Source organism: Nitratireductor sp. GZWM139, assembly GCF_030068685.1.
In the GTDB taxonomy this organism is placed as follows: Bacteria; Pseudomonadota; Alphaproteobacteria; order Rhizobiales; family Rhizobiaceae; genus Nitratireductor; species Nitratireductor aquimarinus.
Genome location: NZ_JAMQML010000001.1, coordinates 168,762 through 225,243, shown reverse-complemented (window position 1 = coordinate 225,243; position 56,482 = coordinate 168,762). Strand labels below are relative to the sequence as shown.

51 protein-coding genes and 1 tRNA gene (1 of these 52 running past the window's edge) are annotated in these 56,482 nt (G+C 62.6%); 25 read left to right on the top strand and 27 right to left on the bottom strand.

Annotated elements, in window-relative coordinates:
• Window positions 1–80 precede the first annotated feature (80 nt).
• Complete coding sequence (locus NDI72_RS01040) at window positions 81–995, top strand: hypothetical protein (protein WP_206554006.1); 915 nt, start codon at window positions 81–83, stop codon at window positions 993–995.
• Here the strand turns inward: NDI72_RS01040 and NDI72_RS01035 are convergent.
• The 3 genes from NDI72_RS01035 to NDI72_RS01025 all read right to left on the bottom strand — a co-directional run bounded on the left by NDI72_RS01035 (window position 971) and on the right by NDI72_RS01025 (window position 4,123).
• On the bottom strand, window positions 971–1,318 hold the full coding sequence (locus tag NDI72_RS01035) for a DUF1491 family protein (protein ID WP_283799314.1): 348 nt from the start codon (window positions 1,316–1,318) through the stop codon (window positions 971–973). The genes NDI72_RS01040 and NDI72_RS01035 overlap by 25 nt on opposite strands.
• Before the next feature lie 98 nt (window positions 1,319–1,416).
• On the bottom strand, window positions 1,417–2,358 hold the full coding sequence (locus NDI72_RS01030; protein WP_283799313.1) for a peptidoglycan-binding domain-containing protein: 942 nt from the start codon (window positions 2,356–2,358) through the stop codon (window positions 1,417–1,419).
• A complete protein-coding gene (locus NDI72_RS01025) occupies window positions 2,333–4,123 on the bottom strand; it encodes a sensor histidine kinase (RefSeq protein WP_283799312.1) in 1,791 nt (596 codons plus the stop codon). The genes NDI72_RS01030 and NDI72_RS01025 overlap by 26 nt, the downstream gene beginning before the upstream one ends.
• A gap of 463 nt (window positions 4,124–4,586) precedes the next feature.
• On the opposite strand from NDI72_RS01025, the gene NDI72_RS01020 reads away from it, so the two are divergent.
• Together NDI72_RS01020 and NDI72_RS01015 are read left to right on the top strand one after the other, a co-directional pair.
• Window positions 4,587–4,937, top strand: a complete 351-nt coding sequence (locus tag NDI72_RS01020; RefSeq protein ID WP_206993698.1) for a DUF5330 domain-containing protein — start codon at window positions 4,587–4,589, stop codon at window positions 4,935–4,937.
• 62 nt (window positions 4,938–4,999) lie between these two features.
• Window positions 5,000–5,428, top strand: a complete 429-nt coding sequence (locus tag NDI72_RS01015) for a SufE family protein (protein WP_206993699.1) — start codon at window positions 5,000–5,002, stop codon at window positions 5,426–5,428.
• A gap of 68 nt (window positions 5,429–5,496) precedes the next feature.
• On the opposite strand, the gene NDI72_RS01010 is transcribed toward NDI72_RS01015, so the two are convergent.
• Together NDI72_RS01010 and NDI72_RS01005 are read right to left on the bottom strand one after the other, a co-directional pair.
• The gene (locus NDI72_RS01010) at window positions 5,497–6,321 is read right to left on the bottom strand and encodes a DUF6456 domain-containing protein (protein WP_283799310.1); all 825 of its coding nucleotides are present in this window, start codon (window positions 6,319–6,321) and stop codon (window positions 5,497–5,499) included.
• Between the two features lies 1 nt (window position 6,322).
• Complete coding sequence (locus NDI72_RS01005) at window positions 6,323–6,754, bottom strand: helix-turn-helix domain-containing protein (RefSeq protein ID WP_283799308.1); 432 nt, start codon at window positions 6,752–6,754, stop codon at window positions 6,323–6,325.
• A gap of 206 nt (window positions 6,755–6,960) precedes the next feature.
• Here NDI72_RS01005 and NDI72_RS01000 point away from each other — a divergent pair, with 206 nt between their 5' ends.
• Window positions 6,961–7,323, top strand: coding sequence for a cytoplasmic protein (locus NDI72_RS01000; RefSeq protein WP_224873347.1), 363 nt, complete (start codon window positions 6,961–6,963; stop codon window positions 7,321–7,323).
• A gap of 211 nt (window positions 7,324–7,534) precedes the next feature.
• On the opposite strand, the gene NDI72_RS00995 is transcribed toward NDI72_RS01000, so the two are convergent.
• The 8 genes from NDI72_RS00995 to NDI72_RS00960 all read right to left on the bottom strand — a co-directional run bounded on the left by NDI72_RS00995 (window position 7,535) and on the right by NDI72_RS00960 (window position 14,276).
• Entirely contained in the window at window positions 7,535–7,954 is a 420-nt protein-coding gene (locus NDI72_RS00995; RefSeq protein WP_206545903.1) for a Ros/MucR family transcriptional regulator, read from the bottom strand.
• A 435-nt stretch (window positions 7,955–8,389) separates the two neighbouring features.
• Complete coding sequence (mnhG, locus tag NDI72_RS00990) at window positions 8,390–8,767, bottom strand: monovalent cation/H(+) antiporter subunit G (RefSeq protein ID WP_113156224.1); 378 nt, start codon at window positions 8,765–8,767, stop codon at window positions 8,390–8,392.
• Window positions 8,767–9,102: a cation:proton antiporter gene (locus tag NDI72_RS00985; protein WP_206545902.1), complete on the bottom strand. Its 336-nt coding sequence runs from the start codon at window positions 9,100–9,102 to the stop codon at window positions 8,767–8,769. The genes mnhG and NDI72_RS00985 overlap by 1 nt, the downstream gene beginning before the upstream one ends.
• Window positions 9,099–9,572, bottom strand: a complete 474-nt coding sequence (locus tag NDI72_RS00980) for a Na+/H+ antiporter subunit E (RefSeq protein ID WP_113154595.1) — start codon at window positions 9,570–9,572, stop codon at window positions 9,099–9,101. Before NDI72_RS00980 ends, NDI72_RS00985 begins: the two co-directional genes overlap by 4 nt.
• On the bottom strand, window positions 9,569–11,125 hold the full coding sequence (locus NDI72_RS00975; protein WP_283799305.1) for a Na+/H+ antiporter subunit D: 1,557 nt from the start codon (window positions 11,123–11,125) through the stop codon (window positions 9,569–9,571). The genes NDI72_RS00980 and NDI72_RS00975 overlap by 4 nt, the downstream gene beginning before the upstream one ends.
• A 7-nt stretch (window positions 11,126–11,132) precedes the next feature.
• Window positions 11,133–11,510 carry a Na+/H+ antiporter subunit C gene (locus tag NDI72_RS00970; protein ID WP_113154593.1) on the bottom strand — a complete coding sequence of 126 codons (378 nt, stop codon included), beginning with the start codon at window positions 11,508–11,510 and terminating at the stop codon, window positions 11,133–11,135.
• A complete protein-coding gene (locus NDI72_RS00965; protein WP_113154592.1) occupies window positions 11,510–11,929 on the bottom strand; it encodes a Na+/H+ antiporter subunit B in 420 nt (139 codons plus the stop codon). Before NDI72_RS00965 ends, NDI72_RS00970 begins: the two co-directional genes overlap by 1 nt.
• Window position 11,930: 1 nt before the next feature.
• Window positions 11,931–14,276, bottom strand: a complete 2,346-nt coding sequence (locus tag NDI72_RS00960; protein WP_283799304.1) for a putative monovalent cation/H+ antiporter subunit A — start codon at window positions 14,274–14,276, stop codon at window positions 11,931–11,933.
• A gap of 472 nt (window positions 14,277–14,748) precedes the next feature.
• Here NDI72_RS00960 and NDI72_RS00955 point away from each other — a divergent pair, with 472 nt between their 5' ends.
• On the top strand, window positions 14,749–16,866 hold the full coding sequence (locus tag NDI72_RS00955) for a S9 family peptidase (RefSeq protein WP_283799303.1): 2,118 nt from the start codon (window positions 14,749–14,751) through the stop codon (window positions 16,864–16,866).
• On the opposite strand, the gene NDI72_RS00950 is transcribed toward NDI72_RS00955, so the two are convergent.
• The 4 genes from NDI72_RS00950 to NDI72_RS00935 form a co-directional block, all read right to left on the bottom strand.
• On the bottom strand, window positions 16,841–17,773 hold the full coding sequence (locus tag NDI72_RS00950) for a cytochrome c (protein WP_206545899.1): 933 nt from the start codon (window positions 17,771–17,773) through the stop codon (window positions 16,841–16,843). The two genes, NDI72_RS00955 and NDI72_RS00950, sit on opposite strands and share 26 nt — an antisense overlap.
• A 174-nt stretch (window positions 17,774–17,947) precedes the next feature.
• Window positions 17,948–18,397, bottom strand: a complete 450-nt coding sequence (locus NDI72_RS00945; protein ID WP_113154588.1) for a c-type cytochrome — start codon at window positions 18,395–18,397, stop codon at window positions 17,948–17,950.
• Between the two features lie 178 nt (window positions 18,398–18,575).
• Window positions 18,576–19,175: a superoxide dismutase gene (locus NDI72_RS00940; RefSeq protein ID WP_113154587.1), complete on the bottom strand. Its 600-nt coding sequence runs from the start codon at window positions 19,173–19,175 to the stop codon at window positions 18,576–18,578.
• Window positions 19,176–19,277: 102 nt separating this feature from the next.
• Complete coding sequence (locus NDI72_RS00935; protein ID WP_206545898.1) at window positions 19,278–20,156, bottom strand: branched-chain amino acid aminotransferase; 879 nt, start codon at window positions 20,154–20,156, stop codon at window positions 19,278–19,280.
• Window positions 20,157–20,352: 196 nt separating this feature from the next.
• On the opposite strand from NDI72_RS00935, the gene NDI72_RS00930 reads away from it, so the two are divergent.
• Window positions 20,353–21,009, top strand: coding sequence for a haloacid dehalogenase type II (locus NDI72_RS00930; protein ID WP_113154585.1), 657 nt, complete (start codon window positions 20,353–20,355; stop codon window positions 21,007–21,009).
• A gap of 249 nt (window positions 21,010–21,258) precedes the next feature.
• Window positions 21,259–22,005 (top strand): L,D-transpeptidase, encoded by a 747-nt coding sequence (locus NDI72_RS00925; RefSeq protein WP_206545897.1) that lies wholly within the window; start codon window positions 21,259–21,261, stop codon window positions 22,003–22,005.
• Window positions 22,006–22,045: 40 nt separating this feature from the next.
• Here NDI72_RS00925 and NDI72_RS00920 read toward each other — a convergent pair whose 3' ends face one another.
• The gene (locus tag NDI72_RS00920; RefSeq protein WP_206554013.1) at window positions 22,046–23,617 is read right to left on the bottom strand and encodes a helicase HerA-like C-terminal domain-containing protein; all 1,572 of its coding nucleotides are present in this window, start codon (window positions 23,615–23,617) and stop codon (window positions 22,046–22,048) included.
• A 255-nt stretch (window positions 23,618–23,872) separates the two neighbouring features.
• Here NDI72_RS00920 and NDI72_RS00915 point away from each other — a divergent pair, with 255 nt between their 5' ends.
• The 4 genes from NDI72_RS00915 to NDI72_RS00900 all read left to right on the top strand — a co-directional run bounded on the left by NDI72_RS00915 (window position 23,873) and on the right by NDI72_RS00900 (window position 29,274).
• Complete coding sequence (locus tag NDI72_RS00915; protein WP_206545895.1) at window positions 23,873–25,318, top strand: methylmalonyl-CoA mutase family protein; 1,446 nt, start codon at window positions 23,873–23,875, stop codon at window positions 25,316–25,318.
• Window positions 25,315–27,441, top strand: coding sequence for a methylmalonyl-CoA mutase (gene scpA, locus NDI72_RS00910; protein ID WP_283799300.1), 2,127 nt, complete (start codon window positions 25,315–25,317; stop codon window positions 27,439–27,441). The genes NDI72_RS00915 and scpA overlap by 4 nt, the downstream gene beginning before the upstream one ends.
• A 64-nt stretch (window positions 27,442–27,505) precedes the next feature.
• Window positions 27,506–27,727: an AbrB/MazE/SpoVT family DNA-binding domain-containing protein gene (locus NDI72_RS00905; RefSeq protein WP_283799298.1), complete on the top strand. Its 222-nt coding sequence runs from the start codon at window positions 27,506–27,508 to the stop codon at window positions 27,725–27,727.
• A 179-nt stretch (window positions 27,728–27,906) separates the two neighbouring features.
• Entirely contained in the window at window positions 27,907–29,274 is a 1,368-nt protein-coding gene (locus tag NDI72_RS00900) for a TIGR03808 family TAT-translocated repetitive protein (RefSeq protein ID WP_283799297.1), read from the top strand.
• Window positions 29,275–29,330: 56 nt separating this feature from the next.
• On the opposite strand, the gene NDI72_RS00895 is transcribed toward NDI72_RS00900, so the two are convergent.
• Both NDI72_RS00895 and NDI72_RS00890 read right to left on the bottom strand, forming a co-directional pair.
• A complete protein-coding gene (locus NDI72_RS00895; RefSeq protein ID WP_283799296.1) occupies window positions 29,331–30,182 on the bottom strand; it encodes an AraC family transcriptional regulator in 852 nt (283 codons plus the stop codon).
• 181 nt (window positions 30,183–30,363) lie between these two features.
• Entirely contained in the window at window positions 30,364–31,401 is a 1,038-nt protein-coding gene (locus NDI72_RS00890; RefSeq protein ID WP_283799449.1) for an asparaginase, read from the bottom strand.
• 62 nt (window positions 31,402–31,463) lie between these two features.
• On the opposite strand from NDI72_RS00890, the gene NDI72_RS00885 reads away from it, so the two are divergent.
• The gene (locus NDI72_RS00885; RefSeq protein ID WP_283799294.1) at window positions 31,464–32,243 is read left to right on the top strand and encodes a DUF3750 domain-containing protein; all 780 of its coding nucleotides are present in this window, start codon (window positions 31,464–31,466) and stop codon (window positions 32,241–32,243) included.
• Here NDI72_RS00885 and NDI72_RS00880 read toward each other — a convergent pair.
• Window positions 32,236–33,402 (bottom strand): acetyl-CoA acetyltransferase, encoded by a 1,167-nt coding sequence (locus tag NDI72_RS00880; RefSeq protein WP_206554019.1) that lies wholly within the window; start codon window positions 33,400–33,402, stop codon window positions 32,236–32,238. The two genes, NDI72_RS00885 and NDI72_RS00880, sit on opposite strands and share 8 nt — an antisense overlap.
• A gap of 164 nt (window positions 33,403–33,566) precedes the next feature.
• Between NDI72_RS00880 and betI the strand changes: the two genes are divergently transcribed.
• The 5 genes from betI (at window position 33,567) to NDI72_RS00855 (ending at window position 38,096) form a co-directional block, all read left to right on the top strand.
• Window positions 33,567–34,169, top strand: coding sequence for a transcriptional regulator BetI (betI, locus tag NDI72_RS00875; protein WP_206993709.1), 603 nt, complete (start codon window positions 33,567–33,569; stop codon window positions 34,167–34,169).
• On the top strand, window positions 34,162–35,814 hold the full coding sequence (gene betA / locus NDI72_RS00870; RefSeq protein WP_283799292.1) for a choline dehydrogenase: 1,653 nt from the start codon (window positions 34,162–34,164) through the stop codon (window positions 35,812–35,814). Before betI ends, betA begins: the two co-directional genes overlap by 8 nt.
• A gap of 114 nt (window positions 35,815–35,928) precedes the next feature.
• Window positions 35,929–37,392, top strand: coding sequence for a betaine-aldehyde dehydrogenase (betB, locus tag NDI72_RS00865; protein WP_206547280.1), 1,464 nt, complete (start codon window positions 35,929–35,931; stop codon window positions 37,390–37,392).
• A gap of 58 nt (window positions 37,393–37,450) precedes the next feature.
• Window positions 37,451–37,527, top strand: a tRNA-Pro gene (locus tag NDI72_RS00860).
• A 359-nt stretch (window positions 37,528–37,886) separates the two neighbouring features.
• A complete protein-coding gene (locus tag NDI72_RS00855; RefSeq protein WP_206545885.1) occupies window positions 37,887–38,096 on the top strand; it encodes a cold-shock protein in 210 nt (69 codons plus the stop codon).
• A 239-nt stretch (window positions 38,097–38,335) separates the two neighbouring features.
• On the opposite strand, the gene NDI72_RS00850 is transcribed toward NDI72_RS00855, so the two are convergent.
• Entirely contained in the window at window positions 38,336–38,596 is a 261-nt protein-coding gene (locus tag NDI72_RS00850; RefSeq protein ID WP_206547279.1) for a hypothetical protein, read from the bottom strand.
• A gap of 241 nt (window positions 38,597–38,837) precedes the next feature.
• Here NDI72_RS00850 and NDI72_RS00845 point away from each other — a divergent pair, with 241 nt between their 5' ends.
• Window positions 38,838–39,383: a putative pterin-binding protein gene (locus tag NDI72_RS00845; protein WP_206547278.1), complete on the top strand. Its 546-nt coding sequence runs from the start codon at window positions 38,838–38,840 to the stop codon at window positions 39,381–39,383.
• A 66-nt stretch (window positions 39,384–39,449) separates the two neighbouring features.
• Here the strand turns inward: NDI72_RS00845 and NDI72_RS00840 are convergent, their stop codons facing one another.
• Complete coding sequence (locus NDI72_RS00840) at window positions 39,450–40,208, bottom strand: GGDEF domain-containing protein (RefSeq protein ID WP_283799290.1); 759 nt, start codon at window positions 40,206–40,208, stop codon at window positions 39,450–39,452.
• Between the two features lie 246 nt (window positions 40,209–40,454).
• Between NDI72_RS00840 and NDI72_RS00835 the strand changes: the two genes are divergently transcribed.
• From NDI72_RS00835 to NDI72_RS00810, 6 genes are all read left to right on the top strand, one after another.
• Complete coding sequence (locus tag NDI72_RS00835) at window positions 40,455–41,543, top strand: GGDEF domain-containing protein (protein WP_283799288.1); 1,089 nt, start codon at window positions 40,455–40,457, stop codon at window positions 41,541–41,543.
• Between the two features lie 335 nt (window positions 41,544–41,878).
• Window positions 41,879–42,763, top strand: coding sequence for an endonuclease III domain-containing protein (locus NDI72_RS00830; protein ID WP_283799286.1), 885 nt, complete (start codon window positions 41,879–41,881; stop codon window positions 42,761–42,763).
• Window positions 42,764–42,782: 19 nt separating this feature from the next.
• The gene (locus NDI72_RS00825; RefSeq protein ID WP_283799284.1) at window positions 42,783–43,664 is read left to right on the top strand and encodes an ImuA family protein; all 882 of its coding nucleotides are present in this window, start codon (window positions 42,783–42,785) and stop codon (window positions 43,662–43,664) included.
• A gap of 13 nt (window positions 43,665–43,677) precedes the next feature.
• Window positions 43,678–45,168, top strand: coding sequence for a Y-family DNA polymerase (locus tag NDI72_RS00820; protein WP_283799282.1), 1,491 nt, complete (start codon window positions 43,678–43,680; stop codon window positions 45,166–45,168).
• Complete coding sequence (locus NDI72_RS00815) at window positions 45,165–48,491, top strand: error-prone DNA polymerase (RefSeq protein WP_283799281.1); 3,327 nt, start codon at window positions 45,165–45,167, stop codon at window positions 48,489–48,491. The genes NDI72_RS00820 and NDI72_RS00815 overlap by 4 nt, the downstream gene beginning before the upstream one ends.
• A gap of 79 nt (window positions 48,492–48,570) precedes the next feature.
• Window positions 48,571–49,500, top strand: coding sequence for a carbohydrate kinase family protein (locus NDI72_RS00810; protein WP_283799280.1), 930 nt, complete (start codon window positions 48,571–48,573; stop codon window positions 49,498–49,500).
• 280 nt (window positions 49,501–49,780) lie between these two features.
• On the opposite strand, the gene cysQ is transcribed toward NDI72_RS00810, so the two are convergent.
• From cysQ to NDI72_RS00790, 4 genes are all read right to left on the bottom strand, one after another.
• Entirely contained in the window at window positions 49,781–50,581 is an 801-nt protein-coding gene (gene cysQ / locus NDI72_RS00805; RefSeq protein ID WP_283799279.1) for a 3'(2'),5'-bisphosphate nucleotidase CysQ, read from the bottom strand.
• 78 nt (window positions 50,582–50,659) lie between these two features.
• Window positions 50,660–52,579, bottom strand: a complete 1,920-nt coding sequence (gene cysN / locus NDI72_RS00800; RefSeq protein ID WP_283799278.1) for a sulfate adenylyltransferase subunit CysN — start codon at window positions 52,577–52,579, stop codon at window positions 50,660–50,662.
• Window positions 52,580–52,581: 2 nt separating this feature from the next.
• The gene (cysD, locus tag NDI72_RS00795) at window positions 52,582–53,541 is read right to left on the bottom strand and encodes a sulfate adenylyltransferase subunit CysD (protein ID WP_283799448.1); all 960 of its coding nucleotides are present in this window, start codon (window positions 53,539–53,541) and stop codon (window positions 52,582–52,584) included.
• 175 nt (window positions 53,542–53,716) lie between these two features.
• Window positions 53,717–54,835 (bottom strand): DegT/DnrJ/EryC1/StrS family aminotransferase, encoded by a 1,119-nt coding sequence (locus tag NDI72_RS00790; RefSeq protein ID WP_206545875.1) that lies wholly within the window; start codon window positions 54,833–54,835, stop codon window positions 53,717–53,719.
• Between the two features lie 297 nt (window positions 54,836–55,132).
• Here NDI72_RS00790 and NDI72_RS00785 point away from each other — a divergent pair, with 297 nt between their 5' ends.
• A protein-coding gene (locus NDI72_RS00785) for a phosphohexomutase domain-containing protein (protein WP_206547270.1) crosses the window boundary here: on the top strand, window positions 55,133–56,482 show its 5' portion. 12 nt of this gene lie beyond the right edge of the window; the window shows 1,350 of its 1,362 coding nt (coding positions 1–1,350); its start codon is at window positions 55,133–55,135; the stop codon falls past the right edge of the window.

Here is a 56,482-nt window from a genome sequence, read left to right as displayed (position 1 = left end):
CTAACCAGGCATCGGGCATTGGCGCGTCCGCCCGATGGCGTTTCATGTAACCATTCGTGTTTCTGGAGGTTTAGGTCTGCGTGTCATCCGCTGTATTCAGGCAACTGGCTTCGGGCGGGGAAGCGCATAGACCGGAGCGCCTGTTCCGTGCTGCCATATCCGCTTTCGTGTCGCTGACGCGACCGACCAGACGCGAGATTGCGCAACTGGACGACCTCGCCCTGCCGCTCTATCCGCTGATCGCCCCAGAGACCCGCCGCTACGCCGCTGCGGTCCTGTCCGATTTCGCAACGCCGCCCCCCGGGCTCCTGCGCAGGCTGACCGACGAGCCGGCGGAAATCTGCGCGCCCCTTCTGGTCCGCTCGCCCGCCCTCTCGGATGTCGATCTCATCGGCCTGATCGCGCGGCACGGGCAGCCCCACGCGCGGGTCATCGGCCGTCGCGCGCACCTCAACCCGGCCATTGCCGCACTCGTGCGCGCATTGTCGGCGCAGGCGCATGATGATGAGCAGACCGCACCGTCCGCCGGAAGCGCCAGCGAGGCTGATGTCCGTGATCGCCTGCGCCTCATCATGAGCGCCGCCAACACACAGGCCCCGGCTGCCCGCCAACGTAACGAAAAGCCCCTGCCGAAAGTCGAGGCTGCCAGTGCGATACTGCGCAAAGCCGTCTTCTCGAGTGAAAGCGGGGCCTTTGAAGCCGCGCTCACGGAGCTACTGGGAATTTCTTCAGATGCCGCCCGCGAGATCACGGGTTTCCCCACCTACGGCGAACTGATTGTTGTTCTGAAAGCGCTCGGATTTGAGGATGCAGAGGCATTTCTCCTGACCGCAGCCGTGTTTCCAAAACTGTTCTCGCAGCGAAGCGCCATCGGCTTTTTTCTGGAGCGTTACCGGGCGCTTTCCGCTGACGATGCACGACACAGGCTGCAGGGCTGGCGGGACGGCACAAGCGCGCCCGGCCATGCAGATCAGCCGGTGGCAATCTCGAAATAGCGCTCCGCCTCATCGAGGTTCATGACCTCGATTTCCACTAGCCAGAAATCCGGATCGAACCGCCGCTCGCGTTCAAGGCGTTTCTCAATCGCCTCGTCGTCATTCTGCACGATCAGTGCAAAGCGGCGTTCATTGGGACGCGCCTCGTCGTAAACCGCCTGTGCGGCCGGACCATAGAGCGCCTGCTCGCCGAGCCTGTTGCGCAACAGAATGTAGATTGTGCCGGCTTCGCGCGCGCCCTTTTGCAGGACGGTTGCAAAACCGCCCTCCGCAAACAGCCTCTTGGTCAGGGCAGAGACCCAGAAATCGCTGGTCAAACGCATAGGCGCATCGGCCTCCTCGCCGCAGTTTCAGCCGTGCAAAACAGATGGCAGGGGTAATCCCACGCGCACCGCCCCTGTGCAAGGGCCGGTCTGGCCCGTCAATTGGTCAGGCCGACTTCGCGCATCTTGGCAAGGAAAGTGTCATCAGGGCGACCGGTGACCGGTAGGCCGAACAGGCTCTGAAACTCCCGGATCGCCGTCTGCGTGTCCTGGCCGAGGATGCCATCCACCGTGATCGCATCATTGCCGAAGGCTTTCAGCCCCGCCTGAACCCGCATGATGGTGGGATCGGCCTCAACCGCTTCCAGCGCTGCGGTCTGCACGCGCGGCTGCGGCACTTCGGCGGCGGGAACCGGAACGCTCGCCGTCTGCGGCCTTGCGACCATTGCAGGCTGCGCTTGCGCTGCCTGCGGCTGATAGGCGGGCCGGGGCGTCGGGATTGGTACGACTGTCGGGGTTTGCACGACCGAGGGCGTGCCCGGAGCCTGCTCCGTTGCAGACGTAGCGTTCGAGAGCCCCAGCTGGCGCAGCAGCGCCTCATCGACGACCGGATTGGAATCCAGCCCCACGATGCGCCGATAATTGCCGATTGCCGTGCGGGTGGCCGCGCCCTGCAGACCGTCAATCGTGCCGTGATAGAGGCCGAGGTCTTCCAGAACCTTCTGCACCTTGCGCACGACCGGATCGCCGCCCTGAAGAACGTCGGGCCGCTGCACCGGTATCGCACCGGTCGTGTCCCGGTCAGGCGCGATCTGGCGCGGCGCCTGGCTTGGCGTTTCCTGCACCGCAGCCGGGAAAGTCGGCGCAGGCGTCGTTTCAACGAAGACGGGTTCGCGCGTCGAGATCAGCGCGCCGGCGTGGAAATGCGGCTGATACCAGAGCGCATTTGCAGAAACGAAGGAAAACGCCACGGCGAAGGCCGTCGCCCCGCCAACCGCAATCGGGTTACGGGCGATGGCCATCCCTGCACCGGCCGCACCGGCGCGCAGCAGGGTTCCAAAGGTGACCTCCGGTTCAGGCCGTCTTGCGGTATTCTTCATCGCTCCACTCATCGTCAATCGCCGGTTTGCCGTTACCGGTATTCTGATCCTTGTCCTCGCCGACGCCGACCGGCAGGGAAATGCTCACCCGCGTGCCCTCGCCGGGCGCGCTGTCGATGGTCATGCCACCGCCCTGAAGGCCGACAAGCCCTTTCGCCAGTGCGAGGCCGAGGCCCGTCCCTTCCACATGCCGCGTCTCGTCGGTGCGCACCTGGGCAAACGGCTCGCCAATCCGCTCCAGATCGGCAGCTGCGATGCCCACGCCATTGTCGGAAACGCTGAAGTCCAGCCGGTTTCCTGAACGCTCGGCCAAAACGCTTACCTTGCCGTTCGCATGCGAGAATTTGACCGCATTCGACAGGAGATTGATCAGCACCTGCTGCACGGCGCGCCGGTCGCAATAGACCACGCCAACCGAGTCGGCAATGGCGACCTCGATGTCGATGGACCGCGCCGATGCATCCCCCTGAACGAAGGCAACACTCGGGTCAACCACTTCGCTGAAGCGGAAGGCCTCGGGATGAAGCGTGTAGGTGCCGGCCTCAAGCTTGGAGATTTCCAGCGTCGAGTTCACCACCGAGAGAAGATGACCACCAGCCTCATTGATCAGCCGCACATATTCGCGCTGCTTCTCGTTGGAAAGCTGCCCGAAAATCTCCGAAAGAAGTGTGTCGGAGAAGCCCAGAATGGCATTCAGCGGCGTGCGCAGTTCGTGGCTGACGGCAGCCAGCATGCGCTTGCTCTCTACCTTCGCCACACGCGCCTCTTCGCGGGCGCGCGCCAGATCATGCTCCAGCTCGGCCATGCCGGCTTCATCGCGCAGAATGACAACGGCCCCGCCCTCGCCGGCTGCCGACAGGAGTTCGACACCGAACTGGCGGTAACCGGGTGCGCGCAGTGCGCCCTGTTCCACTGGCATGCGCAGGCGCATGCTGATCGTACGCGCCTCGGCGCCTTCATTGATATCGGAGACGGCGCACAGATAGGCGACGCGGTCGGCCACATGAATGCGCTGGAAGAAACCATTGCCGAGAAGAATGTCCGAACGCACGTTCAGAAGAGTTTCAGCCTGGCTGGATGCGTGCATCACATCGCCGGAACGGTTCACGCGAAGCAGCACTGCGCTCATGCGCTCTTCAATGCCGGAGGCTTCGGGAGCCGCATCCGCGTCCGCACGCGCCGGCTCTTTCACGGTGAAGCGAAGGCCAAGCGTTGCAACGTAGATGAGCGGCACGAGCCATTGTGCAGCCGAAGGCGTCACGGAAGGCAGACCACCAAAACCAAGAGTGCCTGCGCCGAAGGAGAGCGCCACCGCGACCGCACCGGCGAAAGCGCCGGTCATCGCCGCGCGACGGGTCCGGGCAATCCAGTAGCATTCTGCGGCCAGCGCCCCGGCCAGCAGCGTCATCGGCGAGGAAACCCCGCCGGCAATCGCGATCAGCGCCGCAACAGCCGGAACAGCCATGACAAGCGCGCCGGCTTCGACGAGCCTGCGCCGTCCGGTTGCCAGAAGCAGGGCAGCCGTCAGCCAGCTCGCGGCGAACACGGCGCTCGCCAGCGCCAGCGTCTGGGCAAAGCCAACCGTCGCGCCAAGAAGCTGCGCCGCAGCGCCTGCAAACAGAAAGGGAGCGGCAAACAGAACGGCAGCAAGCCTGAGCTGATGCGAGCGTTCGGGCCCCTGCTCGACACTCGGATGGATCAGCCCTTCAAATGCTGCCGAAACGGCTGCCAGCCACTCCGGATATGGAGATACTCGTGAACTCAACTCGACGCGCTCTTGTTTGGTCCGTTCGGCGGGTTCTTGTTCCTGAGGAGACTCGCACCGAGCGTTTAAGGAAAGGATAAGCGCAACGGGGAAACGGCCGCCTCAGGCCGCAAAACGCCGATTTCTCGCAGTAGAAAGCCGGCTGAATGTCGTCATGGTTAACGCCGCCTGAACAAAATACGCAGCTCCCCGCCCTCCAGAAAAACAGGCTTTCGCCCTTTGACCATCGCCGACACCTCAATCGGCACAGGCGCTTGGATGGTAAATCAAAGGTTAATGCGTTTCACAGGCTTTGATGCAGACTTGTCTCGAAGGCAGTCATTTTCGAATGCGAGAGAAATTTGCTTTCAATTTTAGCAAAAATCTCAAGAGCTCCTTGGCCGGACCGTGCAATGGTAATGAAAGGGACGCCCCCTTGAGTTGGATCTTGAGCTAAACGGGGCAGGAAACGGGACTGGACGTCATGGGCTTTCTTATTCGCGCAATCTTCTGGCTTTCGCTTGTTCTGCTGTTTGTGCCGATTGGCGGCGCCGGTAATGATGGCGATGGCGCAGCGCCGCAGATCGGCGCCCTTCAGGCTCTGAGCGCTGCCCGCGATGCGATCAGCGACATGGCAGGCATCTGCGAGCGCAAACCGGAAGTCTGCGCCACGGGCGTCGCCGCCCTTCAGACCATCGGCGTCCGCGCCCGTGAAAGCGCCCGCATGGCCTATGAGATGATCGAGGAAAGCGGCAGCGAAGCGCCCGACGCCGCAGCCACTCCCGAAGACACCATCACCACCGGCAGCATTCCCGAGAGCGCCGAGAACCGCTAAGCGCGCCCTTCCTGAAAAGGTTTTGCGTGACGACAGGCCGGACAATCACTATATCCGGCCCAATGAGCACGACGATTGACACCCTCTACGACGACTTCGCCTTTCTGGACGACTGGGAAGAGCGCTATCGCTACATCATCGATCTGGGCAACGGCCTTTCGGCCTACCCGGAGAGCGCGCGGGATGAGGCGCATCGCGTTCGCGGCTGCGTCAGCCAGGTCTGGCTTTACACCGAGCGCGCCGATGGCGACGATCCGGTCCTGAACTTCAGGGGCGATTCCGACGCTCACATCGTGCGCGGCCTGGTGGCCATCATGATGCTGCTCTTTTCGGGAAAGCGCGCCAGCGAAATCCTCGCCATCAATGCCGAAGACGTGCTGCGCAAGCTCGGTCTCGACGAGCACCTCACCCCGCAGCGCGCCAATGGCCTGCGCGCCATGGTACAGCGCATCCGGGATGAGGCCGCAGCCGTAGCTCCCGCAGCGGGCTAAACCTCTTGCAAGACTGAAATGCGAAGGCCCATATGGGCCTCCGCGCTGGCGTATCGTCCCGCCGCACGTCAGGCAATTTTCGGACGATAATCCTCAACGCCCCAGTGAAGAATGGGCTTTTGCGCCGCCGCTCTCCGGGCGTCCCGTGGCGCATAATGGCGGTCGAGCGCGCCAAGCGCCGTCTTCAACACCACCTTCGCTGAACGCACGGGCCAGCCGCGCTCCGTCTCCACCTGCTCGAGCCCTTTCAGGAAGCAGCAGATATCGACGAGAACGCCGGCAAGTTCCGGCCCCACCGCATTGAGCGCCCGGTCCACTCTCTGGCGCGCCGCAAGCGCCGCGTCGGTGAGGTCGGCCCCCTCGCCTGCCCCACCGCTTCTCCTGCCCGCCGAAACCGTCGCCACCCAGTTGGCGCTCATCCGCGGCATGATCTGCCCGCGCGTATAGTCTGCGCGCAGCCTTTCCCCCGCATCGAACTCCGCCTGGTTCAGAAATGGCTGGCCATTGCGCGCCCGCCGGCGGGCAAGCTGGGCGAGCGGCGATTCGCTCAATGTCGCCGACACCACTTCACGCTCCAGCCCCTCGCCAAAGCTTCGCTGTTCGAGCTCCCAGTGCTGCCTGCGAAAAGGTTCCTCACGCGCGCCAAGCCTGCACGCATGTGCGCTTCCCGCCTGCGTCAGCTTCACCCGTTCCCCATCACGAGAGACCAGATCATCACGGCTCAGCCTTTCCAGCACATCTCGCGCGATCGAGATCGTTCCCCGCTCTCCGCCATCCAGAAGCACCGCCCCCGTCTTCGCCCCGCGCTGAAGCCAGGCGGGCCCCTTCTGCAGAAACCTCAACGCCCTCTGAAATTCACGGCGCTGACGCACATCGTCCTTCATCACCGCCATCTCAGCGCACCTCCATATTGCGAAACGCAGCCGAGGTGATCCGCTCCGTCATCAGCACGATCCGGTCGAATTCTTCATCGTCGCGCATGTCCTCGATCAGATGGCACGCATATTGAACCGTGGTCCGGTCACGCCCGAAGCCACGCCCGACCTCGGTCATGTTCAACCCAAGCACAACATGCGCGACATACATGCCGATCTGGCGCACCCGCGTCACGCTGGTGGATGACCGACGGGCCTCGCGCAGCTCGCGCCCGCTCACATTGAACAGCGCTGCGAGGATATCGATGACGCATTCGCAGACGTCGCCCAGCCGCTCTTCGGTGACGGGGCTCAAGCGCCGCGCCAATGCCGGACGCTCGGTCTCCTCGGACACTCCTTCCGGCTCGGCTGCGTCTTGCGGCGGTTTGGTGGAATTTGAAAGCACAGGCATTATCCCTTCCCAAAAAAGAGGAATAAATTCTTATACCCTACACAGCCACCAAAGCGAACAAAGAGGGAACGATATTTCCCCATCGATCAATCAAGATATTGAAATACAGACATAAAAATTCTGAGGAACCGTTTTTCCAACACAGGTTTATCCCCGCCCGTGCCGCGCGCCCTCATAGTCACCCCAAATCAAGACAGGGATCGACCATGACCGCGATGAAGCAAGAACGCCTTGAGTTCCTTGAAGAAAAGAGAAAACGCCATGAACTGTCACGGCAAACGGCAGCACTGTTCCTCATTGGCGGCATCGATCTTGCCAAAGCGCTACAGACAGAAGGGGCAGAACGCGCCGCTGTCGTTCAGCGCCTGAAGCGTCTGATCGAAAGAGAGCGCCTGAAGGGTGTGCGCGGGCACTGGAGCTATGATCTCAACCGACACATCGCTCTAAAACAGGGCCTGGAACGCCTGGCGCCGGAAACACCATGCCCGGCACGAAGAAAATCCACACATCCGCCCGCAGCATTTTCTCTGGGCGCTCGCACAGTCCGGCGAATTCCCGGAAGCGCATGAGAGGCGTCGCATTTTGCGCAACAGGAAAAGCCCCCCCCTGAAACAAATCAGGCGTCGCTGTGCCAGCGACGCCTGAACCTTGAAGCGTGTAATCTCGGCGTAGCCGTTACACTGGATCACCCTGCGCCCGTCCGGGCAACAAAGGATGATCGAAACTTTTATAGAGCAGCCGAACAACCGAAAACCGGATGCCGCCTCTCGGTCCGAAGCTCTAGGTCTCTTTGCGCTTGCGGCCTAAACCCATCTGCTTGGCCAGCTTCGAGCGGGCAACCGCGTAGCTGGGCGCAACCATCGGGTAGTTCGGATCAAGGCCCCACTTCTCCCGATACTGCTCCGGCGTCATGCCGTAATGCGTCATCAGGTGGCGCTTCAGCGATTTGAACTTCTTACCGTCTTCGAGACAGATAATGTAGTCTTCATGCACCGAGCGCTTGGGGTTGACGGCCGGCTTCTGCTTCTCGGCCGGCGGCGCCTCAGGCGTTCCGCTGACACGGCCAAGAGCCGAGTGCACATCAGAGATCAGGTTGGAAAGCTCAGATGCGGGAACCGGATTGTTGCTGACATACGCGGCAACAACGTCCGCAGTCAGCTCTATAAGCATGTTGTCGTTCTTTACAGAATCGTCGTTCATTTCGTTACCTTGCCCCAACGTCATTAAAATTGGTCTCACCTCAAGTCGCCACTCATGAGGTCTCTAAAGGGAGCCAGATGTTTTTGGCATTTCTTGGCCCGACTCCCGATGAGGCAGCAATCTTATGATTACTTTTCTGCTTTCGGTCAACTCACTTTTTAAGTCTTATACTAGGCGACACTAGAAGCCGATTGTTTATCTCATCTCAAAAAAATCAAATTCATTCCAAAAATCAGACAAAATTGAGCTTACTGGAAAATTATATCTAAGCCCGCCTTATTAAATTTGAGTATTGAAGCCATGCCTTGTGAGGTATGGACCTGTACCCGAAGCCGCACTTCCCGGGAAAAGCCGGCTTCAGGCTTTTCAAAGACCATCATAAGTAGAATCCATCCCGGCAATGCCTCAAAAAGGATTTACCGGAAAATTATTCCACTATTCTTTGTCACTTCTTGCCTCTGCGTCAGGGGTGGTCGCATCCCCTCCCGCATTCGCCATCTCATCATGCACCGAACGACCCCAGAGCTTGTAGCCGGCCGCATAGGCGGCCTTGGCCAGGAGGTGCGCGGAAATGGGCGCTGTCAGCAGGAAGAAGACCACGGCAGCGAGCGCGCGCGTGACGATGGCCTGATCCTGCGCAAAGATCGCCAGGGCGATCAGCAACAGGCCCGAGCCGAGCGTGCCCGCCTTCGACGCCGCATGCATGCGGGTGTAAAGGTCAGGCAGGCGCAGAATGCCAATGGCCGCCACCAGCGTGAAGGCAGCGCCAATGATCATGAGCGCGCCGGTGAGAATGTTCAGCACGTCGCCCATCATTGGTCCTTGTCCCCGTAAATGCCCAGCGTATCGCGCTTCACGAACTCCTGCTCATAGCGGCGGCTGAGCACGAAGCGCGCAAACGCCACCGTCGCAAGGAAGCCGACAAGACCAAGCGCAATGGCGATGTCGAGATAGAGCGTGAAGCCCGTGCGAATGCCGATGACGGCGATGAAGCCGATGGCGATCGTCACCAGCATGTCGAGAGCAAGAACCCGGTCGGGCAGGCTCGGCCCCACCAGCACCCGCACCACTGTGAGAAGAAACGACAGGCTGAGCAGGGCGAGCGCCACGAACTCGGCGAAGACGAGGAATTCTTGACTGGCGCTCATCGAAACGCCTCCATGATCTTTCGTTCAAAACCATCGGCGATGTCGCGACGCAGTTCATCCGGGTCGGAACAGTCGATGGCGTGCACGTAGAGGAAACGGCGGTCTTCCGACACGTCGACAGACAGCGTGCCCGGCGTCAACGTGATCAGGTTCGCCAGAAGCGTGATCTCGAAATCGCGATCCACCTTGAGCGGATAGGCAAAAATGCCGGGCTTGATGTCCATCTTGGGCGACAGAACGAGAATGGCTACACGCCACGCTGAAAGCACCAGCTCGTAGAGGAAGAGAAGCGCCAGCGAGAGAACCCGCATGCTGCGCTCGAAATAACCGAGCGAGCCCACCTGCTCGCGGATCAGATAGAGCGTGGCCGCACCAAGCAGAAAGCCGAAGAGGAAGTTCGGCAGCGTGAACGAGCCGCTCACTGCGGTCCAGATCAGCGCCAGGAGAATGTTGATCAGGGACAGTTTCATTGCGCTGCCTCCACGGGAAAGACCGCTCCGATATAGGCGGACGGATCCAGAAGCCCTGCCGCAGCGGTCTCTGCGATGCGAATGAAGGGCTCAGGATACACGCCAAGAAGGATGATCGGAATGCAAAGCAGAGCCAGCGACACATAGCCGAGCCCCGGCCGTGCGTTCGGCTCGCCGCTCGGCGCGCCTTCGGGCCGGTTGCGCCAGATCGCCAGGATATAGACGCGGCCAAGCGCAATCGTGGTCAGAAGACCCGTCGCGAGAATGGCCAGCGCGAGCCATGGCAGGCCGGATTCCAGCGATGCCTGCACAAGCAGGATTTTCGGCCACAGGCCGGATGCCGGCGGCAGGCCGGCCACGGCAAGCATCAGCACCAGCGCGAAGGCCCCCATCGCCGGATAGGCGCGGTAGAGACCGCCCAGCTCATGCAGCGAATAGCTGCCGCCAAGCTCCTTCATCACGCCCGCAAGCAGATAGAGCGCCGTCATCGCCAGAATGGAATGGAAAGCGTAGAGAACCGTACCGGTAAGCCCCTCTTCCGTCCCCAGCGCCAAACCGGCCAGCATGACGCCCACACCCGAGATCACCACGAAACCCAGAACCCGGCGAACATCCGACTGGGCAAGCGCGCCCATAATGCCCAGCACCATCGTGCCGGCAGCCACCCAGGCGATCACGCCGGAAAGCTCCACGCGCTCGACCGGGAACATCATCACCAGCACGCGCAGCAGCGCGTAGACGCCCACCTTGGTCAGAACGCCACCGAACAGCGCCGCCGTGACGATGCGCGGCGTGTGATAGGAAGCCGGCAGCCAGAAATTGACGGGAAACGCCGCCGCCTTCATGCCGAAGGCGAGCAGATAGAGAACCGCCAGCGTCATCAGCGGCCCGGTGTCGCGCACGGCGTCGACCCTGCGCGCAATGTCCGCCATGTTCAGCGTGCCGAACGTGCCGTAGAGATAGGCCGTCGCCGTCAGGAACAGCGTCGTGCCCACAAGGTTCAGGATCGCATATTTGGTCGCGCCGTCGAGCTGGCGTTCCGTCGAGCCCAGGATCAGAAGACCGAAGGACGAGATCAGGAACACCTCGAACCACACATAGAGGTTGAAGATGTCGCCCGTCAGGAACGAACCGCCCACACCGGCCATCAGGGCCATCACGAACGGGTAGAAGCCGTAACGGCGTCCCGTCGCCCCGATGTCCTTCATGGCGTAGAGCGCACACACGGCTGCCACCAGCGTCGCCACGAAAGCGAGCGAAGCGCCCAGCGCATCTGCGACAAAGGAAATGCCGAAGGGCGGCAGCCACCGCCCCATGGTCATCACCTGCGGCCCGTCGGCGAGCACCTGCAGCAAGAGCGCCGCATTGGCTGCCAGCGTCAGAAGCAGGCCGGTGATTGCGATACCGGCATGCAGGCGCGTCTCATGACGCACCATCAGCAGGATCGCGGCAAAAAGGATCGGCACCCCAACCGGCGCCACAATCATCCAGTCACCCAGCGTGGTCGGCTGGATCACCATTGCATCGGAAATGTCTATCGATTCAGCGGCCATCAGTGTCTCAGTATCCAAGCGGGGGCAGCGGCTCGCCCTCAGGTTCGGCGACGCGCATTCCGTCCGTATCGTCCGTTCCAAGTTCCTGATAGGCGCGGAACGCCAGCACAAGGAGGAACGCGAACAGCGAGAACGAGATCACGATCGCCGTCAGCACCAGCGCCTGTGGCAATGGGTTGGCGATCGCGGAGTCCGGCGTCTGCAGAGCCTCGGGAATGATCGGCGGCACCTCACGCATGAGCCGCCCTGCCGTGAAGATCGACAGGTTCACCGCATTGCCGAAGATCGAGACCCCCAGCAGGATGCGGATGATGTGCTTTGAAAGCATGAGATAGATGGCAACGGCAAAGAACACGCTGACCACAAAGGCAAGAGCGGCTTCCATTATCCATGTTCCCTTTCTTCAAGCGCCAGCGCGATCGACGTGATCGAGCCGAGCACCACCAGATAAACGCCGATGTCGAAGAACAGGACCGTCGACAGGTCCAGCGGCACGCCCAGAAAGTTCACCTTGGTCCACAGGCCCGTCATGAACGGCACCTGGAAGAAGTAGGAGAGCCAGCCAGCCAGCGCCGAGACCAGAAGTCCGAAACCGGAAATCGCCATCGGGTGGAAGTAAAGCGCCCGCCGCACCGGCGAAACACCACAGGCAATGCCATAGATCGCAAACGCAGAGGCCGCGATCAGACCGCCGATGAACCCGCCACCCGGCTCATTGTGCCCGCGCAGAAGCACGAACACGGAGAACAGGATCATCAGGCTCGTAAGATAGGGCGCGACCGTGCGGAAAATCAGAGTGCGCATATCAGCCCTCCCCGTTCTTGGAAGCGATCGGCTTCACACTGCGAACACGTACCAGCGCCAGAATGGCAAGGCCCGCAATCATCACCACGGCGATCTCGCCCAGCGTATCCGTCCCGCGGAAGTCCACCAGAATGACGTTCACGATGTTGCGGCCATGCGCCAGCACACGCGAATACTGCGTGAAGAAATCGCTCAGCTCGCTGTTGAACGGCACCTGCGTCACCCGCAGAAGCATAAGGCCGAGGGCCGCGCCGCACGTGCCCGCAACCGCCACGTCCATCACCTTCTCGCCCGTCGGGCGATGATCCGTCGGCGAAAGCCGCAGACGCGTCATGACCAGCGCCAGGATGACCACCGAGAGCGTCTCCACCATGAACTGGGTGAAGGAGAGATCCGGCGCGCCCAGAAGCATGAAGATCAGCGCCACGGAGAAACCCTGAATGCCCAGCGAGACAATCGCCGTCAGGCGGTCGCGCGCATAGATCACCGCGCCCAGACCGATCAGCGCGATCAGAAGCACCGTCCACTCATAGAACGGCATGCGCGGCATCGAAGGAACGGCCGGCCACTCTCCATAAAGCCCCATCGGGATCAGGACGGCAGCGGCAACGGCGATGAAGGTCGCCGTCATGTAGTAGTCCAGCCGGCCGTTCTGGATGAGATTGGTCACCGAGAAGGAAACACGCGTCAGGCCGCGCATCACCTGGTCGAAACCCTTGTCCGGGCCCCAGCCGATGGCGTTGAGGATGCCGGCCATCGCCGCGCGCCCCTGCCCCAGCATGACGAACACCAGAACGCCGAGCGCAACCGTCACCACCGACAGCGCCAGCGGCATGCCGATATGCGGAATGGTCGAAATCGTCACCGTCACGGCCTCGCCGAGCACGGCGCTCGACATCGGGCTGCTGACGAGCTCATGGCTCACGCCGGAGAACAGTGCCGAGACCAGACCCAGCGCTCCCAGCACCACCGGCCCGAGCCAGAGCAGGATCGGCCCTTCATGGGCATGTTTGGGCGTTTCCACCTTCGCGCCAAGGAACGGCTTCAGCGCCACGGCGAAGCCGATGGCGAACATCAGCCCGTTGCCGGCGAGCGCCACCAGCGTCAGCATGGAGGTCCAGCCATTGGCAAAGCCGAGGCCGGCATAGATCTCTTCCTTGGCGAGGAAGCCGAAGAACAGCGGCACGCCGCCCATCGAGGCCGCCGCCAGAACAGCCGCCGTAAAGGTGATCGGCATTGCCGTGCGCAGGCCACCGAGCTTCGTGACGTCGCGCGTGCCGGATTCGTGGTCGACAAGGCCCGCGACCATGAACAGCGCGCCCTTGAACATGGAGTGCGCCACGAGATAGAGCACCGCCGCCTCGACCGCCTTTTCCGAGCCCACGCCCGTCAGCATGACAAGCAGCCCCAGCGAAGCCACGGTCGTGTAGGCCAGCATCAGCTTCAGGTCCGTCTGGCGCACGGCCAGAAGCGTTCCCACCAGAAGCGTCGTGCCGCCGAACAGCGGCAGAATGGTTTCCCAGGCAGCCGTATCACCCAGCACCGGATTGAGGCGCATCAGCAGATAGACGCCCGCCTTCACCATGGTCGCCGAATGCAGATAGGCCGAAACGGGCGTCGGCGCTTCCATCGCGTTGGGGAGCCAGAAGTGGAACGGGAACTGCGCCGACTTGGTGAACGCGCCGCCCAGAATGAGCAGCAGCGCCGCCATGTAGAGCGGTGCATCACGCAGCGCGCTCTCGGTCGCAAGCAGCGCCGACATGGAGTTGACGCCCGTGGCGCTCCAGATCACCAGAAGACCGGCAAGCAGCGAAAGGCCGCCAAGCCCCGTCACCACAAGCGCCTGCAAAGCCGCACGGCGCGAAGCCTCGCGCGAGTGATCGAAGCCGATCAGCAGGAACGAGGTGATCGAGGTCAGTTCCCAGAAAACGAACAGGGTGAGGAAGGAATCCGCGACCACAAGGCCCAGCATCGAGCCCATGAACATCAGGATGAACGAGAAAAAGCGCCCCTGATGCTCGTGCCCCTTCAGATAGCCGCCCGCATAAAGCACGATCAGCGTGCCGATGCCCGAGATCAGCAGCGCGAAAGTGACGGAAAGACCATCGAGGAACCAGGAAAAATCAACCGAAAGGCTCGGTATCCATGCATATCCGCCCGTCAGCGTTTCGCCATCGGAAACGGGTCCGACAAAGCCCGTAAAATGCAGAAAGATGAGAGCGGGCGCGATCGCCAGCACCCAGGCTGCATTGTGATGCAGCGCCCTTGTAAGCGCTGGTGCTATGGCGGCGGCTGCGAACGGCAGCAACAGAGCGAGAAATGTCAGCCACTGGCCGTCTGCCGTCATGAACTCTCCCCACTGGACTTAGTGTTTCAAGAAACTTCAGAAAATCTCACGGTGACATAAACACTCGCCCTCGGCACGACAAGGCGTAAACGCAACTCACAGGCGCGATGAAACGACGCCATTCACAAGAGATTGGTCAGCTTAAACCACCGGGGGCTCACTATGCAAAAACACCGCTGGAATCATGCCCACACAATCGGCAGGCCCCATCAGGTCGTTTGTTCCCCTATATAAGAAGAATGCATCATTCACGTTGCCCGCGTGAAACATAATGCAGCTTAGACACAGTCTTTTATTTCGACTGCCCAGAAGAGGCGGATCGCGCCCTCGATCTTCCTGCCCTCCCCGCCCGCAGGTATTTTTTCGATTGGCCATTGCCACGCGCCCCTTCGGCGGGACAAAAATGCGCCCAGCTTCACGCAGCGCTTCGCGCCGCACCTGCACACATTCCGCAGATACTCCAAGGTTTGCCATGACTTCCAAAGCATTTTCCTCGACAGCCAGCGCTCCCTCGCCCGAAGCCCGCCCCGTCAGCGACACCCGCCATGGCATTGAGCGCACGGACGACTATGCCTGGATGCGCGCCGACAACTGGCAGGAGGTCCTGCGCGACCCGGCCCTTCTGGCAGACGACATCCGCGCGCATCTGGAAGCCGAGAACGCGTATCAGGCGGAACTTCTGGCCGACACGGAAGCGTTGCAGAAAACCCTGGTCGCCGAGATGCGCGGACGCATCAAGGAGGACGAGACCACCGTACCTGCCAAGGACGGCCCCTACGCCTATGCCGCCGGTTTCCGCACCGGGGGCGAATATCCGCGCTTCTTCCGCCTGCCGAGCGATGGCGACGACAACGCCCAAGAGGAAGTGCTGCTTGATGGCGACCGCGAGGCCGAGGGCAAGAGCTATTTCCGCATCGGCGGCGCCGACCATTCGCCGGACCACAAGCGCCTTCTCTGGGGCCAGGACGACAAGGGGTCGGAGCTCTACACACTCAGCGTGCGCGATCTCGAAAGCGGCAAGGAGCTTCCCGACACGGTCACCGAGACCGGCGGCAGCGGCGAATGGGACGCAGCCGGCAATGGCTTCTTCTACACAAGGCTTGATGAGAACCACCGCCCGTCAAAAATCTTCTACCATCGGATCGGTGCGGATTCCGCTGAAGACCGCCTCATCTACGAGGAAGCCGATCCGGGTTTCTTCGTCGACGTGTCCGGCAGCCGCAATCACGACTGGATCTACATCTCCGCCCACGATCACGAGACGTCGGAGTGCCGCATCCTTCCCGCAAGCGATCCCGACGCCACGCCCCGTCTGGTGGCCGCGCGCGAAACCGGACTGCAATACGATCTGGAAGAAGGCGGCGACATCTTCTTCATCCTCACCAATGCGGATGACGCCAAGGACTTCAAGATCGTCACCGCGCCCGCAGGCGACCCCGCCCGCGCCAACTGGCAGGATCTGGTGCCCCACGAGCCGGGCCGGCTCATCCTCGCCATCATGGCGTTTGCCAATTACCTCGTGCGTCTGGAGCGCAAGGACGGCCTGCCGCGCCTCGTCATCCGCGACCGCGCCGACGGGTCGGAACATTTGATCGCCTTCGACGAGGAGGCCTATTCGCTCGGCCTGATGGGTTCCTACGAATACGACACGGAAACGCTCCGCTTCTCCTATTCGTCCATGACCACGCCGCAGCAGGTCTTCGACTACGACATGCGCACCCGTAAGCGCACACTCCTGAAGACGCAGGAAGTGCCCTCCGGCCACAATCCGGATGACTATGTCACCCGTCGCCTCATGGCCCCTGCCCCCGATGGCGAACTGGTGCCCGTGTCGCTGGTCTATCGCAAGGACATCGCACTGGACGGTTCCGCGCCCTGCCTGCTCTATGGCTACGGCGCCTATGGCATGGCCATGCCCGCCGCTTTCAACACCAATTGCCTGTCTCTGGTCGACCGCGGCTTCGTCTACGCCATCGCGCATATCCGCGGCGGCAAGGAAAAGGGCTACGCCTGGTATGAGGACGGCAAGCGCGAAAAGAAGGTCAACACCTTCACCGACTTCATCGCCGCCGCCCGCCATCTGGTCGCCGAGGGCTATACCAGCCACGACCGCATCGTGGCCGAGGGCGGGTCCGCCGGCGGCATGCTGATGGGCGCAATCGCAAACATGGCCCCCGAGGCGTTCGGCGGCATCGTCGCCGCCGTGCCGTTTGTCGATGTGCTCAACACCATGCTCGACGACACGCTGCCGCTCACTCCGCCGGAATGGCCCGAATGGGGCAATCCCATTGCCTCAAGGGCCGATTACGACACCATCGCCGCCTATTCGCCCTACGACAATGTGGGCGCGAAGGACTACCCGCCCATTCTGGCACTCGCCGGCCTCACCGATCCGCGCGTGACTTACTGGGAGCCTGCGAAATGGGTGGCGCGGCTGAGAGAGCGCAAGAGCGGCGACAATCCGGTTCTTCTGAAAACCAATCTCGACGCCGGGCACGCCGGAGCCTCGGGCCGCTTTTCGCGGCTCGAGGAAAAGGCGCTCACCTATGCCTTCGTCCTGAAGGTCACCGGGAAGATGGATAACCGTTAGGCTTCGGCTGAACGGCAAGAAGATAGGCCGCGATGGCGTCGCGGTCTTCCTTGGAAAGCCGGGCCATGTTCTTCTGCACGGAGACCATGGCTCCGCCAACCGAATCGAACTCCGGCGTGAAGCCGCTTTCCAGATAATAGGCGATGTCCCCGGCCGACCAGGAGCCAATCCCGCCATCACCCGTGGTGATGTTCGGCACGATGCCCTCGCCTTCCGCCGAAACCGCACCCGCAAGCCACTGATCGTAGAGCTGTCCGCCGGCAAAATTGCGCGGCGTGTGGCACTCGCCGCAATGGCCCGCACCCTCCACGAGATACTGCCCGCGCCGTTCCGCATCAGAAGCATCGGCTCCCAGCGCAACCACCGGCTCGTCATGCATATAGGCCAGTTTCCATAGCCCGATGCCACGACGCATGGTGAAGGGGAACGAAAGCTGATGCTCGCCCGCATCGCCCTCCACTTCGGGAAGCGTCTTGATGAAAGCGAACAGGTCGCTCACATCCTGCGGCTCCATCCGCGCATAGGAGGGATAGGGAAACGCCGGATAGTAATGCTCGCCCTCGGGCGAAACCCCGTGCAGCATCGCATTGGCGAACGCCATGTCGCTCCAGCCGCCGATGCCGTCCTGCATATGTGGCGAAATGTTCGGTGCGACGAAGGTTCCGAAATCGGATTTCAGCTCGACACCGCCGGCAAGTTCCAGCCGCGCATCACCGTCAGCTCCGGGGCGCGCATGGCATGAGGCGCAGCCACCGGCCCAGAAGACCTGCTCGCCGCGCTCCGCACTCGGCGCTTCCAGCGCGCCAAGCGCCCCGGCCTCCAGTGAGGTCGGAGCGCTCAACAGCCAGAACGCCGCTCCACCGCCCGCGATGACAATGAGGGCAGTGGTCAGCAATTTCTTCTTCATGACAATCCCGATCGTCCTGAGCTGAAAAATCGAACCGAAAGCCCGATACGGCTTTTCGGTCCGATGTTCTCGACTAGAGCAATTCCAGGAAAAGTGGGAACCGGTTTTCGGTCCGGAATTGCGTAAGACAATGAATTAGAGCGTTTTCGCGTTTCAACAAAAAGCGGAAAGGCTCTAGTTGTTCTGAACGCGGAACTTCTCGTGGCAGCTTTTGCAATTGCTGAACACCGGGCCGATTGCCGCCTGGAAAGAAGCGAGATCCGCCGGTCCGTCCTTGCCTGCCGCGTCTAAGGCAGCCGCCGTGTCGGTCATGTATTTGTCGAGCGCGGCCTGGAAGCCGGCTGCATCTTCCCAGATCGCCGGTGCAGCGGTGGTGTCGCCCTCGCCCGAACCCTCGGGAAAAAATGCGCCATACGACTTTGCGCCTGCGTTCAGCGTCAGGATCGCAGCCTTTGCGATTGCGGGATTATAGGCCAGCTCTTCCTTCATCATCGCGCCGGCAAGGCCGGCGGAAGCGGCCGTTGCCTGCATGATCGACTTGCGCACGGCAATCGGATCATCGGCCGCGGCAACGCCGGAAACCGACAGGCAAAGCGCTGAAACGGCAAGTGCAATCTTCTTCATGGAAACCCTCCGGTAATTTGTTCGAACAATACCCGGACCAACGCGATTGGCCGGGAATTATTCCGGGGAACGCCTTCACGCTTTCGTGAAGGTCGGTCGAATCAAAAAGGCCCGGCGCTGGGCCGGGCCTCTCGAATACAGCCAGAAGCCGTACTTATTGTGAAATCCACAAGCGGAATTACGAAGCCTGCTCGTAAAGCTCCAGCACGTAGTCCCAGTTGATCAGGCTGTCGACGAACGCCTCGAGATACTTCGGACGCGCGTTGCGGTAATCGATGTAATAGGAGTGCTCCCACACATCGACGCCGAGGATCGGCGCTGCGTCGTGAACCAGCGGGTTCTCGCCATTCGGGGTCTTCATGATCTCAAGCTTGCCGTTCTTGACAGCGAGCCATGCCCAGCCCGAACCGAACTGTGTTGCACCGGCATTGATGAAGTCGGCGCGGAACTTGTCGTAGCCGCCCAGATCGCTGTCGATGGCCTTGGCGAGCGCGCCGGGAAGGCTGGTGCCGCCGCCGTCCTTCTTCATCCACTTCCAGAAGTGAACGTGGTTGTAATGCTGGGCCGCATTGTTGAACAGGCCGGCATTCTTGCCGAAGGACTGCTTGACCACTTCCTCGAGCGACAGGCCGTCCATGCCTGCTTCTGCAGCCAGCTTGTTGCCATTGTCGACATAAGCCTTGTGGTGCTTGTCGTGGTGGTACTCCAGCGTTTCCTTCGACATGAAGGGCTGCAGTGCCTCATAATCGTAAGGCAGATCCGGCAGTTCAAAAGCCATGGTGGTAAACTCCCTCGTACAGGTGGTTGAATTCTGCAGGACGCAGATGGTGCTCTCCCTTGAGAGAGACAATACCCATCGCGTCCGATTGTTCCCGAATGATCAGGCGGGCACGCCCGAATGGGCCCACTCCCAATAGAGGTCACGGGCCTTTTTGGCCACAGGACCAGCCTGATAATTCTGATCTTCGACCCGGCTCACCGGAACGACCTTGGAGTGGTTGCCGGAGGAGAACACCTCGTCCGCTTCAAGGAAGTCCTTCACCGAAAGCGTCTTTTCAACGACTTCCATGCCTGCATCGCGCAGAAGGCCGATCACGCGGGTGCGGGTGATGCCGGTCAGGAACGTGCCGTTCGGCGCAGGCGTGTAGACCACGCCATCCTTGACCATGAAGATGTTGGAGCTGCCGGTCTCGGCCACATTGCCCAGCATGTCGAGCACCAGCGCATTGTCAAAGCCGCGGCTGCGCGCTTCCATGATGGCGCGGGCGTTGTTCGGGTAGAGGCACCCCGCCTTGGCATTGGTCGGCGCGGTTTCGAAGGTCGGCCGGCGGAACGGCGAAACGCCAACGGAAAAGCCGGTCGGCTCCAGCATCGGCGCTTCATAGAGGCACAGGCAGAAACGGCTGGAATCCGGGTCCGCCGGCACGCCCATATAGCCGCCGTGCTCGCCCCAGTACATCGGGCGGATATAGACAGCCGTCTTGCCGTCGAACTTCTTCAGACCGTCATTCGCCAGCCCGATGATTTCGTCAGCCGAAACCTTCGGCGTGAGGCCGAGATTGGCGGCGGAAGCGTTGACGCGTGCCGCATGCAGATCAAGGTCCGGCGCAACATTCTCGAACCAGCGCGCACCGTCGAACACGGTCGAGCCGAGCCACATGGCGTGGCTGCGCGGACCGATGAGGGGTACGTTGCCCTCATGCCAATCGCCATCAACATAGGTCCAGGTCGTCGATTGGACTTCGGTCACTACGGTCATACTGCGCCTTCCTTCCTGATGATCACGCAAGAATCTCTGCAAAGATGCGAAATTCTTAAATTCTCGGTGCCAATTATGGAAATGACTTTGTCCGGTCCCGTCAATCGCCGCCATGCGCCTTTCGATGAGGCCAGACCACGCTTCTTGACCGTCTCCAGCCCGTGCGGTCAAGTACGCAGTGCATAAAGGAGTAATGATGCGCCACGCGGCCTATGTGTTCGATGCCTATGGCACCCTGTTCGACGTGCATGCGGCGGTGCGTCGCCATGCCGGCGAAATCGGGCCGGAAGGACAGCGTTTTTCGGAACTGTGGCGCGCCAAGCAGCTCGAATATTCCTGGGTCTTCACCCTGATGGGTGAATACACCGACTTCTGGACCATGACGGAGCGGGCGCTCGATTTCGCCTTCGCAAGAATTCCCTCGGTTGATCGCCGCCTGCGGCAGGATCTGCTCGACGCCTACTGGCAACTCGACTGTTATGAAGAAGTTCCCGCGGTACTCAAAGCGCTGAAGGCCGGCGGCGCGCGGCTGGCGGTTCTGTCCAACGGGTCGCCCGCAATGCTGGAATCGGCAATCCGCTCCTCCGCCCTCGACACGGTTCTGGATGAGGTTTTCTCGGTGGAAACGGTCCGCCGCTTCAAGACCGATCAGAGCGTCTATGAAATGGTCACCAATGCCTGGCGCATCTATCCGCAGAACGTGTCGTTCCAGTCATCGAATCGCTGGGACGTTGCGGGCGCGCAGCATTTCGGATTCCGCACGGTCTGGCTCAACCGAACGGACCAGCCGGACGAATATGAAGAGTTTCCGCCTGACCTGATTCTACCGTCTCTCGACGGATTACTGACGTAACGTAAGAAGATTCCGCACATTCCGGGCGCGTGCTATGATGCATCTATAACACACTCGACCAGGAACTGCGCCGAATGCGTGATTTTTCACCTTCAAGTCAAAGTTACTCGGTCTATCAAGCATGTTCCGATAACTTCTCTCACCCTAGGGCGGGAACAAGGGATTTAAATCCCGCATGTGATCCGGAGGGCCGGCATTCAGGCTTTCGGGGTCATCAGTCCTGACGAAACGCGAGTACACGAAAGAACCATGTCCAATTCCCCCACTGCCGTACGATCACTCACCCGGCGTCGTTTTCTGTCCCTGAGCGCAATTGGCGCCGCATCGGTCGGCCTGTCCGCCTGCGTCAGCGACCAGAGCGAAAAGCCCGCGATTGTCTCGCGTCCCGCGCCCAAGCCCGGCCCCGTCCAGTACAATTCCATGTACTCGGCCGTCGTTGATGCCGGCTACGACATTCCCGCTGTTCCGATCGAGAAGATCAACCCGCGCTACTACCGTCAGGAAGTTGCCGATCCGACCGGCGAGCGTCCCGGCACCATCGTCGTCGACACCGCCAACCACTTCCTCTACCTCGTGCTCGAGAATGGCCGCGCCCTGCGCTATGGCGTCGGCCTTGGCCGCGCCGGTTTCGAGTGGGCCGGTCGCGCCGAGATCAAATACAAGCAGCAGTGGCCCCGCTGGTTCCCGCCGGCAGAGATGATCGACCGTCGTCCGGAGCTCGAAAAATATCGTTCCGAGTACGACAAGGCCAACGACAAGTGGGTCGGCGGCATGCAGCCCGGCGTTTCCAACCCGCTCGGCGCCCGCGCGCTCTACATCTTCGAAGATGGCAAGGACACGCTCTACCGCGTTCACGGTTCGCCCGAGTGGTGGACCATCGGCAAGTCGGTTTCCTCGGGCTGCGTGCGCATGCTCAACCAGGACGTGATCGACCTTTACACGCGCGTTCCAGATGGTGCGCCGATCCTCGTCACCTCGGGCCTGCGCACCGTTTGACGCGATGGTCCCGTCAGGACTTGAATGAGAAAGGGGCGCTCTAGCGCCCCTTTTTTAAACTCCCGAGAATGCCCCGCACCAGCGCCCTTCCAAGCGAGGTGCCGACGGAGCGGACCACCGATTTGATGGCGGCTTCCGTGACCGACTGCCGGTTGGACGTGCGCCGGCGCGGCGTGGTCGTCGTCTTGCGCCGCGTCGTGGTGGTGGTTTTCGCGCCATCGCCGAAATCGGGCAGCGACCAGCGCGTGCGCCCTTCCCCGTCACCGGCCTCTTCGGCCTCCTGCGCGCTTGCCTCGGCCTTCGCCTTCTCTTCGGCTTTCTTTTGCAGCATCTCGAAGGCGGATTCGCGGTCGATGCTCTCGTCGTACTGACCGAACACCGGGCTCGCCTTCATAAGCTTGTCGCGTTCTGCATCCGTGATCGGCCCGAGCCGCGATGCCGGCGGGCGGATCAGCGTCCGCTGCACGATCGAGGGAACGCCCTTGGATTCCAGCGTCGAAACCAGCGCCTCACCGACGCCAAGCTGCGTGATCGCTTCGAAACAGTCGAATTCGGGATTGGGCCGAAACGTGTCAGCTGCCGTCTTCACGGCCTTCTGCTCGCGTGGCGTATAGGCGCGCAGTGCATGCTGCACGCGGTTGCCGAGCTGGCTCAGAACCGTCTCGGGAACATCGAGCGGGTTCTGCGTGACGAAATAGACGCCAACACCCTTGGAGCGGATCAGCCGCACCACCTGCTCGACACGCTCGACCAGAACCTTCGGCGCGTCATCGAACAGGAGATGCGCTTCATCGAAGAAGAAGACGAGGCGCGGCCGGTCCGGGTCCCCCACTTCCGGCAGTTCCTCGAACAGTTCCGAAAGCAGCCAGAGCAGGAACGTCGCGTAAAGACGCGGGTTCATCATCAGCTTGTCGGCGGCCAGCACGTTGATCGCGCCGCGGCCGTCGCGCGTGGTGCGCATGATGTCGCCGATCTCGAGCGCCGGTTCGCCGAAGAAGAAGTTCGCCCCCTGCTGCTCCAGCACCAGAAGCGTGCGCTGGATCGCGCCGACAGACTGCTTCGACACATTGCCGTAGCGCGTGCCGATCTCGTCGGCGCGGTCCGCCACATGCACCAGAAGCGCCTGCAGGTCCTTCATGTCGAGCAGCAGCAGCCCTTCCTCATCGGCAATGCGGAAGGCAATGTTCAAAACACCTTCCTGCGCGTCCGAGAGGTTCATCAGCCGCGACAGAAGAAGCGGCCCCATCTCCGAGATGGTGGTGCGGATCGGGTGGCCCTTCTTGCCGAAGAGATCCCAGAAAATGACCGGGAACTCCTGAAACTCATACGGGTCGAGCTTGATCGCGTCGGCGCGTTTGGTGAGGAAGTCCTTCTCCTCGCCCATCATGGCAATGCCGGAAAGGTCGCCCTTCACATCCGCGCAGAACACGGGCACGCCCGCATTCGAAAACCCTTCAGCGAGGATCTGCAGCGTCACCGTCTTGCCGGTGCCGGTTGCGCCGGTGACGAGCCCGTGCCTGTTGGCGTATTTCAGCAGAAGACGCTCGGCCTGCTGGTAGCTGTCGTCCGGATGCCGACTGGCCCCCAGAAAAATCGTGTCGTCTGCCGTCATGAAATAGCCTCGCTCGATCAACCCGTTGCTGCGCAATGTTCTCCGGTATAGTCAGCCCCGCAGAAACACTCAACGGCGTTGTGCACGCGCGCTGAAAGCGAGGCTTTCATGCAACGCTCGGGGCTATTTGGCCTATTGTGCATTGCGGCGTGATCTGTGGCGTCCTAAACTCCGGGCTCAGTAAAGGGTGGTTGCCTTGGGCTGGAAACGCGCAAAGCGGCGGATCCGGCCTCGGCCATCGGCGAATCGGGAGGCATGATGGATCGCGCGATCCTAAAAAAAGTGAAGTTCCCCCAGATCGATCAGGAGCGCTGGCGCGACCTGGTGGTCGAATCCCTGAAGGGGGAAGCAGGTCCGGAAGCTCTCTCCTGGCAGACGGATGACAACATCTCCATGCGCGCACTTTACGAGCGCATGCAGGACGCCAAGCCGCTGGCGCGCGGCCGTGGAAAATCCGGCTGGGCGCATGTTCAGCGCATGGACGATCCGGATCCCGTGCGCGCCAATCTTCAGGCGAAGGAAGACATCGCACAGGGCGCAACGGGCCTCGCGCTTGTCTTTGCAGGCGCTCCCAACGCATTCGGCTTCGGCATGCCCGCAACGCCCGAGGCGGTTGCGAAGGCGCTCGACGGCATCGACCTGCAGGGCATGCACCTGCGCATGGACGCCAATCCGAGCAGCCGCGCCATTGTCGACTGGCTGACCCAGCTTTTCACCGAGCGCCGCATCAACCCGGCCGCCATGACGCTTTCCTTCGGCATTTCTCCGGCAGCCACCTTTGCCGGAACCGGCAAGCTGCGCATGTCCATCGAGGCGCTTGAAGCCTCCATGCCGCAGTCCTTTGCGGGCTTCTTCGCGATGGATCTGCCCGGCATCCTGCTTGAGGGCGATGGCCGCGTGTTCCACAATGCCGGCGCTTCCGAGGCGCAGGAGCTTGGCATCATGCTTGCCTCCGCAGTCTCACATCTGCGCATGTTCGAGCAGGCCCGCCAGCCGCTTGTCTATGCCGCGCCGCATATCGGCTTCTCGCTCTGCGTCGATCAGGATCAGTTCCTGTCGATCGCCAAGATCAGGGCCCTGCGCCGCCTGTGGGCGCGTGTTCAGGAGACCTGCTCCATCGAGCCGTCTCTTGCGACGATCCACGCAGAGACCTCCTATCGGATGATGACGGCGAAGGACCCGGAGACGAACACGCTGCGCACCACCATCGCCGCCTTTGCGGCGGCTGTTGGCGGCGCGGACACGCTGTCCGTCCTGCCGCACACCATCGTCCACGGCCTTCCCGATCCCGATGCGCGGCGGCTTGCCCGCAACACGCAGCTCATTCTCTCCGGCGAAAGCCATCTGGATCTGATCATCGACCCGGCGGCCGGTGCCGGCGGCATGGAAACGCTCACCGCCGCGCTCTGCGAAAAGGCGTGGGACGAGTTCCGCCGCATCGAGAGCGAGGGCGGCGTGCTGCGCAGCCTGATGAACGGACACATTCAGGAGCGCGTGCTCGATATGCGCGAGCGCCGCGAGCAGCGTATCAATGACGGCAAGAAGGCCATTGTCGGCACCACCATCTATCCGGCTGCCGAAGAGCGCCCGGTCAAGACGCTCAAGGCGGTTTCGCCCGACATCTCCGGTGAGGTGGCCGCCGTGCGTTGCCAGCCGCTGCTTGCCCAGCGTCTCGACGAGACTGGAGGAGGCATCGCATGATTCCGGACTTCGCCAGCATCGACTGGTCGGTCCCTCATTCATCGCCTCTCCCAGCCCAGACCCCGCCGGCAGACACGCCGGAAGGCATCGCCATCAAGTCTTCCTATTCGGAGGATGATTTAAGGGGTCTGCGCTTTCTCGACACCTATCCGGGCGCAGCGCCCTTCATTCGCGGCCCCTACCCCACCATGTATACCCGCCGGCCCTGGACCATTCGCCAGTATGCCGGTTTCTCGACGGCTGAAGAATCCAACGCCTTCTACCGGCGCAATCTCGCCGCCGGCCAGAAAGGCCTGTCGGTCGCCTTCGACCTCGCCACCCATCGCGGCTATGACAGCGACCACCCCCGTGTTGCGGGCGATGTGGGCATGGCCGGTGTGGCGATTGATTCCATTCTCGACATGCGCCAGCTCTTCGACGGCATTCCGCTCGACAAAATGAGCGTGTCCATGACCATGAACGGCGCGGTTCTGCCGATCATGGCGCTCTACATCGTCGCGGCAGAGGAACAGGGCGTCGCCCACAGGGATCTTTCGGGCACCATTCAGAATGACATTCTGAAGGAGTTCATGGTCCGCAACACCTATATCTACCCGCCCAAGCCCTCAATGCGGGTGATCTCCGACATCTTCGCCTACACGGCGGAGCACATGCCCAAATTCAACTCCATCTCGATCTCCGGCTATCACATGCAGGAGGCCGGCGCGTCCGCCGATCTGGAGCTGGCCTACACCATCGCCGACGGCATCGAATATGCCCGCGCCGGCATCGCCGCCGGGCTCGACATCGACCGTTTCGCGCCCCGCCTGTCCTTCTTCTGGGCCATCGGCATGAACTTCTTCATGGAAGTGGCCAAGATGCGCGCCGCGCGTCTTCTCTGGGCCACGCTCCTGAAAGAGAATTTCGCGCCGAAGAGCGAGCGCTCGCTGTCGCTGCGCACCCATTGCCAGACATCCGGCTGGTCGCTCACCGCGCAGGATCCCTACAACAATATCGTGCGCACCATGGTCGAGGCCATGGCCGCCACCCAGGGCCACACCCAGTCTCTGCACACCAACGCCTTTGACGAGGCGCTGGCCCTGCCGACCGACCATTCTGCGCGCATCGCCCGCAACACGCAGCTTGTGCTGCAGCTTGAATCCGGCACCACGCGCATGATCGACCCATGGGGCGGCTCCCATTTCGTCGAGCGCCTCACACACGATCTCGCCAACCGCGCCCTCAAACACATCGAAGAGGTGGAAAGCCTCGGCGGCATGGCTGCGGCCATCGAGAAGGGTGTGCCGAAGATGCGCATCGAGGAAGCGGCTGCCCGCACCCAGGCGCGGATCGATTCCGGCGAACAGCTCGTCGTCGGCGTCAACAATTACCAGCCCGAACGCGACACCGAGGTGGACGTGCTCAAGGTGGACAACGCCGAAGTGCGCGCCCGCCAGCTCGCCAAGCTGCAGCAGCTCAAGGGCACGCGCGACGTGGCCGAAACCGAGAATGCGCTCGCGGCCCTCACCCGCGCCGCCGGGGGAGACGGAAACCTTCTCGAATTCGCCGTCCGCGCCGCCCGCGCCAAGGCAACGGTAGGCGAGATTTCTTCGGCACTCGAAAAGGTCTTTGGCCGCCATGTGGCCGAGATCCGCACCATTTCCGGCGTCTACCGCAAGGAGGTGGGCGACCTTCCCTCCGTCGAACGCGCGCACCAGAAGGTGGAGAAATTCCGCAAAAAGACGGGTGCCCCCCCCCGCATCCTGATCGCCAAGATCGGGCAGGACGGGCATGACCGCGGTCAGAAGGTCATCGCCACCGCCTTCGGCGACCTGGGGTTCGACGTCACCGTCGGCGCCATGTTCCAGACGCCTGAAGAAGTGGCCGAGCTCGCCATCGCCAATGATGTGCAGATCGTCGGCGCATCGTCGCTCGCCGCCGGTCACCTCACCCTCATCCCCGAGCTCAGGGCAGCCCTGGAAAAGCGCGGCCATGGCGACATTCTTCTGGTTGCCGGCGGCGTCATTCCCCCGGATGATTTTGCGGCCGTACATGAAGCCGGCGCTGCGGAAATCTTCCCACCCGGCACGGTCATCCCGGAAGCCGCCGAGCGCCTGCTCGACCGGCTTCTGAAATCAGGCTAATCGCCCATTCTTGAAATGGCCGCCCTCTGCTATACCCTGAGTTGCAACATGCAGAGCCGGAGCCATGAATGTGACCATTCGCAAGATCGGAAATTCGGAAGGGGTCATCCTTCCAAAGGAAGTGCTTGAGCGGCAGGGTCTCAAATCCGGTGACCAGCTGGTCCTCACGGAGACGGAGAATGGCATTTATCTGAAAACAGCGGACGACCATTTTGAACGCCAGCTGGAAGCTGCCCATCAGATCATGGATCAATACAAGGTCGCGCTGCGGAAACTCGCCGAATGAGCTGGAGTCCGTTCTTGCACGCGCGGAGAACAAGGCAGCCTACGAAGGCCTGACATCCATGATCTGGCAGCTGCATATGTCTGCGGCATTCTTCCGCGACCACACGGTCCCTCTCGAAACCTGAACCTCACGGCACGAAACCTGCATTCAAAATCGGGCCAGTCCGGAGTTGTGCCAAAATGAACCGCCGCAGATTTTTGAAAGCCAGCGCAGGGTTTGCCGTTCTCGGTCTTTCCATGCCGCATCTTGCCTTTGCCGACGCCGCGCTCGGGCGCATGGCGGCTGGTGCTGCCAGTGCGCGGGATTTCGGCATCGATCCGAACAGCGCCACAGATCAGACTTCGGCCCTCACCGCCCTGCTTGTACGCGCCAGCGCGGAATCCATACCGGTCTTTCTCCCACCCGGCCGCTATCGCCTGTCAGGCCTGCCGCTTCCCCGTCAGATCCGCCTCATCGGTGTTCCCGGCGCAACGCGCCTCGTGCAGGAACGCGCCGGCGCATTTCTCACGGCGCGCGACAGTGAACACCTTTCCCTGTCGGGCCTTGCGCTCGATGGCGTGTACATGCCGCTTTCCGGCGATGCGCGCGCGCTTCTCGACATTGACGGTGCAGAACACCTCGCCATTGAGCAATGCGCCTTTCGGGCCAGCAGCGGCAGTGGCCTAGCCCTTCGCCGCGCACGCGGGCGGATCCGCGACAGCGAGATCGCGGACGCCTCCGACTACGCCCTTTACGCGCTGGATTCGGATGGGCTCTACATCAGCGCCAACACCATTGCCGATTGCGGCAATGGCGGCATTCTCGTCCATCGCAGCAGCCCCGGCGCGGATGGCAGCCGCATTGCGGGAAACCGCATCACCCGCATCCGCGCAGACAGGGGCGGCACCGGCCAGTATGGCAATGGGGTCAACGCCTATCGCGCCGACAATCTGCGCGTATCGGACAATGAAATTTCCGACTGCGCCTTCTCGGCCATACGCGGCAATAGCGCCGGCAATCTCCAGATTTCCGGCAACACCTGCCTGCGCTCCGGCGAGACGGCGCTCTATGCCGAGTTTGCCTTTCAGGGCGCGGTCATCACCGGCAATCTGGTGGATGGCGCGGCCCACGGCATTTCCATGGCCAATTTCGACAAGGGCGGCCGCCTCTGCGCCTGCACGGGCAACATCGTCCGCAACCTCTCGGCAAACGGCCCCTACCCCTCGCCCATGGCCGGTTTCGGCATCGGCATCAATGTCGAGGCCGACAGCGCGGTCACCGGCAATGTCATCGAGAACGCGCCGCTTGCCGGCATTCGCATGGGCTGGGGGCCCTTCCTGCGCAACATCACCGCTTCGGGAAACGTCATCCGCAAGGCGAAAACCGGCATCATTGTCTCCGTGGTCGAAGGCACGGGCGCAGCAGTCATTTCCGGTAATGTCTTTGAAGACACGCCGGATGGCGCGGTCGTCGGCCACCGCTGGGCCGACGCCGTCACCGGCGACCTGCTGCGCGCCGGCAGCAAGGACATTCCGCACCTGACAGTCGCAGACAATCGCGCAGGCTAAACCGAAAGAGCTGCCCTTTCTGTCGAACGATGCTCAGCAGGTGTGCGGCTTCAACTTCACTGCGCCGCCTTGAGAGGCAGGTAAATATCCGTGCGGAGTTCGCTTTGCGGCACCTCGCGCGGATCGTTCAGATAGGCCTCGAAGATGGGAGCATCCTCCGGCTCATAGCCGGATGCAGGCAGCCACACGCCCAGAAACCAGCGATAGGCCCCGCGCATGTCGGCATAAGGGCCCGTATAGCTCAGCTTCGCATATGCCCCACCGCGCAGCACCGTCTCCACGAGAGGCGCATCGATTGCGAAGGACTCTGCCACCGGCAGACAGGCGCGCGAGCGCAATTCGGTCTCGGGGCCGATATCCGGATCGTCGAAGAACACGCCGATCATGGCCGGCTCGGCCGGGATCGCGTCGCGGGCGGCAAGCGTGGTGAAGAGCCGTCCCATGGCGTGATCGATTTCCATATGGGAGCCGGTGTGATCGATCCCTGCGCAACGACGTTCCGGCACACGCTCCACCACCACCGGAAAAGCGCGCGCCGCACCTGCGGCATTCGCGGCCCTGAATGCTGCATGCGATCCCTTTTCGCGATAGGCTGCGGGGCTCATGCCGAAAGCGCTTTTGAACGCCCGGCCGAACGTGTCTGGCGAACCATAACCGGCACGAGCGCCGATGGCGTCGATGTCCAGTTCTGAATTAGCCAACCGGTCGGCGGCGCGCTGGAGCCTCAACCGGCGGATCGTCGCGACAATGGTTTCGCCGCGCATGGCCGAGTAGATGCGGCTCCAGTGATAGGGCGAGAGGCAGGCAACTTCCGCCAGCCGATCAAAGGAGAGATCCTCCTCAAGGTTGGCATAGACGTGATCGAGCACCCGGTTGAGGCGGTCATTGTAGTTTTCCAGGCAGGTCATGAATGTCCTCTGTCATGCTTGAAATCACGGAACTTCTCGCACGATGTGGACAGGCAAATCCTGCGCACTTGAAGCATGGCCGTCAGCCTTGTCGCTTGAGAGGCCATGCCGTCATGCCGTTGCACCATCAATGGTTTGGAACGTCCCCTGCGTCCCCAGAGGGGCGCACGGCAATCTAGGGTCAGGACCCATTAATATGGCCGCAATGGTCGACCTGAACATCCACAACGTCTGAAGGCCGCAGCCCGCCGACCTCGAAACCGCGCCGGTTGGTCAGAACGGGCCGCGCCATCTCATGCAGCGTCCCGGCAAGCGCATCCCCCTTCAGAAGCTGCGCCAGAACCTCGGCCACCATCACTTCGGCAGCCCGCGTGGCTCCGTCATCGCATTTGAGCGCAATGCCGAGGCCCTTCTCGGGGATCGCCGCACAGAATACGCCTTCCGCCCCCGTCTTGGTGAAGATGCGGCCCTGTCCGGCCTCCATCATGCGTGTGTCGGACCGTCCGCTGCCCGCCACATAGAACGGCTCGGCCATGCAGGCCGCAAAAATCCGTCTGGCGGCTTTCGCCCTTTCCGGCGCAAACCCCGTGCCCGTCGCCATGCGCGCAAAACCCTGCGCCAGCGCCCGAAGCGGCACCGCATAGGTGGGAATGGAGCAACCATCCGTGCCGCACAGATCGCTCTTGTGCGCAGCGCCCGTCACATCTTCCATCGCTGCCTTCACCGCATCCTGAAGCGGGTGACCCAGCGCCACATAGCCCTGCGGATCATGTCCCAGATGGGCGCAGGTGCATAAGAAACCCGCATGCTTGCCGGAACAGTTGTTGTGCGCCGCCGTCGGCTCCGAAAGAGTGCGCGCCTGCTCGATCAGCACATCTTCCTGAGAAGACCAGTGCGCCCCGCACTCGAAAGCGTCCGCGCCGAGCCCCGCCCGCTCGAGCATAGCGATAGCCAGCGCCGCATGTTCCGGCTCGCCCGAATGCGACGAACAGGCGAGCGCGATCTCGCGATTGCCGAAGCCATAGGCATCCGCCGCCCCGCTTTCCACAAAGGGCAGCGCCTGAATGGACTTCACGGCTGAACGCGGGAAAACCGGTCGGTCGATATCGCCCAGGCTCATCACCGCGCCGCCATCCGCATCAAACACGGCGATGGCGCCCCGGTGCCTGCTCTCGACAACGTTACCGCGCAACACCTCGACCAGAACCGGATTGCCCATGTTTTCACCGTAATTTGCGGGATTCATTTTCATCATCTTCCGGCGACAATAGACTGGCCCCCATGCGTTTTTTCAAGCGAACTTTGCTCTTTCTCCTCGTCGTCTTCGTTTTGCCGGCCTCAGCTTCACTGGCCTGGTGGGCGGTGCAGGAACGGCCTGGCTCCTGGCGCAGCGCCGACTGGTCGGCGAGTGGCGTGCTGCCCGCGCCCGCAGACGATCCGCAGGCCGCAGTCTATGTGATGGCCGCACGCACCGGCGGCATGAAAGGCGCGCTCTCCGTTCACAGCTGGCTCGTGCTCAAACGTGCGAACGCCTCCGGCTATGACCGTTACGACAAGGTTGGCTGGGGCAGCCCGGTGCGCCGAAACGCCTACCCGGCGGACGGGCGCTGGTATTCCAACACGCCTTATGTGGTGACCGCCATCAAGGGAGAAGAGGCCGAACCCCTTATCCCTCAGATGGAAGCGGCCATCGCCAGCTATCCGTTTTCGCAGCGCGGCGATTACGGCCTGTGGCCCGGCCCCAATTCCAATTCCTTCACCGCGCATGTGCTGCGCACGGTGCCCGACCTCGACATTGCCCTGCCGCCCACCGCCGTCGGCCGTGATTATCGCCCCGGCGTCTTCGCCTTCGATCACGCGCCCGACTGGAGCGATGTCCATGTGTCCTTTGGCGGCCTGGCAGGGTTTGCCGCCGGCCTGCGCTCAGGCTTCGAGCTTCAGTTTCTGGGACTGGTCGCCGGCCTCGACATACGAAACCCGGCACTGAAAGTGCCGGGCTTTGGACGCGTCGAACTGTGGCCGTCGGCAACGGCAGGCGAGAAGGCCGCGCCTTCTACTTGATCCGTTCGAGGATCGACACATAGTTGGCGACTGCCGCGCCACCCATGTTGAAGATGCCACCCAGCGTCGCGCCGGGAATCTGGATGCCGCCGGCCTCGCCGGTCAGCTGCATCGCCGTCAGCGCGTGCATGGAAACGCCGGTCGCGCCGATCGGGTGGCCCTTGGCCTTCAGGCCGCCCGACGGGTTCACCGGCAGACGCCCGTTCTTCTGTGTCTGACCTTCGAGCGCGATCCTGCCGCCCTCGCCGCGCTTCGCCAGTCCCATGGCCTCATATTCGATCAGCTCGGCAATGGTGAAACAGTCATGCGTCTCCACGAAGGAGAGATCGTCCAGCGTCACGCTGGCGCTCTTCAGCGCCTGCTTCCATGCCGCCTCACAGCCCTCGAACTGCAGGATGTCGCGCTTCGACATGGGCAGGAAGTCCTGCACATGCTCATTGGCACGCAGCGCCACCGCACGGCGCATCGAAAGCGCCGTCTGCGTGTCCGCCAGAACCACAGCCGCCGCCCCGTCGGAAACCAGCGAACAGTCCGTGCGCTTCAACGGGCCGGCAACATAGGGGTTGCGCTCACTCTCCTGACGGCAGAACTCAAAACCCAGATCCTTGCGCATCTGCGCGTAAGGATTGTCGACGCCGTTCTTGTGGTTCTTTGCCGCCAGCGCCGCCAGCGCATCCGTCTGGTCGCCATATTTCTGGAAATAAGCATCCGCGATCTTGCCGAAAACGCCGGCAAAGCCACCCGGTATCTCGCCATCTTCCGGCAGATAGGATGCTTTCAGCAGGTTTTCCGCAATCTGCGGTCCCGGCGTCTTGGTCATCTGCTCCGCGCCCACCACCAGCACGATGCGCGCCGCACGCGCCTCAATGGCACGCGCGCCCTGCCGCACGGCGGCGGAACCGGTCGCGCAGGCGTTTTCCACCCGCGTCGCCGGCTTGAAGCGCAGCCGGTCATCGGCCTGCAGCACGAGGCTTGCGGTAAAATCCTGCGGCGAGAAACCCGCGTTGAAATGGCCGAGCACGATCTCGTCCACATCCTCCGGCCCGATGCCCGCATGGTCCAGCGCCTCACGCGCCACCTGCACGATCAGCCCTTCCAGCGTGTCGTCTGTCAGCTTGCCGAATTTGGAGTGGGCCCAGCCCACGATGCATGCGGTCATCTCGTCTCTCCCGGACCGCCAGCCACAGGCCGGCGCGTTGATGAACTGTCTCACAAAATCATAAATCCGGCGCGAAGACCGTTCAAGCCTGAACTATTTAAACACCCGGCCCGAGCCTCCGATTTTTTCTTGATTGACTCATCAATCAATAATAAACGAGAGCCATGCCCAAGATCGGAATGGAACCCATCCGCCGCCGCGCGCTCATTGATGCGGCCATCAGCGCCATTGGCGAGCGCGGCGCGCTGAACGTCACAATGTCGGACATTGCCGGTCGCGCCGGCGTGTCGACCGCGCTGGCGCATCACTATTTCGGCGGCAAGGACGACCTCCTTTTCGCCACGATGCGCCACATCCTCACCCAGCTCGGCAATGAGATCCGCCCGGCCATCGCCCCGCTCTCCGGGCCTGAGCGGGTGCGCGCGATCATCGCGGTCAACCTCTCGCCGGAGCAGTTCCGCCCCGAGATCATCGCCGCCTGGCTCGCCTTTTATGTGGAGGCGCGGCGCGATGCAGCGCTTGGCCGCCTCTTCCGCATCTACGTGCATCGCCTTCACAGCGACCTTCTGAGCGGCCTCGCCGGTCTTCCCCGCCCTGCCGCCATACGCACCGCGCGCGGCATCGCCGCCCTTATCGACGGTCTTTATCTGCGCCGCGCGCTCGGCGAAGGCGTCGAGGATTCCCGGACCGCCATCTTCCTCGTCGAAGACTATCTCGACATGGCGCTTGCCCGTCACACGCCCCACGGGAGCCCGTTCCATGGCTGAAGCCGATTTCGTCATCATCGGGTCCGGCTCCGCCGGCGCCGCGCTTGCCTACCGCCTGTCGGAAGACGGCAGGCATTCGGTCATCGTCATCGAATATGGCGGCAGCGATATCGGCCCCTTCATCCAGATGCCCGCCGCCCTCTCCTTCCCCATGAACATGGCGCGCTATGACTGGGGTTTTCAGAGCGAACCGGAGCCTCATCTGGGCGGGCGCGTTCTGGCCACGCCGCGCGGCAAGGTGATCGGCGGCTCCTCCTCCATCAACGGCATGGTCTATGTCCGCGGCCACGCGCGCGACTTCGACCACTGGGCCGAACAGGGCGCGGCCGGCTGGGCCTATGCGGATGTGCTGCCCTACTTCAAGCGCATGGAGACGATGGAGGATGGCGAAGCCGGCTGGCGCGGAACCGACGGCCCGCTTCATGTACGCAAGGGCCCGCGCGACAATCCGCTCTTTTCCGCCTTCGTTGAAGCGGGCCGACAGGCCGGCTTCGAGACCACGCCGGACTATAACGGCTCCAAACAGGAAGGCTTCGGCGCACTCCAGCAGACGATCCACAGGGGCCGGCGCTGGTCCACGGCCAACGCTTACCTCCGGCCCGCGCTGAAGAGAAAGAACGTGAGTCTCGTCAATGGCTTCGCGCGCCGCGTTGTCATGGAGAATCAACGCGCCACCGGCGTCGAGATCGAAGCTCACGGAAAGATTCAGGTCGTTAAAGCAAGACGTGAAGTCATTATCGCAGCATCAGCGATCAATTCACCAAAGCTGCTGATGCTTTCTGGCATCGGCCCCGCCGCGCATCTGCGTGAACGCGGTATTGATGTCGTGGCCGACCGGCCCGGCGTTGGCGGCAATCTGCAGGACCATCTGGAACTCTACATCCAGCAGGAATCACTTCAGCCGATCACGCTCTATTCAAAGCTCAATCTCCTTTCCAAAGGGTTGATCGGCGCTGAATGGCTGTTCTTTAAATCGGGTCTGGGCACATCGAATCATTTCGAGGCTGGCGCATTCGTCCGCTCCGCAGCCGGCGTCGAGTATCCGGATATCCAGTATCACTTCCTGCCCGTCGCCATCCGCTATGATGGCAAGGCGGCGGCGAAGGGACACGGCTTTCAGGCGCATGTCGGACCGATGCGCTCCAGATCGCGCGGCGCGATCCGCCTCAGATCTGGCGACGCCTGGGACAAGCCGGAGATCCGCTTCAACTACATGTCGCACCCGCAGGACTGGAGCGACTTCCGCCACTGCATCCGCCTCACCCGCGAGATCTTCTCGCAGGACGCCTTCACCCCCTATCGCGGGCGAGAGATCGCGCCGGGCGACAGCATCCAGTCCGACGATGAACTCGACGCCTTCATCCGCGATCATGCCGAAAGCGCCTATCATCCCTGCGGCACCTGCCGTATGGGTGCGGCAAGCGACGCGATAAGCGTTGTCGACGGGGAATGCCGCGTGATCGGGGTCGAAGGTCTGCGGGTCGCAGATTCGTCGATATTCCCCCGTATCACCAACGGCAATCTCAACGGGCCATCGATCATGGTGGGCGAGAAAGCCGCCGACCATATTCTTGGCCGGACACCGCTCGGCCCGTCCAATCAGGAACCCTGGATCAACCCGCGCTGGCGGGAGACCGACCGATAGGGCAATTTCAGGAAAGGCGGAAACCGGTTTTCCGCCCGGAATTGGGCAAAACAAAAAGTTTCAGCGCTTTCGCAACTCAACGAAAAGCGAAGGCGCTCCAAAGCTGGAGACATTATGCGCGCGCAGCCAAAAGCATCGCACTACATCAACGGCCACTATGTGGAAGATGAACAGGGCGCCGTCATCGATGTCGTTTATCCGGCAACGGGCGAGACCATCGCACGCGTTCATTCCGCGACCCCGAACATCGTCGAGCTTGCCGTCGAGGCCGCACGCGCAGCCCAGCCGGCCTGGGCGAAGCTGAAACCCGTTGAGCGCGGACGCATTCTGCGCCGCGCAGCCGACCTTCTTCTTAAGCACAATGAAGAACTGGCCGCGCTGGAAACCCTGAACACCGGCAAGGCGCTTCAGGAAACGCTGGTCGCCGACGCCCCTTCCGCCGCCGAGGCTCTGGAGTTTCTGGGCGGCGCGGTTGCCGCCTTCAACGGCGAACAGGTAGAGCTTGGCGGCGCGTTCGGCTACACGCGACATGAACCGCTCGGCGTATGCGTCGGCATTGGCGCGTGGAACTATCCGATCCAGATCGCCGGCTGGAAATCCGCCCCCGCACTCGCCATGGGCAACGCCATGGTGTTCAAACCCTCCGAGGTGACCCCGCTTTCCGCGCTGAAGCTCGCCGAGATTTACACCGAGGCGGGGCTTCCGGACGGTCTCTTCAACGTGGTGCAGGGATTGGGCGATGTCGGCGCAGCGCTTGTCGCCCATCCCGGGGTCGCCAAGGTGTCGCTCACCGGCTCGGTGGAGACCGGCAAGAAGGTGCAGTCGCTCGCCGGCAGCCACATGAAGCCCGCCACGATGGAGCTCGGCGGCAAGTCGCCGCTGATCGTGTTCGATGACGCCGATCTGGAAAACGCCATTGGCGGCGCCATGCTCGGCAATTTTTATTCGACTGGCCAGATCTGCTCCAACGGCACCCGTGTTTTCGTGCAGAAGGGCATTTACGAGCGCTTCCTGTCACGCCTGACGGAACGCACCAGTGCGATTCGCCTGGGCGACCCGCTCGACCCCGAAACCCATCTCGGGCCGCTCATCAGCAGGGCGCAGCATGACAAGGTGCTGCGCTATATCGAGATCGGCCGCGAGGACGGCGCAACGCTGCATCATGGCGGCAGCGCACCCGGACTGCAGGGGCTGGAAGACGGTTACTATGTGGAGCCCACGATCTTCACCGATGTGACCGACGGAATGCGAATCGCGCGTGAGGAAATCTTCGGGCCGGTGATGAGCATTCTCACCTTCGAGGACGAAGACGAGGTGATCGAGCGCGCCAATGACACGCCATTCGGCCTTGCAGCCGGCGTCTTCACGCAGAACCTCGCCCGCGCCCATCGCGTCATCAACGCGTTGAAAGCCGGCACCTGCTGGATCAACACCTACAATCTGACACCCGTGGAACTGCCCTTCGGCGGTGTGAAGCAGTCCGGCTTCGGCCGGGAGAACGCCATGGCCGCGCTCGCCGCCTATTCACAGGCCAAATCGGTCTATGTGGAGACCGGCGATGTAGAAAGTCCGTATTGAATGTCGGTTTGATCTTGCGCAGTTCAAATCCGGCGGCTATAAGCCCGCCGTCTGGTCACGGAGTGTAGCGCAGCCTGGTAGCGCACCTCGTTCGGGACGAGGGGGTCGCAGGTTCGAATCCTGCCACTCCGACCAGTTTTCAGAAATCGACATTTTGCCCAAGGGTTGAGCCAGTCCTCCCCTTCAAGCTGTGTCGACTCCCCCTCTCTGCCACCCGTTCTCGCGCAGATTGCTCTCGCACTTCCAGCGCGTCGGCAGGGATTTTGAGCATTCCCGAAAGTCGGAAATGCGCATGTGTGATCAGGGGGTGAACTATCTTTCAATCAGACCTTGTTTCAAACACAATCCACATCCATATGTGGAGCATCGAACTTGCTGTTGAACTTTGTTCCGCGCTGCAAAGCGCCCCTACGATCTTCCCTCAAATTCGAACTACCCGGTGCTTGGCAATCGTCAGGCATCGATTCCCTATGACGATTTGAAAGGAAAATCGCATGATTACTGGAACCGTAAAATTCTTCGACACCACCCGCGGCTTTGGCTTCATCGCACCCGATGACGGCGCGAACGACGTGTTCGTTCACATCTCTGCCGTCGAGCGCGCTGGCATGCAGTCCATCGTTGAAGGTCAGAAGCTCAGCTTCGAGATCGTTCAGGACCGCCGGTCGGGCAAAAGCGCTGCGGACAACCTGCAGGCTGCATAAGCTTCGTCTCCGCCACGTGACCACGGATGTACTGGCACGGGGCGTTGAGATGATCGAGAAGGTCGGGCTAGCGCCCGGCCTTTTTTTGTTTTCTGACAGAGATCATGCGCGATAGCGCGCCGCGCCAGCCTCACCCAGTGCTTCTGCATCAATCGGCATTAAAGCTGGAACAGAAACGTCTCGCCTGAAACACGGGCGGGCCGACCATGACGGAAAAGCGATCTTCGAGGGAAAATCGCCTACTCGGCCTTTTGCCATATGGGCATGCCGAGAGCGATTGCCGTGCAGGCATAGCCGATATGGGCCGGCGCGCCTTCGCGCCGATAGCGCGCGATCGTCGCCCTGCCCACCTGCAGCACCCTTGCTGCATGCCGTTCGCTGAAACCGAGATGCTTCAGCCAGGCATCGAAATCCGTTGCGCCCATCGCGGCAGGCCGCGCGCCCCGTCCACGCGCGGGGTGCTCGTCTTCTTTATCCGCCCTGAATGCGACGACGTTCACCCCGTCCCTCCGTCTGAATGACAAATGCCGCACCACTTCCCCTGATGTGCGACGGCTAGCAATACACAATGCCTGGTTGAATTATGCAACCTGTAAATTCCAATCAATTGGGGAAACCTCGCACAGCCGCTTCACCACAATCGGCTGAGGGCCGCTACGTCGGGTGAATTTCTTAACACCGCGTTAAGAGCACGCGCCTAGGGTCTGCGCCATCATCAAACGAAACCACCCGGAGACGGCAATGCGCGGATTACTGATTTCGGCTTCCATCGCCACGTCCCTCTTGTTTGCAACGGTTTCCCCCGGCCAGGCCGAGGGTACGCTGCTGACGGTCAGCGGCGAGATCGACAACACCAATCGTGAGGCGTTTGACCCGTTCTTTGACGGGTTTCTGAAGTTCCACGACAAGACGTTCGACAAGGCGCACAGCTTCGACTGGGAGACGCTTGCCGCCCTTCCGCAGAAGACGATCAAGGTGAATGCCGACACGGAAGACTGGCCGCGCCCGCTCACCATGGAAGGCCCGCTTCTGAAAGACGTTCTTGCCACGGCCGGTGCGACAGGCGACAGCGCGACACTCTATGCGCTCGATGGCTTCGGCTTCGAGATGGATGCCGACAAGATGGCCGCCCATGAATGGATCCTCGCCATGAAGGTCGACGGAAAGCCACTCGGGATCGGCGGGCTCGGGCCGCTGTGGCTGGTCTACGACACCGGTGGCGCCAAGGCGCCGGAAGAAGAAGAACGCGGCTGGGTCTGGTCGGTTTTCCACATCGAAGTCGAATAGACGATACGCAAACGGCGCCCTTCGGCGCCGTTTTTCATTCCATGAACCGCGTGCCCGGCGCCACCCTCAGGCGACGACCTCATGCGGCGCGCGATACATCACCTGGTCGCGCCCGCCCCGCTTGGCCCTGTACAGAAGGAAATCGGCCTCGCGGACAACTTCATCCAGCGTTTGCTCCGGGCGATGCATGGCAACGCCGATGCTCACCGTGGTGGAAAGCTCTTCGGGGTGCGCCGTGCACCCAACGAGACGGCAGCTCAGGGCGATGCGCTCCGAAACCGTGCGCGCAAGCGGCAGGTCCGCGCCCGGCATGAACACGGCGAACTCCTCGCCGCCAATGCGCGCGCAGATATCATCCACGCGCACGCTCTGGCGAATTGCCTCCGCCACCAGCACAAGCACCCGATCCCCCTCGGCATGGCCAAACCGGTCGTTGATCAGCTTGAAGTGATCCACATCGATGAAGAGAACGACACCTGCCGAGGCGTCGGCTTCTCCGATAAACGCGCCCGCCTGCTGCATGAAATGGCGACGATTGCACAGGTCGGTCAGGCAGTCGGTCGTGGCGGCCCTGTCCAGCTCAGCCGCCAGTTTCGCGACCGTCGCCGTCTTGCTCAGAAAAACATAGGAGATCGGGTAGGCCACAAAAACGGTGATGACGGCCGTGAGAATCAGGTCGAGCATCAGCCGGTCGGAAAAGAATATGGAGTAAAGAATGAGCGTCAGCGCGTCAGCACCCACGGCAGCGCCCAGAGTGACGATGCATGCCTGTTGCCAGATGCGCAACGCGTAAAACCGCTCGAACACCGCCTGCAAACGTCCCATCCCCTCGCCCTTTTGCCGGCACATAATATTTCAGCGGTGTAAACATGCCGTTACCCTGCGGCAACCGGACGGACAAACCTCCACGGAAATACGCGAACAAGTTGAAGAACCGGGCTTTGCACTGGAACTTCTTGTGTTTACGCTGCCTTGTCATACATACTGAGTATCAGGCGAAGTAATGGCGGGCTGCATTTTCGCACGCAAATCGTTGTTTCTTTTGGTGAGGCGTCTGCGGAGATTGACCTGATGGACATGGCTGCCCTGGCATCCGAGTTCCTGCAAGGCTTGGGAATTGCGGTCATCGCCGCGCTGCTTTACGAGCGCGCGGCCCGGCTTGCACTGACATCCTTACAGCGCAGCCTTCTCGTCTCCGCGCTTTTCTCCGTGGGCTCCATCGGGCCTGCCCTCTTCAGCGCACACGCCTCCTCCGGCCTGTCTTTCGACATCGGCAATGTGTTTGTCGTTCTCGCCATGACCTATGGCGGCTGGATTACGCTTGCCATCACCTCGGCTGTCGCGATCCTCGGTCGCATCTGGCTTGGCGGCGCAGGCGTGGCGAGCGGCATTGTCGCCGTCCTGATCTGCAGCCTGGTGAGCCTGGCTTTCGCGCAGATGGTGAAAGGCCGGCGCGTTTCCATGGTCGCGCTCGCCGGCGTCGGCCTTCTGACATCGGTCTCCCTGATTTCGGTTTTCCTCATGCCGTGGGAAACCGCCATGCGCACCTTGGGCGAAGTCGCACCGGTTGCTATTGTGGCCAATGTGATTGCCGCCATCGTGATCGGCCGCATTCTTGAATTGCAGCGCTCGCATTTCGGACCACGACGCTTGAAGGAGGCACCGATGGGGACCACGGATACGGCAACCGGGCTTTTGAACCGGCGTGTCTTCGACAAGCTGGGCCCGGAACTCGCCGCCGCCATGAACTGGGCGGGGCAGCCCTACTCCATGGCGCTCATCGACATCGACGAATTCGATCAGGTGCTTGAGGAACACGGCCACGCGGCCGGCGAGCAGGCCCTGCGCCATGTCGCGTCCGTCGTCCAGTCAGCCGTTCGCCAGACGGACATGGTCGCCAGCTTCGGCGGGCAGGCCATTGCGCTTGTGCTGCCGGCCTATGACGCCGAACGCGCCTTCGGCCTTGCCGAACGCATCCAGACCGCCGTTTCCGATACGCCCTTCAATCTCGACGGGATCGAGATCCCGCTTACCGTGAGCGTCGGCCTGCACACGCCGCTGCCACGCAAGGAGAGCTTCTGGATCGCACTCGGTCAGGCCGACACCGCCCTCAACCGCGCAAAATCCACAGGCCGCAACCGTCTGGAAGTCGCTATTTGATGAAGGCGTCTGCCCGTTTCATGGGCAGCCTGCTCTGACGCGCATCATGGCCGGTGCGAGAACGAAACGCGCCCGCTTGGACAGATAACGGCAACACACTGAAAATTAAGAATAAAGCCAAGGCGAACTGCGACTGGCACGCTTGATGCTTTCAGTATGGCAGGGTCCAGAGGGGACACTGCTGAAAGCGTCGTCAGAACGCTGGAGCGGGCCGTCAGACAGCGCGCGTCTGCCGTGGGACCGGCTGTCTGGCGGCCTTTCGTTTTCCTCAGCTGTTCTCAGCCCGATGGTAGAGAACGATTGATTTGTTCCCTATTTGTTCTTATCATGCGGGGATGCAATACACCCTGCCCCTTGCACCTTTCGACCGGATTGCAAGCCTCCATCAGCGCTTGCTGGCTGTCTTCGGACCGCCCACGGATTTCGTGCGTCTCGACCCGATAAGCCAGATGATTCTGGCGATGCTCAGCGGCAGAACGCACAATGAAACGGCGCTCGGGGTTTTCGCCGCTCTGGTCGAGCATTTCGAAGTGGCGCGGCACAGAGGCTCCTGGCAGCGTCTGGCCGAAGCATCCTCCCACGAACTCGACCCGCTTCTTGAAGGCATCACCCACCCCGAGCGCAAGGCCGAAGCCCTGCCCCGCGCCCTACAGGAAATCGCCAGCCTGCGCGGCGCGCTCGATCTCGGCTTCCTGCATGGCTGGCCGGTGGAGAACGCCCTTGCCTGGCTGGAACGGCTTTACGGCGTCGGCCCCAAGACCAGCGCTGCCACCCTCAACATGAGCACCCTGCGCAGGCGCGTTCTTGTCGTCGACACGGCGCACTGGCGCGCAGCGCGCTGCCTCGGCCTCGTGCCCGAGCAGACGTCGCCCGAGCGTTCGGTCCGCCTTCTCAACCGCCAGCTCCCCAATGGCTGGGAGGCTTCCGACACTGAAGAACACCACATCCTCATGCAGGATCTCGGGCGGACATTTTGCGCCCGCAACCGCAGCGTTTCCTGCCCTTTCACAAATGTCTGCGCCGGCAGTGCCACGCCTCAGCGCACACGCCTTCTGGAAGAATGGCTGCGTGATGCGCCGCCCGCGCACGCCCTGCCGGGCGCAAGCGTGAAGATGAGTCAAATCAGTTCCTTGAAGGAAGATGCTGCGAATTTGAATCAGGGCGCTTCCGGCGCGCCGCCGCCGGTGCAGACCGCGTCGGCATCCGCAGCGTCCTGTTAGTGCGTACCGGAGTTGCGTCATGAAACACAGGTTCGAGATAGAGGCCTTACGCCGCCGCATCGCCCCTCAGGAAAGGCTGACGCCCAACGCCCGCCCCGCGCTTGGACTGGGCGCAGAGGCGCTTGACGCCGCCCTTCCCGCCCACGGTCTCAAGACCGGCGCGCTGCATGAAATCCTCCCGGCCACCCATGGCGATTTCGCCGCCGGCGCGGGCTTCGGCATCTGTTTTCTGGCGCGTCTTCTCCGCCAGCGCCCCGGCCCCATTCTCTGGGCTGTGCCCGCGCATCTGGCAAACAACGAAGGCGCGCTCTACCCGCCCGGCCTGGCAGCCCTCGGGCTTGATCCGAACCGGCTGATCAGGATCGAGGTGCGCAAGCCCATCGACATTTTGTGGGCGCTGGAGGAAGGGCTTTCCCATGCGCCGCTCGCCGCCGTCGCCGGCATCCTGCCCGACAGCGCCCGCGCCTATGATTTCGCCGCCAGCCGCCGCCTTGCCCTGCGCGCCGCACGCCACGGCGTCACCGCCCTCATCCTGCGCGGGCGACAGGCTTCAGCAGAGGGCACGGCGGCCGAGACCCGCTGGTCCGTCGCATCGCTTCCCGCAGCACCCGCCTCGCCCAGCCAATCCTCAGGCCAATCCTCAGGCCAATCATCGGGCCAATCCTCATATTCGGGTGCGCCGCGCTGGCGGCTTGCGCTTCTCAAATCAAGGCAAGGGATGTCCCGCCGTTTCTCAAGCGGCTGGGATGTCGAGTGGGATCATGACACGCTTTCTTTCCGTCTTCCTGCCCCGCTGGCCGATAGAACGCCGGCAGGAGCGACCACAGGGGCAACACCATGGCCACATGACGCCGGGCGCGCCAGCTCCAGATTGCCCCCCGAATGGGCAGAAGCCTCATGAGGACGCGGCGCTGGTGCTCGTCACCACCACGGACAATGGCCAGCGCATCACCGCGTTCAATCAGGCAGCCGGGGCGCTGGGCTTTTCACCCGGCATGGCGCTGGCCGATGCGCGCGCCATCCACCCCGCCCTGCAGGTCGCCCATGCCGACCTTCAGGGCGATGAGCGTGCCCTCATAAGGCTGGCGCTCTGGTGCCAGTGTTTTTCGCCGCTGACGCGTCCCGACTTTCCCGACGGGGTGAGCCTCGACATTGCCGGCTGTGCACATCTCTTCGGCGGCGAGAGCGCCCTCATGGAGATGCTGGCGTCAAAGCTTGGCCGTTTCGGCCTCACCGCACGGCTGGCGCTGGCGCCCACCATCGGTGGCGCCTGGGCGCTTGCCCGCCACGCGCCCGATGATCGCCTTGCCGTCACCCGCTCAACCCTTGCCGGGCACATGGCGCCGCTGCCCGTCTGCGCCCTGCGGCTGGAGGAAGGCACGGTCAAGGCGCTTGAAAAGCTTGGTCTCAAACGCGTCGGCGATCTCATCGGCAAGCCGCGCGCGCCTCTGGCGTCGCGCTTTGGCCCGCTGGCGCTGCGCCGGCTGGACGAGGCGCTTGGCCATGAGGAGGAAAGCTTTCGCCCCCTCAACCCGCCCCATCTGCATGCCGCGCAATGCCGTTTTGCCGAACCAATCGTCACGCAGGAAGCAATCGGGATCGCCATCGGCCGCCTCACGCGCGACCTCTGCGCGCTCCTTGAAAAGGCCGGCAAGGGCGCGCGGCGCGTGGAGCTGCGGCTGTTCCGCGTCGATGGCTGGTTCGAGGCCCTGCCGCTCGCCACCAGCACCCCCACGCGCGATGCAGCACATCTCGCCCGCCTTCTCGGCGAGCGGCTCGACCGCATAGAGGATCGCGCCGGCTTCGGCTTCGAGGCGGCCAGCCTCACCGCCCTTTCCGTGGAAACGCTCGCCATGCGGCAGGAGGATCTGGACGACGACGCCATGACCATGCGCGATGGCGACGACGCCATGACCATGCGTGACGGCGACCTCGCTCCGCTGCTTGACCGGCTGGTCAACCGGTTCGGCGCGCGCAACGTCACCCGCGCCGAGCCCCATGCGAGCTTCCTGCCCGAGCGCGCCGCCCGCGCCGTCTCCGTGCTCAAGCCCGCGCAAAGCCACGACTGGCAGGCCCATGCCCGCTGCATTCAGGATGGCGCGGCCTTTGCCCGCCCCCTCTTCCTCTTTGCCGTTCCGGAGCCTGTCACCACGCTTGCCGGCGTGCCTGATGGGCCGCCCACCCGTTTCGAATGGCGGCGCGTGGCCCACCTTGTGACGCGCGCCGAAGGGCCGGAACGCATTGCGCCTGAATGGTGGCGCGCGCCACTCGGGGCCAGCCGCAAGACACGCGACTATTTCCGCATCGAAGATGAAGCCGGCCGCCGCTTCTGGCTCTTCCGCGACGGGCTTTATGAGCGCGATGAAGAAACCCCGCGCTGGTTCATCCACGGGGTCTTCGCATGAGCGCGCAATCGTCAAACCCCATCCCTCTGACCACCGGTTTAAAGGCCGACACCGCCGGAACGCCCCCCAAAAAGCGCTCCGTGCCACCGGCCCCGCCCTATGTGGAGCTCGGCGTCACCAGCAATTACAGCTTTCTGCGCGGCGGGTCTCATCCCCGCGAGCTGGTTGCCGAAGCCGCCCGGCTTGGCCATGCGGCCATCGGCATTGCCGACCGCAACACGCTGGCTGGCGTCGTGCGCGCCCATGTGGAGGCGAAGGCGCAGAAGATCCGCCTTGTCGTCGGCGCGCGACTGGTCATGCTGGACGATTTCGAAACGCTCTGCTTCCCGACCGACAGGGATGCCTATGGCCGCCTGACGCAGCTTTTGACCGATGGCAACCGCCGCGCGCCGAAAGGCGAGTGCCACCTCCATCTGGGCAATCTGGAACAGCTTGGCGCGGACCAGCGCTTCATCGCCATGCCGCCCTATGATTTCGGTTCTGATTTCGAGGAAAATCTGCGCCGCCTCGCAACCCTCTTCCCCGGCGATGTGTTTCTGGCGCTCACGCCCCACCGGAGGGCCAATGATGGCGCGCGCCAAGAGCGCCTTGCCGCGCTTGCCACGGCCTGCGGCACCCCGCTCATCGCCACCAATGACGTGCTCTACCACACGCCGGCCCGCCGCCCCCTTCAGGATCTCCTCACCTGCATCCGCGCGCACTGCACCATCGACGAAGCCGGTTTCCGGCTGGAACGCAATGCCGAGCGGCACCTGAAAGCGCCTGCGGAGATGGCCCGCCTGCTGCGCGGCCACGAAGACGCCATTGCCCGTTCCGTGGCCCTCATGGATGAATGCCGCTTCTCGCTCGATGAACTGTGCTTCGACTATCCGAAGGAATCGAGCGGTGAGAGCGCCACCCCGCAGGAGGAGCTGGAACGCCTCACCTGGCTTGGCGCAAAAGTCCGTTTCGACGGCGTGGTTCCGCCAAAGGTCGCCGGCATGATTTCCCATGAGCTGAAGCTCATCGGCCAGCTTGGCTACGCCGCCTATTTTCTCACCGTGCACGACATTGTGAACTTCGCCCGCGCACAGACCCCGCCCATCCTGTGCCAGGGGCGCGGCTCGGCGGCCAATTCTGTCGTCTGTTTTTGCCTTGGCGTCACCTCGGTCAATCCCACCGAGATCGACCTTCTGTTCGAGCGCTTCATCTCCGCAGAGCGCGGCGAGCCGCCGGACATCGATGTCGATTTCGAGCATGAGCGGCGCGAAGAGGTGATGCAGTACATCTATGACAAATATGGCCGCCACCGCGCCGGGCTGGCCGCCACCGTCATTTCCTACCGCACGCGCAGCGCCGTGCGCGAGGCCGGCAAGGCCATGGGCCTGTCGCCCGATGTGGTCGCCGCAATGACCGGCCTTGTCTGGGGCCATTCCTCGCGCACGCCTGCCGGCGACCAGGTGCGCGAAGCCGGTCTCGACCCCACCGATCCACGCCTGCGCCAGACCCTCGTTCTCGTCAGCCAGCTGATCGGCTTCCCCCGCCATCTCTCCCAGCATGTGGGCGGCTTCGTGCTCACCCATTCGCCCTTGAGCGAAATCGTGCCCATCGCCAACGCCGCCATGAAGGACCGCACCATGGTGGAATGGGACAAGGACGATCTCGACGCGCTCAACATCCTCAAGGTGGATGTGCTTTCGCTCGGCATGCTCACCTGCCTGCGCAAGGGGTTCGATCTGTTGCGCGATCACTATGGCGAAGAGCGCACGCTGGCCACCGTGCCCCGCGACGACCGCCCCACCTACGCCATGATCCAGCGCGCCGACACGGTTGGCGTCTTCCAGATCGAAAGCCGGGCGCAGATGTCCATGCTGCCGCGCCTGCGACCGGAAAATTTCTATGACCTCGTGATCGAGATCGCCATTGTCCGCCCCGGTCCCATTCAGGGCGACATGGTTCATCCCTATCTGCGCCGCCGCAACAGGGAAGAGAATGTCGATTATCCTTCCGAAGAATTGCGCGCCGTGCTCCAGAAGACCCTCGGCGTGCCGCTCTTTCAGGAACAGGCGATGAAGATCGCCATCGTCGCGGCCGGCTTCTCGCCGGAAAAGGCCGACCGGCTGCGCCGCGCCATGGCCTCCTTCCGCCGCACCGGCACAATCGACCAGTTCCGCGAAGACTTCATCAAGGGCATGCTCGCCAATGGCTATGAACCCGACTTTGCCGAGCGCTGTTTCAACCAGATGAAGGGGTTCAGCGATTACGGTTTTCCCGAAAGCCATTCGGCCAGTTTCGCGCTGCTCGCCTATGCCTCCTCCTGGCTCAAATGCCACTATCCGGATGTCTTTGCCTGCGCACTTTTGAACTCCCAGCCCATGGGGTTTTACTCCGCCTCCTCCATCGTCCGGGATTTCCGCGATCATGGCGGCGAGACACGCCCCGTCGACATCAACCGCAGCGACTGGGACCACACGCTGGAACCGGCCTCGAAAAAGGGCGCGATCCGCCATGCGGTGCGGCTCGGCCTGCGCCAGGTGGATGGCATACGCGAGGCCGCAGCGCTGAAGATCATGGCCACGCGCGGCGTGGGCTTTGCCACCGTGCGCGACCTCTATTTCCGTTCCGGCATCGACATGTTCTCCCTGCGCCGGCTTGCCGAGGCGGACGCCTTCCGCTCACTCGGGCTCGACCGCCGCGCCGCCCTCTGGGAGGTGCGCGGCCTGAGCGGCCATCAGGGCGTGCGTGCGGCAGCCGAGGAACTGCCGCTCTTCGCCAGCACCAAAAGCACGGAAGAAACGCCCCTTCAGGCCGAAGAGAGCGTGGCGCTGCCTGAACTTCTTCCCGGCGAGCAGGTGGTGGAGGATTACGGCACGCTCAGCCTTTCTCTCAAGGCGCATCCCGTTTCCTTCCTGCGCCAGCAACTCAAGGAACGCCGCATCGTGGAAACCCGCGCCCTCGCGGACATCCCGGCAGGGCGCTTCGTGCGCGTTTCGGGCCTCGTTCTGGTGCGCCAGCGCCCCGGCACGGCAAGCGGCGTCATCTTCATGACGCTGGAGGATGAAACCGGCATTGCCAACGTCATCGTCTGGCCGCGCGTCTTCCAGCGCTTTCGCCGCATCGTGTTCGGCGCGCGCATGGTCACCATCGAGGGCATTCTGCAGAAAGAAAGCAATGTCATCCATGTGGTCGCCCGCCGCCTGCTCGACACGACGCCGGAGCTTCTGGCCGCCATGTCCGATCCGGGCGCGGACGCACAGGCGGCGGAAAAGCCCGCGACCGCGCAAAATCTCTGGCGTCACCCGCGCGATGTGCGTGTTCTGCCCAAGGGCCGCAACTTCCATTGATAAGGCCCCGCGCATCCTGCATTGCCAAGCCGCCCGCCGCCCGCTACTCCCGATGGGCAAAACGAACGGGAGGCACGTCATGATCCTTTGTTGCGGCGAAGCGCTGATCGACATGCTGCCGCGCCAGTCGAGCGACGGCGAAGCGGCCTTTGCGCCCTATACCGGCGGCGCGGTCTTCAACAGCGCCATCGCCATTGCCCGCCTTGGCGTGTCCTGTGGCTTCTTCACCGGCCTCTCGGACGATCTCTTCGGTCGGATGCTGCGCGAGAAGCTTGAGGAAAGCCATGTGGATCTTGGCTTTGCGCAGATTTCCAGCCGCCCCACGACACTCGCCTTCGTGACCCTTACCGCCGGTCAGGCCGAATACGCCTTCTATGATGAAAGCACAGCCGGCCGGATGGTCTCGCCCGACGACCTGCCCGCCATCGGCACAGATGTGTCGGCCCTTCTGTTCGGCGGCATCAGCCTCGTGTCAGAGCCCTGTGGCTCGGCCTATGAGGCGCTGATGGCGCGCGAGGCTGCGGGCCGCGTCATCATGCTCGACCCAAACATCCGCCCCGCCTTTATCACCGATGCAAAAAGCCACCGCGCCCGCATTGAGCGCATGCTTGCCCTGTCCGACATCGTGAAAATCTCCACCGACGATCTTGCATGGTTCGGCGAAACGGAAAGCACCGACGCGATCGCCGCGCGCTGGCTGGCGCGCGGGCCCTCCCTCGTCATTGTCACCGATGGCGGCAAGGGCGCGACGGCCTACACGAAATCACAAAAGCAGTTCGTCGCGGCACGGCCCGTCACCGTGGTCGACACGGTCGGCGCCGGCGACACGTTCAACGGCGCGCTTCTGGCGGCCCTTGAGGTGGCTGGGCTTCTGACGAAGGAAAAGATCGCCGCGCTCGGCGCTGGGGAGATTTCAGAAGCAATGACCTTCGCAACCCGCGCCGCCGCCATCACCGTGTCACGCGCCGGCGCAAATCCCCCCTGGAAGGAAGAGCTGACGACGGCCTGACTGGACAGTCAGTTGAAAAAGCCCGGGCCCTGCCTTCCCTTCCCATCAAGGAGCGCCGCAGTTTCGGCCATCCTCCTTCTCCCCGTGTGCGGGGAGAAGGTCCCGGCAGGGGGATGAGGGGCCGCGCAAGCCTCGCCGCACGGCAGCCACCCCCATTCAAAACCTGGCACTGATCACAATTGCAGGTGCCCGCCCCTCATCCTCACCTTCTCCCCGCCAGCGGGGAGAAGGAGGCGTTGACGGCTGCGCCTACACAACAACGGCCCAAAGCAGGATGATTTCAGCCCGCCCCTTCGGCAACGAATGACGGGCTCACAAAGGCTTCCAGCCCCTCGCCGCCCTTCGGCCCATAGGTGAGCGGCGCGCCATCCAGCGTGTGCGCCATGCCGCCTGCCGCACGCAGCACGGCGTCACCGGCCGCCGTGTCCCACTGCATGGTCCGGCCGAAGCGCGGATAGAGATCCGCATCGCCCCGCGCGATCATGCAGAATTTCAGCGACGAACCGATGGAAACCGTCTCGGCATCCGGATGGCGGGCGATGAAGGCGCGGGTTTCGTCGGTACAGTGCGAGCGGCTTGCGACAATTGCAGGCGGTGTCCGGCGCGGCCGCGCCCTGATCGTCCGCCGCTCCTGCGGCTTGCCGCCCACCACCGGAATTTCAAACGCCGAACCCGGACGCGCCGAATAGAGCAGATCGCGCGCCGGCGCATAGACAACACCGGCCACCGGCTCGCCATTGCGGATCAGGCCGATATTGACGGTGAAATCCGGACGCCGCGCAATGAATTCGCGCGTGCCATCGAGCGGATCTACCAAAAGGAAATTGCCATCGCCGCAGGCCGGAATGACGCCACCGGACGCGGCCTCTTCAGAAACGCAGGGCGTTCCCAGCCCCACATTCCGAAACCCGTCGAGGATCACCCTCTCCGCAGCACGGTCGGCTGCCGTTACCGGCGTATCGTCAGCCTTCTGCTCCACCTCGAAGCCCGCCTCGTAGTGCTGCATGATCGCAGCCCCCGCCGCCAGCGCGAGTTCTTCAAACAGCGCCAGAAGCGCCGCGTCGTCCTTCATCATGCCCATGGGCCAGTCAGTCTTTCCACCAGAGCATCGGACCGGAAACCGGCTTTTGGTTGTTCCGATGCCCTTCTTCAATTCAGATCAGCAATGGCCACGTTCCTTGAGCCAGGCCTCGATTTCGTCGACCAGCTCTTCGGGCGCGCGGGCCGTCGTCCCGATGTGGATATCAGCCCTTTCCGGCGTCTCATAGGGGGAATCGACGCCCGTGAAGTTCTGTATCTCGCCATTGAGCGCCTTGGCATAGAGCCCTTTCGGATCACGCCTCGCGCATTCTTCAAAGGGCGTGTCCACGAAGACCTCCACAAACTCGCCCTCGTTCATCAGCTCGCGCGCCATGCGCCGCTCGGCCCTGAAGGGCGAGATGAACGAGACGAGCACGATCAACCCGGCATCCGCCATCAGCTTTGCCGTTTCAGCCACACGGCGGATGTTCTCCACCCGGTCCTCGTCCGTAAAGCCCAGATCCCGGTTCAGCCCGTGGCGAACATTGTCGCCATCCAGAACATAGGTGTGGCGGCCGGCTGCATGCAGTTTCTTTTCCAGAAGGCTGGCAATGGTCGATTTGCCGGAACCCGAGAGCCCGGTGAACCACAGAACCGCCGGTTTCTGGTGCTTCAGCTCCGCGCGTGACTGGCGCGTCACGTCGAGCGCCTGCCAGTGGATGTTCGCTGCGCGCCGCAAAGGCCGCTGGATCATGCCCGCGCCGACCGTCGCATTGGTCAGCCGGTCAATCAGGATGAAAGCGCCCGTGGTGCGGTTATCGCTGAAAGCGTCAAAGGCAATCGGCGCCTGAGCTGAAAAATTGCACAACCCCACCTCGTTCAGATCGAGGCTGGTTGCCGCTTCCTCGGCAAAATTGTTGATGTTCCGTCGATGCTTGAGCTGGCTCACCGTCGCCGAAACCTCATCCGTTTCGGTGCGCAGAATGTAGGAGCGCCCCGGCAGGAGCGGCTTTTCATCGAACCACACAAGCGTCGCGGAGAACTGATCGGCCACATGCGGGCGCGCCTCCGGCGTCACCAGCATGTTGCCGCGCGAAAGCTCCACCTCGTCCTCGAGCAGAAGCGTCACCGCCTGCCCCTCCGAGGCGACCTCCAGATCGCCATCCTGCGTGACGATGCGGCGGATGCGCGTCTGCTTGCCCGACTTGGCGACCGTCACCCGCTCGCCGACGCCGATGCTGCCAGCAGCCACCGTGCCCGAGAAACCGCGAAAATCAAGGTTCGGCCGCGAGACATACTGCACGGGAAAGCGGAACGGCTTTCCCTCCGCCTCGGCCTCGATGTCGACCGTCTCCAGATGCTCCAGCAGCGACGGCCCATCATACCAGGGCGTCTTGCCCGACGAGCGGATGACATTGTCGCCATAGCGCGCCGACATGGGGATCGGCTGGATCGTCGTGAAGCCGAGCTCTTCGGCAAACGCGCGATATTCCGCCGCGATGCGCTCGAACACGGCTTCGTCGAAGCTGACAAGGTCGATTTTGTTCACCGCCAGAACGATGTGGCGAATGCCCAGAAGCGAGGCGATCATCGAGTGTCGGCGCGTCTGCGGCAGAATGCCCTGCCGCGCGTCCACCAGCACGATGGCCACATCCGCAGTGGATGCGCCGGTCGCCATGTTGCGCGTGTACTGCTCATGGCCCGGCGTGTCGGCCACGATGAATTTGCGGCGCGGCGTGGAGAAGAAGCGATAGGCCACATCGATGGTGATGCCCTGCTCGCGTTCGGCCTCCAGCCCGTCGACCAGCAGTGCGAAATCGATCTCGTCGCCAGCCGTGCCGTGCTTGCGGGAATCGTTTTCAAGCGCTGCCAGCTGGTCCTCGAAGATCAGCTTGGTGTCGAACAGGAGACGCCCGATCAGCGTCGACTTGCCGTCATCCACCGAGCCGCAGGTCAGGAACCGCAAAAGCCCCTTGTTCTCCTGCCCGGCCACATAGTCGCGGATATCGACCAGAGCATCATCATCTTCACGCAGAAGCGCTGTGTTGGCGGTCAACATGATCAGAAATACCCCTCGCGCTTCTTCTTTTCCATGGAGCCTGCCTCATCGCGGTCGATCAGACGCCCCTGCCGTTCAGACGTGCGGGCCGTCAGCATCTCGCCGACGATTTCCTCGAGCGTGGCAGCGGTCGACGGGATCGCGCCCGTCAGCGGGTAGCAGCCAAGCGTGCGGAAGCGCACCAGACGCTCCTCCACCTTCTCGCCCGGCTGAAGGCGCATCCGGTCGTCATCGACCATGATGGTCATTCCGCCCCGATCCACCACCGGCCGTCTGGCGGCGAAATAGAGCGGAACGATGGGAATGTTTTCCTGCAGGATGTATTGCCAGATGTCCTGCTCGGTCCAGTTGGAGAGCGGGAAGACACGGATCGATTCACCCTGCGCCACGCGCGTGTTGTAGATTTTCCACATTTCCGGCCGCTGGTTCTTCGGGTCCCAGCCATGGCCTGCGGAGCGGAATGAGAAAATGCGTTCCTTGGCGCGGCTCTTCTCTTCGTCGCGCCGCGCGCCGCCAAAGGCGGCGTCAAACCCGTATTTGTCGAGCGCCTGGCGCAGCGCCACCGTCTTCATCACATGGGTGTGCGTGTTGGAGCCATGATCGAACGGATTGATGCCGTCGCGCACGCCCTCCTCGTTTACATGCACCAGAAGCTCAAAACCCTTTTCGCGCGCCATCCGGTCGCGAAATTCGATCATCTCGCGAAACTTCCAGGTGGTGTCCACATGCAGGAAGGGGAATGGCGGTTTGGCCGGGTAGAACGCCTTCATCGCCAGATGCATCAGCACGGACGAATCCTTGCCGACGGAATAAAGCATCACCGGCTTTGAAAAGGTCGCCGCCACTTCGCGGAAGATGTGGATCGCCTCGGCTTCCAGCCTGTCGAGATGGGTAAGGGCTGCCGGCATGTTTTCGCCTTCGCGTCTTTGTCGCTGCGGCCGGAGCCTTTGCGGCTTCCGGATCCTGCCCTTGGGGTACCATGCGGTTTTCGACCCTCTCAAGGCGCGCACGCCCAACCTCACCCCGGTTTGCGAGGCGCTTTTTGCGTTGTTTCCGGCAAAGGGGAAAAGGCATTTCAGAATGCAAAAAAGGCCCGTTTTCACGGGCCTTTTCGATGTCCTGGAAGCAGTCGTCAGCCTATTCGGCGACGGCGCTGCGGATGGTCTCGATCACGCGATCCTGGTCGCTCTCGGCGAGATAGGGGTGCATCGGCAGGCACAGGATGCGGTGCGGCAGGCTCTCCGAAATGGCGAGACCACCCGGCGCTTTCGCATGCATCTCATAGGCCTTCTGCAGGTGCAGCGGCTTCTCGTAATAGACAACCGAGGGAATGCCCGCCTCACCAAGGCGCTTGCGCACCAGGTCGCGCTTCCCGGTCTCGATGGCATATTGCGCCCAGGCCGAGCGATGGCCCTTCGGCGTCACCGCCACCTTCACCACATCGCCAAGCCCCTCGGCATAGCGTGCGGCAACCTTCTGGCGCGCTTCCATCTCGTCTTCGAGGATCGCCAGCTTCTCGATCAGGATCGCGGCCTGGATCGTGTCGAGGCGTGAATTCAGGCCCACGCGCACATTGTCATACTGGCTTTCGCCCTTGCCGTGGAAGGCGATGGAACGCAGCACATCGGCCAGCTCGTCATCATCGGTGAACATCGCGCCGCCGTCACCATAACAACCCAGCGGCTTGGCCGGGTAGAAGCTGGTGGACGCCACATGGCCGAACGCGCCGCAGCGCTTGTTGTTGAGCGTGCCGCCGATGGACTGGGCGGCGTCCTCGATGATGCGCAGATCTTCACGCGCAGCGATGCCTTCGATGGCTCCGTAGTCGGCAGCCAGACCAAAGAGATCGACCGGGATCACCGCCTTCGGCGTCAGCCGGCCTTCCGCCTTGATGTGATCGATGGCGGCCGTCAGGCTCTTCGGGTCCATATTGTAAGTGTCGGCGTCGATTTCCACGAAAACCGGCTCTGCGCCGGCCAGCGCCACGACTTCGGCCGTCGCTGCAAAGGTGAAGCTCGGGCAGAACACCGCGTCGCCCGGTCCGATGCCATAGGCCATCAGCGGCATGAGCAGGGCGTCGGTGCCATTGGCGCAGGCGATAACGTGCTTGGTGCCCACATAGGCCGCGAGCTGCTCTTCAAGAGCGCTGACTTCCGGCCCGAGAATATAGCGCCCTTCGGCAACAACCTTGTCGATTGCGGTCGCCAGTTTGTCCTTGATGCGCTCACGCTGAGCGCCGAGATCGATAAATTGCATTTGTTGCCCAATCGGTTGCGGGATGATTCCGCGTTATCCCCGTCCGTTGAATAGGGATGCGGCGGGCGCAGTGCAACCAACGCCCCCCTTCAAACTGATGCGCCGGCTGTTACACGAGGTGAACAAGCCGGCATGCAACCGTTTCAGCTCTTGTGTATTTGCGTAGCGTGCGCATTTGTCGCCGCAATTGTGTCTCTGTGTGCCTTCATCCAATTCTAACAAAACTTCAATCAATCATTGCAATGCTAAACGATGACAGAGCATTGTTCATCTTCGAGATTATTCAGGAAGGAAAGTATGGGCGCCCCCTTCAAAGCGTATGACGTTCGCGGCCGTATCCCCGCAGAAATCAATGTTCCCTTCGCCTATCGCTTTTCGCAGGCGCTCAAGCAAAGCCTCAACCCCGGCACGGTCGTTATCGGCCACGACATGCGCATGGATAGCCCGGCGCTGGCCGAAGCGCTGACCCAGGGCCTTCTCGACAGCGGCGTCGCCGTGCGCCCCGTTGGCCGCTGCGGCACGGAAGAGGTCTATTTCCACACCGCCGCAAGCGGCGCGGATGCCGGCCTCATGGTGACCGCCAGCCACAACCCGCCCGATTACAACGGCATCAAGATGGTGCTGAAAGGCGCGTCCGCCGCCACGCCGGACAACGCCTTCAACGCAATCGAAGAGATCATGCGTTCGGATGCGGTGCTTCAGCCGGTTGCCGATTATGCCGCGCGCGGCGCACTGCACGATCCGTGCGACCGCGACGCCTATATCGAACGCCTTCTCAACGAGGTGGCCGGCCAGAACCTGAAACCGATGAAGATCGTCTGCCACGCCGGCAATGGCTGTGCAGGCCCGATCATCGATCTTCTGGAAAAGCATCTGCCCTTCACCTTCATCAAGATCGACCACGAGCCCGATCCGCGCCTGCCCAATGGCGTGCCGAACCCGCTGCTTCCGGAGAAGCGCGAGAAGGCCAGCAGGGCGGTGATCGAGCACGGCGCGGACCTCGCCATCGCCTGGGACGGCGATTTCGACCGCTGCTTCCTCTACGACCACAAGGGCCGTTTCGTGGAAGGCTATTATCTGGTCGGCATGATCGCCCAGTCTCTGCTCGCCAAGAATCCGGGCAGCACCGTTCTCTACGACCCGCGCCTGACCTGGAACACGATCGACGTGGTGGAAAGCGCCGGCGGCGTGGCGAAGGCCTGCCGCACGGGCCATGCCTATTTCAAGCAGATGATGCGCGAGGAGAACGCCATCTATGGCGGCGAGATGAGCGCGCACCACTACTTCCGTGATTTCGCCTATTGCGATTCAGGCATGCTTGCTTGGCTCAACGTGGTGGCGGAGCTTTCGGCCAGCGGCACGACGCTCGCCGAGCGCCTGGAAGAGCGCATCGCGGCCTATCCCTGCTCGGGCGAGATCAACTTCACCGTTTCGGACGCAACCGCGGTACAGGCCCGCATTTCCGATCACTACATGCCGCAGACCCCCGAAATCGAGAGCCAGGATGGCCTCGGCATGGTGTTCGACGACTGGCGCTTCAACCTGCGCGCCTCCAACACCGAACCCCTGCTGCGCCTCAACGTGGAGACCCGCGGCGACAAGGCGCTCCTGAAGGCAAAGGTGGACGAGCTGCGCGGGATGATCGAG

Excerpts from the sequence above, each read along its gene's own strand:
- NDI72_RS00920 (WP_206554013.1), bottom strand. The coding sequence starts at position 23,617 with ATGACGGCAGACGACACGATTTTTCTGGGGGCCAGTCGGCATCCGGAC.
- NDI72_RS00830 (WP_283799286.1), top strand. The coding sequence starts at position 41,879 with ATGCAATACACCCTGCCCCTTGCACCTTTCGACCGGATTGCAAGCCTC.
- NDI72_RS00885 (WP_283799294.1), top strand. The coding sequence starts at position 31,464 with ATGCGTTTTTTCAAGCGAACTTTGCTCTTTCTCCTCGTCGTCTTCGTT.
- NDI72_RS01020 (WP_206993698.1), top strand. The coding sequence starts at position 4,587 with ATGGGCTTTCTTATTCGCGCAATCTTCTGGCTTTCGCTTGTTCTGCTG.
- NDI72_RS00810 (WP_283799280.1), top strand. The coding sequence starts at position 48,571 with ATGATCCTTTGTTGCGGCGAAGCGCTGATCGACATGCTGCCGCGCCAG.
- NDI72_RS00915 (WP_206545895.1), top strand. The coding sequence starts at position 23,873 with ATGATGGATCGCGCGATCCTAAAAAAAGTGAAGTTCCCCCAGATCGAT.
- NDI72_RS00895 (WP_283799296.1), bottom strand. The coding sequence starts at position 30,182 with ATGACCTGCCTGGAAAACTACAATGACCGCCTCAACCGGGTGCTCGAT.
- NDI72_RS00900 (WP_283799297.1), top strand. The coding sequence starts at position 27,907 with ATGAACCGCCGCAGATTTTTGAAAGCCAGCGCAGGGTTTGCCGTTCTC.
- betB (WP_206547280.1), top strand. The coding sequence starts at position 35,929 with ATGCGCGCGCAGCCAAAAGCATCGCACTACATCAACGGCCACTATGTG.
- NDI72_RS00925 (WP_206545897.1), top strand. The coding sequence starts at position 21,259 with ATGTCCAATTCCCCCACTGCCGTACGATCACTCACCCGGCGTCGTTTT.
- NDI72_RS00905 (WP_283799298.1), top strand. The coding sequence starts at position 27,506 with ATGAATGTGACCATTCGCAAGATCGGAAATTCGGAAGGGGTCATCCTT.
- NDI72_RS01005 (WP_283799308.1), bottom strand. The coding sequence starts at position 6,754 with ATGCCTGTGCTTTCAAATTCCACCAAACCGCCGCAAGACGCAGCCGAG.
- cysN (WP_283799278.1), bottom strand. The coding sequence starts at position 52,579 with ATGTTGACCGCCAACACAGCGCTTCTGCGTGAAGATGATGATGCTCTG.
- betA (WP_283799292.1), top strand. The coding sequence starts at position 34,162 with ATGGCTGAAGCCGATTTCGTCATCATCGGGTCCGGCTCCGCCGGCGCC.
- NDI72_RS01015 (WP_206993699.1), top strand. The coding sequence starts at position 5,000 with ATGAGCACGACGATTGACACCCTCTACGACGACTTCGCCTTTCTGGAC.
- NDI72_RS00855 (WP_206545885.1), top strand. The coding sequence starts at position 37,887 with ATGATTACTGGAACCGTAAAATTCTTCGACACCACCCGCGGCTTTGGC.
- NDI72_RS00940 (WP_113154587.1), bottom strand. The coding sequence starts at position 19,175 with ATGGCTTTTGAACTGCCGGATCTGCCTTACGATTATGAGGCACTGCAG.
- NDI72_RS00790 (WP_206545875.1), bottom strand. The coding sequence starts at position 54,835 with ATGCAATTTATCGATCTCGGCGCTCAGCGTGAGCGCATCAAGGACAAA.
- NDI72_RS00965 (WP_113154592.1), bottom strand. The coding sequence starts at position 11,929 with ATGCGCACTCTGATTTTCCGCACGGTCGCGCCCTATCTTACGAGCCTG.
- NDI72_RS01035 (WP_283799314.1), bottom strand. The coding sequence starts at position 1,318 with ATGCGTTTGACCAGCGATTTCTGGGTCTCTGCCCTGACCAAGAGGCTG.
- NDI72_RS00950 (WP_206545899.1), bottom strand. The coding sequence starts at position 17,773 with ATGAAGAAGAAATTGCTGACCACTGCCCTCATTGTCATCGCGGGCGGT.
- NDI72_RS00890 (WP_283799449.1), bottom strand. The coding sequence starts at position 31,401 with ATGGGCAATCCGGTTCTGGTCGAGGTGTTGCGCGGTAACGTTGTCGAG.
- NDI72_RS00960 (WP_283799304.1), bottom strand. The coding sequence starts at position 14,276 with ATGACGGCAGACGGCCAGTGGCTGACATTTCTCGCTCTGTTGCTGCCG.
- NDI72_RS00835 (WP_283799288.1), top strand. The coding sequence starts at position 40,455 with ATGGACATGGCTGCCCTGGCATCCGAGTTCCTGCAAGGCTTGGGAATT.
- NDI72_RS00815 (WP_283799281.1), top strand. The coding sequence starts at position 45,165 with ATGAGCGCGCAATCGTCAAACCCCATCCCTCTGACCACCGGTTTAAAG.
- NDI72_RS01000 (WP_224873347.1), top strand. The coding sequence starts at position 6,961 with ATGACCGCGATGAAGCAAGAACGCCTTGAGTTCCTTGAAGAAAAGAGA.
- NDI72_RS01030 (WP_283799313.1), bottom strand. The coding sequence starts at position 2,358 with ATGAAGAATACCGCAAGACGGCCTGAACCGGAGGTCACCTTTGGAACC.
- NDI72_RS01010 (WP_283799310.1), bottom strand. The coding sequence starts at position 6,321 with ATGGCGGTGATGAAGGACGATGTGCGTCAGCGCCGTGAATTTCAGAGG.
- betI (WP_206993709.1), top strand. The coding sequence starts at position 33,567 with ATGCCCAAGATCGGAATGGAACCCATCCGCCGCCGCGCGCTCATTGAT.
- NDI72_RS00980 (WP_113154595.1), bottom strand. The coding sequence starts at position 9,572 with ATGAAACTGTCCCTGATCAACATTCTCCTGGCGCTGATCTGGACCGCA.
- NDI72_RS00935 (WP_206545898.1), bottom strand. The coding sequence starts at position 20,156 with ATGACCGTAGTGACCGAAGTCCAATCGACGACCTGGACCTATGTTGAT.
- NDI72_RS00840 (WP_283799290.1), bottom strand. The coding sequence starts at position 40,208 with ATGGGACGTTTGCAGGCGGTGTTCGAGCGGTTTTACGCGTTGCGCATC.
- NDI72_RS00985 (WP_206545902.1), bottom strand. The coding sequence starts at position 9,102 with ATGAGCGCCAGTCAAGAATTCCTCGTCTTCGCCGAGTTCGTGGCGCTC.
- NDI72_RS00955 (WP_283799303.1), top strand. The coding sequence starts at position 14,749 with ATGACTTCCAAAGCATTTTCCTCGACAGCCAGCGCTCCCTCGCCCGAA.
- NDI72_RS00995 (WP_206545903.1), bottom strand. The coding sequence starts at position 7,954 with ATGAACGACGATTCTGTAAAGAACGACAACATGCTTATAGAGCTGACT.
- NDI72_RS00930 (WP_113154585.1), top strand. The coding sequence starts at position 20,353 with ATGCGCCACGCGGCCTATGTGTTCGATGCCTATGGCACCCTGTTCGAC.
- NDI72_RS00825 (WP_283799284.1), top strand. The coding sequence starts at position 42,783 with ATGAAACACAGGTTCGAGATAGAGGCCTTACGCCGCCGCATCGCCCCT.
- mnhG (WP_113156224.1), bottom strand. The coding sequence starts at position 8,767 with ATGGGCGACGTGCTGAACATTCTCACCGGCGCGCTCATGATCATTGGC.
- scpA (WP_283799300.1), top strand. The coding sequence starts at position 25,315 with ATGATTCCGGACTTCGCCAGCATCGACTGGTCGGTCCCTCATTCATCG.
- NDI72_RS00880 (WP_206554019.1), bottom strand. The coding sequence starts at position 33,402 with ATGACCGCATGCATCGTGGGCTGGGCCCACTCCAAATTCGGCAAGCTG.
- NDI72_RS00945 (WP_113154588.1), bottom strand. The coding sequence starts at position 18,397 with ATGAAGAAGATTGCACTTGCCGTTTCAGCGCTTTGCCTGTCGGTTTCC.
- NDI72_RS00845 (WP_206547278.1), top strand. The coding sequence starts at position 38,838 with ATGCGCGGATTACTGATTTCGGCTTCCATCGCCACGTCCCTCTTGTTT.
- NDI72_RS00970 (WP_113154593.1), bottom strand. The coding sequence starts at position 11,510 with ATGGAAGCCGCTCTTGCCTTTGTGGTCAGCGTGTTCTTTGCCGTTGCC.
- cysQ (WP_283799279.1), bottom strand. The coding sequence starts at position 50,581 with ATGGGCATGATGAAGGACGACGCGGCGCTTCTGGCGCTGTTTGAAGAA.
- NDI72_RS00975 (WP_283799305.1), bottom strand. The coding sequence starts at position 11,125 with ATGGCCGCTGAATCGATAGACATTTCCGATGCAATGGTGATCCAGCCG.